The following is a 57,671-nucleotide window of genomic DNA, read 5'->3' as shown; positions in this document are numbered from 1 at the left end:
ATTACTTTGCATATTGAGTGCAAATTGGGCGATGAATCATTTCCAGGGAATTTCTATTAATCAAATTATTTTCACGCTTACCCAGCCAGTTGAAGGTACTGATCAGTCACAAATTGATTCGTATATTTTTGGGCCCTTAATGCAAAGCTTATTCTTTATTTTTATCTTAATTTTCATTTTTTACGGTATTAATCGTTTAACAAAACTAAAAAAAGGGATTACTGTTTTTGAATTTATAAGGTTCAAAAAACTATTGATGAGTGTATTATCGGTAGTAATTTTGATTTTTGGCTTCTTTATAAGTATTAATGAAATTGGATATGCTGAAGTCAAATCTTATTTTTTCGAAAAAAGCGGGTTATATGAGAAGGCATACGTTAATCCAAAAAAAGTAAAACTAACATTTCCAGAGAAAAAACGCAACTTAATCTATATTTTCATGGAGTCCATGGAAACTACCTATATTTCAAAAGATTTAGGTGGTGCACAGAAAGAAAATCTTTTGCCAAATTTGACCAATCGTATTCAAAGTGGAGAAGCAATTAACTTTTCTAATACTGATACCATTGGTGGTGCGCTACCTATTCGTTTAACGGGATTTACGGTTGGTGGAATGGTAGCTCAATCTGCTGGTGTTCCTGTTCGTACTTCGTTAGATAATAATACATTGGATAACAATTCTAATTATCAAAATTTAAAGCAATTCTTGCCTGGTGCTTATTCGCTAGGGGATATTTTAGAAAAGAATGGATACCAAAACTTATTGTTGTTAGGTTCAGATGCGAATTTTGGTGGACGAAAAACTTATTTCCAACAACATGGAAACTATCAAATTCTAGATTATAATTATGCGATTGAGAATAAATGGATACCAAGTGATTATCATGTTTGGTGGGGATATGAAGATAAAAAGCTTTTTGAAAATGCTAAAAATGTAGTGACTCAAGCAGCTTCATCCGATAAACCATTTAATTTAACCATGCTAACGGCTGATACGCATTTTGAAGATGGGTATATGTCAGCTGAAACGCCGAAATTATACGCTAATCAATATTCCAATGTCATTCATTATTCTGATCAATTGGTAAATGAGTTTATTAATTGGGTACAGCAACAACCTTTCTATGAAAATACAACAATTGTGATTTCTGGAGATCATTTAAGTATGGACAAGGATTACTTCAATGATATTTCTGATAAGTATCAAAGAACAGTCTTTAACGAAGTCATCAATGCACCGATTCAAGCTGAATATACAAAAAATCGACAATTTACGACCTTTGATTTGTATCCTACTACTTTGGCTGCTTTAGGTGTTGAGATTGAAGGTAATCGTTTAGGTTTAGGTACAAACTTATTCTCTGGGACTAAGACGGTTCCAGAACGTTTGGGCTATCAAAACTTTGAAGATGAAGTTACCAAAAAGTCGGATTATTATGAACGGAAAATAGCCAAAGATAATTAATGCTTAAAAAGTGAGCACTAGGTCTGTCCTGGTGTTCACTTTTTAATTATCTCTTTATTTCGTGAAAAAGGTGGGTAATTGCGTATGGTTTTGTGGTATAATAACTTAGATAGATACATTTTGATAGGAGGCGAACTAGGTGTTTCGTTTTTTTCCTGAGAAGAAAAAATCAAGTCAAATAGAAGAATTTACCTTTCAACCTGAATTAGGTGTTCCTCAGCATATCGCGATTATTATGGATGGTAATGGACGATGGGCTACAAATCGTCGCTTACCACGTTTTGCAGGACATAAGGCAGGAATGGACAATGTTAAAAAAATTACGAAGCATGCAGCAAAATTAGGGGTAAAGGCCTTAACTTTATATACTTTTTCGACTGAGAATTGGAAACGTCCAGAAGATGAAGTCAATTATTTGATGAAATTGCCGGTGGATTTTTTTGATACTTTTGTGCCAGAATTAATTGAAGATAATATTCGTGTGCATGCGATGGGGTATCTAGACGCCCTGCCTAAACATACCTATGATGCGATTCAACGGGCGATGGCACAAACGGCTCATTGTACAGGGATGGTGCTTAACTTTGCCTTTAATTATGGTTCGCGTGCAGAAATCTTAACAGCGGTTCGTCATATCGCTAAAGAAGTTCAAGAGGGGAAAATAGCACCTGAAGAAATTAATGATATGCTATTTGCCGATCACTTGATGACTAGTTTCTTACCAAGTGAATATCGTGATCCTGAACTAATGATTCGAACCAGTGGCGAAGAACGAATTAGTAATTTTCTATTATGGCAATTTGCTTATAGTGAATTTTATTTTACTGATACGTATTGGCCTGATTTTGATGAAAAAGCATTAGAGCAGGCTTTAGCGAGTTACCAAATGAGAGATCGTCGGTTTGGTGGCTTAAATAATAAGGAGGACAAGAAATAAATGCGTACACGTGTAATTACTGCCGTGGTAGCTTTAGCGATTTTCTTACCAATTTTATTTATTGGTGGTACGATTTTGCAATTAACGGCAGCATTATTAGCAGTGATTGGCGTTTATGAATTATTTAGAATGCGTCAAATCCAGTTATTAAGCTATGAAGGAGTATTGGCGGCCCTCGGTGCAATCGTGCTCGTCTTGCCAAAAAATCCATGGTTTAGCTTTTTACCAGTAAATACGGAAAAATGGATGCTTTATTATTTTGTGGTAATGCTGATTTTGGGATTAAGTGTGATTTCCAAAAATACTTATACTTTTGATGAAGCTTGTTTCCCGGTTTTAGTCAGTCTATATGTCGGGATTGGCTTTGGTAATTTTGTATCCGCACGTATGGATAAAGATGGGCTAATCGTTTTAATGTTTGCCTTTCTAGTTGTCTGGTCTACTGATATTGGTGCTTATATGTTTGGACGTAAATATGGTAAAAACAAATTATGGCCTGAAATTTCGCCAAACAAAACGGTTGAAGGGGCTTTAGGTGGTATTTTATCTGCGGTTGTTGTAGCAGTGATTTACTTAATCATTTTCCCTGCTAAACAGTATTTTGACCATTCTTTATTTACTGTAGCCTTGATGACGATTGTTTTATCAGTGGTAGGTCAATTTGGTGATTTAGTAGAGTCAGCCTTTAAACGTCATTATGGTGTGAAAGATTCAGGTAAGATTTTGCCAGGGCATGGTGGCATTTTAGACCGCTTCGATAGCATGTTGTTTGTATTTCCAATCATGCATTTATTAGGTTTAATTTAAATATTGAGATAGTTAATTTTCAGCGATGGAGATTAACTATCTTTTTTTGACTAGCGAATAAGTAGAACATAATTTAGTAGTTTATGATATACTAAATATCCCGCAACTAACTAGCTTGATTTCCAGAGGGGCCAGTGAGCAAGCCTATCGATATATTGAGCCACACCTTGATCAATATATGGGTTCTATTTTTGAAAAAATCTGTACCGAATACTTATGGGAAAGACTGCTTCAAAATGACTTGAGTTTTTCCTTTTTAGACTTAGCCAGTTGGTGGGGCAAGAATCCGCAAACGAAAAAGCAAGAAGAAATCGATATTATGGGAACTTCCGGGCACACGTCAGTATTTGGTGAATGTAAGTGGAAAAATGAACTGGTTGATACACCGGTGTTAGATCAATTAATCCACCGTAGTCAAATGTTCCCTTATGTGGATAATCATTATCTCTTGTTTAGCAAAACAGGATTTACATTAGCTTGTAAAGAACGGGCTGAGCAATTAGACAATGTTGAGTTGGTGACTTTTGCTGATATTTATACGTATCTGTCGCAAATTTAACTTTGCAAAATCATGTCTACTCTGTTAAATCTTCGCAATATTTAGCTAAAAAACTTTAAAAATAAGATAAGAAACTGTAAAATGGGTAATAAGTAAGAAAAGGTGTTTACCAAAGAATTTGTTTAGATTAAAAATAATTTTTGAGAAAGCGAGTGATGAGATGAAATCGATTCTAGTATTTTTGATTATCTTTTCAGTTATCGTCATTGTTCATGAGTTTGGACATTTTTATTTTGCACGTAAATCTGGTATTTTAGTGCGTGAATTTTCAATCGGGATGGGTCCGAAAGTCTTTGCCAAACAAGGAAAAGATGGGGTGGCCTATACGATTCGCTTGCTTCCATTAGGCGGCTATGTGCGCATGGCTGGTGCAGACGAAGGTGGAGACTTAACACCAGGGATGTTTATTTCATTAGTAGTGGATGAAAACAATGTCGTGCACAAGATGAATTGCTGCGAAAAAGTGGAATTGGAAAATAGTATTCCGTTTGAGGTTGCCGATAGTGATTTAGAAGATGAGCTCTATGTTGAAGGTTATGTCAATGGAGACGATAGCGATCTTGTACGTTTTGCTGTCGATCATGATGCAACCGTGATTGAATCAGATGGTACGGAGATTCGCATCGCACCACGAGATGTACAGTTCCAGTCAGCTAAATTATGGCAACGCATGCTTACTAATTTTGCAGGTCCGTTAAACAATTTTATCTTAACTTTTGTCTTATGTGTGATTTTGGTCTTTATTCAAGGTGGGATGAGTGATCCGAACACCTCCAAATTAGGCGAAATTATGCCTGATTCCCCTGCGAGTCAAGCGGGATTGAAACAAGGGGATGAAATTAAAACAATTGCTAACAAGAAAATTAGTAACTGGAATGATTTGGTAGATGAAATTCAAAAAAATCCAGGAAAATCACTTAAAGTCAAATATATACGCGATGGTCAAACCAAAACCACGACCTTAACACCTAAAACAGTGACGGTCAATGATGAAAAAGTTGGCCAAATTGGGATTACCATGTATAAGAAAACTGGTGTGATGACAATGATTACAGGTGGTTTTGAAGTGTCGATAAATATGGCCACTCAGATTTTCCAAGCTTTGAAATCAATTATTGTCCAGCCTGATATTAATAAGTTAGGTGGTCCAGTAGCAATTTTCCAACAATCTGCGCAGGTAGCCAATGAAGGTCTCATTACGATTATTGCGTATATGGCGTTGATTTCAGTGAATATTGGGATTTTTAATTTACTTCCAATTCCAGCCTTAGATGGTGGGAAGCTCGTATTAAATATTTTAGAAGCGATTCGTCGCAAACCCTTAAAGCCAGAACACGAAGGTATTATTACCATGATTGGTGTAGGGATGATTTTATTGCTCTTTGTTTTAGTCACTTGGAATGATATTCAAAGGATGTTTTTTAGATAATTTTTAGGGGTTAAAAATGAAACAGTCAAATTTATTTATTCCAACTTTGAAAGATTCGTCTACAGAAGGGGCAGAGTATATTCAGTTACTTTTAAAAGGTGGCTATATTCGTCAAGTAGGCAGTCATGATTTTGCTTACCTGCCCTTAGCCAATCGAATTATTCAAAAGCTAGAATTATTATTGCGTGCTGAATTACGTGCTTTAGATGCTAATGAGTTACGTTTTAGTGTGACGAATCAATTGGCACAACAGGAAAGTGTCTTAACCGATAATCAGTTGCAGCTGGTGACTGATTTAGCTTTAACTGATTTTTCGGTGATTCAGTTATTAAGTCGCGAAATTCAGTCTTATCGTCAACTACCACTTACTTTTTATCAAGTACAAACCATTGCGGTAGATGAAGTTAAGCGAATGCACTCTTTATTAAAAGAAACGCATGAACTTTTTGTCGATGGATTCTTTCTTCATCCAACAAAAGAAGGACGTGAAGCAATTTATCAGCAGCTACTAAAGGCAATCAGCCAGTTTTTAAGTAAATGTGAGATTGACTTTGCGATGTTAACTGGCGATGGTATTCATGCCTTACAATCAAAAGTTTTTACCGGAGATACCGAAAATGGCTATGAGACAGTGCTGAAGGCTTCTTTAGGTTCGTATGCAGCTTTACAGACTTTAGCAATTAGTCAAGGTAGTAACAAGGTGAGTGCTAAAAATTATCTGGCGTTGGAGCAGATTCAATCTATTGAAAAGGATGCGCCAAGGCTACAAATTCAGCTATTCAAACAAGCAGAGAAAATCATTGCCGTCTTTATGCGTCAAGAGGATGAATTAAGTGTAGTTAAATTGCATAAAGTTTTAGCAACTGAAGAGATAGTAGACTTTGAAGGTGAGAAGGTTTTTGCCAGTTTGGATGATTTGTTGACTGAATGTGAGATTTATGCGGATGAGACCGTCTTAACGCAAGCAAATTATCTTTTAGCAGATTGTGTATTTCTTGCTGAGAACTATCAAAATGTCAATCTAGCAAATTTTGAACAAGTTCAATTTGTTGATTTGCGTTTGGTGCACTCTGGTGAAACAGCTATTGAAAGTCAAGGAATACTAGAGGCAAGTTCGGCTGTTAGAATTGCTCGTGTGGAAAATATGCGTGCGATTGATTCTTCCGTTTTTCACGTGACCAATGATGAAAATGAGCGTGTTCAGATCGAATTAGGCCATTTTGCGATGAATTTATCAGAAATCTTTGCTTTAATTGTCGATCAAAAGCGTGTGGGTCAAAAAATGAGTTGGCCTCGTGCTATTGCGCCTTTTGATGTGCATCTGATTGCTGTGGAAATTCAAGATTATTATCAAAAGCAATTGATGCAATTTGTTGAGGAAAAATTAATTCAGGCCAATTATGAAGTACTTGTCGATGATCGTGAGGAACGTATTGGCGTGAAATTTGCTGAAGCGGATTTGATTGGTTGTCCGATTCGCATCGTTGTCGGTAAAAAAGCAGCCGATCAAGTCGTGGAATTAGAAATTATGTCTAGTCAATCTAAGGTGGAAGTGCGTTTAGATGACTTACTCGGGACATTAGAAATTCTATTATCTCAAAATGCAGAATAAGAAGTGGTAGCCGTGAATTTTCTTTCGCGGACTATCGCTTTTTTTGCTATAATAGATTGTACGTTTATTTATTGTTAAAAAAAAGAGGTGTCTGTTTTGTCTATCCAACAAGAAAAATATCATATCTTACTTGAACAAATGAAATTATCACCTGAAATTTTGCAACATCCTTTAATCAAGCAAGGTCAGATGAAACAAGTCAAAGTCTTAAAAGCTGAACGTAAATGGCTGTTTTATCTACAGTTTGCGGAGATTTTACCTTTTGAACTTTATCATTCATTTGTGAGTCATTTAGAAGCGGCTTTTAAGAATATTGCAGAAGTTCAGTTGTTTATTGAAGCTGAGAATACGCAATTTAATCAACAGTTATTGCAAGATTATTATTCCTTGGCACTTGTGAAGGCGCAATGTGATACCCCAATGTTACAACAAGCTTTAAAGGGACAAAAACCAATTCTAAATGGGAATAAGATTTATTTATCGGTTAGTTCTGAATCTATTATGCCTTTATTAAGCCAGCAATATTTGCCAAAGATTGAGAAAAATTACCAGCAGTTTGGTTTTCCTAGAATCCGTTTAAATTTGCAATTGGATGCCGAATTAGCTAGTTTAGAACAACAAGCTTACGAAGAACATCAACAGGCCCAAGCACAAATCATGATGGAAAATGCCGCTAAAGCCATTGCCAATCAAGAAAAACGCAAACAAGAAAAGGTCGAAGAAGGAGCGAGCTTTTCTGGACCTATCCAGTTGGGACGTGAAATTAATCCGAGTGATGAAATTACGCCAATGGTTGAGATTGTTGAAGAAGAAAACCGCGTGCTCTTTGAAGGCTATATTTTTGATATTGAGATTCGTGAGTTGCGTTCGAAGCGTTCCTTGTTACAAATAAAAATTACTGACTATACTTCTTCATTCATTGTTAAACGCTTTTCAAATAATGATAAAGATGTAGAACTGTTTAACGCGCTGAAAAAAGGCATGTGGGTAAAAGCGCGTGGAAGTATTCAAGAAGATAGTTTTTCACATGAGTTAACGATGATGGCTCAAGATATTTCTGAAGTGTCCCATGCAAGTAGAAAAGATTATGCACCAGAGGACCAAAAACGAGTAGAATTACATCTACATTCGAATATGTCAACCATGGATGCGACCAATTCGATTACAGATTTAGTTACCCAAGCTGGAAAATGGGGGCATAAAGCGATTGCCATTACCGATCATGGGGGTGCTCAGGCCTTTCCAGAAGCGCATCAAGCTGGGAAAAAGGCTGGTGTGAAGATTATCTACGGAATTGAGGCGAATATTGTTGATGACCGTGTCGAAGTGGCTTATAATCCAGCACCTATCGATTTAGAAGATGCTACTTATGTCGTGTTTGACGTGGAAACAACCGGACTTTCAGCTGTCTACGATACGATTATTGAATTAGCGGCTGTCAAAATGCATAAAGGCAATATTATTGATACCTTTGATGAGTTTATTGATCCAGGGCATCCACTATCGAATACTACAATTCAATTAACTGGTATTACCGATGATATGGTTCGCGGCTCTAAATCAGAAGCAGAAGTCTTGCAGATGTTTAAAGAGTTTACGGGTGATGCGATTTTAGTGGCCCATAATGCTTCTTTTGATATTAGCTTTTTAAATACGAGCTATGATAAAAAAGGCATGCCAATTTCAACGAATCCAGTCATTGATACGTTAGAACTTGCACGTTATTTGTATCCAGATTTCAAACGTTTTGGCTTAGGTGTTTTGACTAAGAAATTTAACGTTGGCTTAGAGCATCATCATCGGGCAATCTATGACTCAGAAGCAACGGCGCATCTAGCTTGGATTTTTATTAAAGAGGCAATGGAAAAGCATGATATGAAGTTACACCAAGATTTAAATCGTGGTGTTGGTGGCGAAAATGCTTATAAATTGGCACGTCCTTTCCATGCGACGATCTTAGTAACGACACAAGCTGGCTTGAAAAATTTATTTAAATTGATTTCTTTATCTAATGTGAAATATTTCCATGATAAGGTACCGCGCATTCCTCGAACAGAATTGACACGCTTAAGAGAAGGATTGATAGTCGGTACTGGCTGTGATAAAGGGGAAGTCTTTGTCGCGATGATGCAAAAAGGTCGTGCTGCGGCAAAAGAACTGGCACAATTCTATGATTTTATCGAAGTCATGCCTAAACCAGTGTATGCCCCTTTGATTGAGCAAGAATTAGTGAAAAATGAAAAAGACTTAGAAGAAATTATCAAAAATCTGGTTACAATTGGTGAAGAATTAGGTAAGCCTGTCGTAGCAACCGGAAATGTCCATTATTTAAATAAAGAAGATGCCATTTACCGCAAGATTTTGATTAACTCAATGGGACCGGGTAATCCATTAAATCGTCATAATTTACCAGATGTTCATTTTAGAACGACTGATGAAATGTTAACTGAGTTTCAATTTTTAGGAGCGGAAAAAGCCCAAGAGATTGTTGTGACGAATCCTAATTTGATTAATGAGCAGTGTGAAGTCGTCATTCCGGTCAAAGATGATTTATATACGCCAAAAATTCCTGGTTCAGAAGAAGAAATTACGGAGTTAAGTTATAAACGGGCCAAAGAATTATACGGGGATCCACTACCTGAAATTGTTGAAAAGCGTTTAGAAAAAGAATTAAATTCGATTATCGGGAATGGATTCTCAGTGATTTACTTGATTGCTCAAAAATTAGTGCATAAGAGTAACGAGGATGGCTATTTGGTTGGTTCCCGTGGATCCGTGGGTTCGAGTTTTGTTGCTACGATGACGGGAATTACTGAGGTGAATCCGTTAGCACCTCATTATCATTGTCCAAATTGTCAGTATTCGGAGTTCTATATTAATGGTGAATTTGGTTCTGGCTTTGATATGCCGGAAAAAGCCTGCCCAAAATGTGGTACTCGTTTGAAAAAAGATGGGCATGATATTCCGTTTGAGACTTTCTTAGGTTTCCACGGAGATAAGGTTCCCGATATTGATTTGAACTTCTCAGGTGAATATCAACCCCAAGCGCATAACTATACCAAAGTCTTGTTCGGTGAAGATTATGTGTATCGCGCAGGAACGATTGGTACGGTAGCCGATAAGACAGCGTACGGATTTGTGAAAGGCTATGAGCGTGATAATGATCTTCACTACCGTAGTGCTGAAGTGGATCGTTTGGCTAAAGGAGCTACCGGTGTGAAACGTACGACTGGTCAGCATCCTGGTGGGATTATCGTTATTCCAGATTATATGGATGTGTATGATTTTACCCCTATTCAATATCCAGCTGACGATATTAATGCAGAATGGCGTACCACACACTTTGATTTCCATTCGATTCATGATAATATTTTAAAACTTGATATTCTAGGTCACGATGATCCTACCGTGATTCGGATGTTACAAGATTTATCCGGAATTGAGCCGAAAACCATTCCGACAGATGACCCTGAAGTAATGAAAATTTTCCAAGGTCCGGAAGTATTAGGCGTTACCGAAGAGCAGATTGGTTCAAAAACAGGGACATTAGGGATTCCAGAATTTGGGACGCGTTTTGTTCGTGGCATGTTAGAACAAACCAAACCCCATACCTTTGCTGAGTTGCTTCAAATTTCGGGGCTATCACATGGTACCGATGTATGGTTAGGAAATGCTGAAGAACTGATTCGAAATGGTACCACAACGCTAGCCGATGTTATCGGTTGTCGTGATGATATCATGGTTTATTTGATGCATGCGGGTCTAGATAATGGTCTGGCCTTTAAGATTATGGAAAGTGTGCGTAAAGGTAAGGGGATTCCAGATGATTGGCAAGAGGAAATGCGTAAACAAGAAGTTCCAGAGTGGTATATTGAGTCTTGTTTGAAGATTAAATATATGTTCCCGAAAGCCCATGCTGCAGCTTATGTCTTAATGGCGTTACGGGTGGCTTACTTTAAGGTTTACTTCCCGATTCTTTATTATTGTGCTTATTTTTCTGTACGGGCCGATGATTTTGATTTGGTGGCGATGTCTCGAGGAAAAGCAGCAGTAAAAGCACGTATGGATGAAATTAATGAAAAAGGAATGGAAGCTTCAACCAAAGAAAAGAACTTGTTAACGGTCTTAGAATTGGCCAATGAAATGCTAGAACGCGGTTTTGAATTTGGGATGATTGATCTTTATAAATCAGATGCCGTGAACTTTGTCATTGATGGGAATAAGTTAATTGCGCCATTTCGAGCAGTGCCAAGTTTGGGAATTAACGTGGCCAAACAAATTGTCCAAGCACGTGAAGAAGGCGCGTTTTTATCTAAAGAAGACTTAGCCACTCGTGGTAAGGTTTCAAAAACTTTGATTGAATATATGTCTGAACATGGGGTACTTGATGGCCTACCTGAAGAAAACCAACTTTCTTTATTTGATAATCTCTTTTAGGGGGAATCTTTATGTTGCAAAAAATTGACTTAGCTACTTGGCCTCGACGCGAAGTTTTTTCCTTTTTTTCTCAAATGTCCAATCCTTTTTACATGGTGAGCTTTAAGCAAGAGGTGACAAACTTAGTAAAATATTGTAAAGAGTCGCAACTATCTTTTTATTATGCTTTGATTTATCTTACTTGCCAAGCGATGAATGAGGTAGAAAATTTTCGCTATTTCTTAAAAGACGAAGAGGTCTATCTATATTCTGAACGGATTCCTAGTTTTACCGATTTGAAAAAAGACAGTGATCAATTTTATATTGTAACAATGGATTTGAAAGCAGATTTACGTGATTTTTGCCAGCAAGCTAAGGTCCAATCAAGTCAGCAAGCAACTTTTATTGAACCTTATGATGAAGAAAACTTGATTTACTATTCATGTTTGCCATGGATTGATTTGACTGCTTTAACCAATGAGCGTGATTTAGCGAATCCTAAGGCAAAAGATGACAATATCCCGCGAATTAGTTGGGGAAAATATAGCAAAAATCAGGACAAAATTGAATTAGTGATCTCATTGGAAGTCAATCATCGCTTTGTAGACGGCTTACATGTTGGTCGTTTTGCTGAAAAATTGACACAAATGATTGAAAACTTATAATATAAAAGGGTGAGAGCTGCTAAATTGTACCGACCCCAAAAAGTTAGACCATAAAATCTAACAATTGGAGGTCGGTATTTTTATGTCCAAATATTCTTTTGAGTTTAAAAAGCAAGTTGTAAATGCTTATCTTAATGGCGAAGGTGGTTATACTTATCTTGCAAATAAGTTCGGCATTCCATCTGATAATAAAGTTAAACTATGGGTGGATAATTACAATGCATTTGGCGATGAAGGATTAAAACGTTCTAGAAAAAAAGATTTTTATTCTTTTGAAAAGAAGCTTTCTATAGTAGAGTTATATTTATCAAGTGAAATCTCATATCAAGATTTAGCTCTGCAAGAAGGAATTACTAATCCAAGTATGATCGCAAATTGGGTGAGTCGCTTTCGTGCAGCTGGTCCTGATGCCCTAAGACCACGCAAGAAGGGACGAAAGAAAACATTGAATACAACTAATGGCAATACACAAAACAAACCAGTTGAAGAATCTTCTGTTGATACAAGTGCAGAACATGTAAAAGAGCTAGAAGAGGAACTTCTTAAATTGAGAATTGAGAATGCCTTTTTAAAAGAACTGAGGAGGCTGCGTTTAGAGGACGAGGAAAAAATGAGAGAAAGGCACTCGTCATCAACAATCTCCGACGAGAATTCAAACTAAAAGACCTTCTCTCTTATACAGGCATGCCTAAAGCAACATATATGTATTGGCAAAAACGATTTGATAGAGAAAATCCTGACAAAGAACTTGAAGAAAAAATCCAAGAAATCCGTAAGAATAATAAGGATTACGGATATCGTAGAATACATGGAGAGCTTCATAATCAGGGATATCTCATCAACAAAAAGAAGGTTCAGCGAATAGTTCAAAAACTTGGCTTGCAGGTGACATCCTACACACGCAAAAGTAGGAAATATAGTTCCTATAGGGGCAGGACTGGTACCATTGCACCCAACAGAATTCGCAGACGCTTTAATACGCACATACCCCATCAAAAAATCACAACGGATACGACTGAATTTAAGTATTATGAAGTTGATGTCAAAGGACATATGACAATGCATAAGCTGTATTTAGATCCATTTATGGATATGTGTAATGGAGAAATACTAAGTTACGGTATCGATAAGAAACCTTCAGCAAAGAATGTAATGAATGCCTTGGATAAAGCCATTGAAATCACTTCAGACTGCCCTTATAGACGAACATTCCATTCTGACCAGGGTTGGGCATACCAGATGAAGGCATACTCTCACAGGCTAAAAGAAGAACGAATATTTCAAAGCATGTCTCGAAAGGGCAACTGTCTAGATAATTCCGTAATGGAGAATTTCTTCGGTCTGCTTAAGCAAGAGATATACTATGGCGTTAATTACTATAGCTATGAGGAATTAAAAATGGAAATAGAACGATTTATAAAGTATTATAATGAACAACGAATAAAAGAAAAGTTAGGATGGATGAGTCCTGTTCAATATAGGCTCCATCTTTTAGCTGCATAATGAAAACGAGACGACCGGAGTCGTCTCGTAAAAAAGTCTAACTTTTGGGGGTCACCTCAAATGGCGGTTCTCATCCTTTTGTACTTATTTTAAGGTTAATTTGCAGACGACTTCACATCTAGCGGTATGAGGAAACATGTCCACGGATTGCAGATATTCGACGCGGTATTTCTGACTGAGTGTGACTAAGTTTTTCGCTAAGGTGGACACATTACAAGAGACATAAACGAGCTGTTGGCTAGGATATTTTAATAATGCATTTAATAATTGTTCGTCTAATCCTGTTCTTGGCGGATCGACAATAATGACATCTGCTTGAAATCCTTCAGCTAACCATTTAGGGAGTAAATCTTCAGCTGTTCCGACTTCGTAATGGGTATTTGCTACTCCGAGGCGTTGGGCGTTCTTTTTGGCATCTTCAATCGCACTTGGGATAATATCCATGCCACGAACTTCTTTGGCTTGTTTGGCTATACTTAGACCAATTGTACCTACCCCACAGTAAGCATCTACTACGCTTTCGTTTCCTGTAAGCGTGCAGGCTTTGATTGCTTCATCATACAAAATTTTTGTTTGTGTAGGATTTAATTGGAAAAAGGCTCTGGCAGATAAATCAAAGACGACTTCATTGATTTGCTCGGTAATCGCTTCTTTTCCTGCTAAATGAATCGTTTCGTCGCCCATAACTAGGGATGTCTGTTTGGCTTGAATATTTTGCATGATAGACACCACTTCAGGACATTGACTTTGAATCAGACGTAAAAGACTATTTAAGTTAGGAATTTGGCGTTTGACTGAAATTAAGACTAATTGGACTTCACCAGTTTCAATCCCCACGCGTACCATCAAGGTTTTCAATATACCTGTCTTTTTCTTTTCGTTATAGATAGGAATTTGATAACGATTCAACAGGCGCACAACCGTATTTAGTACTTTTTGCGTTATTTCTTCTTGTACTAGGCAATTTTCGATAGCAACTAACTGATGTGAATTTTCTTTATAGAGACCGGCTTCGATTTTTTTCAATTTTGGATTAAAACGTAACTGAAACTGGGCTTTATTGCGGTAGTGCCAAGGATTTTGCATGCCAATTGTTGGACGTAATTCATAATTTTGATAGCCCGTGGGTTTGAATTTTTCTAGTGCTTGTTTGAGTAAATCGCGTTTGAAATCAAGTTGGGCCTGATAACTTAAATGCATCAACTGACAACCACCGCATGCATCATAATAGGCACAGGCTGGCTGTACGCGGTCTTTGCTAGGCTTTAATATTTTGATGATTTTCGCATAGGCATACTTAGGTGTTGCTTTTGTCACTTGTACGAGTACTTCTTCGTCAGGTAGCGCATTGGCAACAAATATAATCATTTTTTGGTGATAGCCGATTCCTTCTCCGTTAATGCCGAGACGTTTGATTTTGATTTGAAATTTTTGCTTTTCTCTAAGTTGAACCATGTACTTTTCCTTTCACATTTGCTAGTAACATCATAACGCATATGCTAAGTTTTTTTCAACAGTTCAGATAGATTATTATTTTAGTGAGATATGTTACAATAATAAAAGTATGCGAAAGGACTGATAAGAATGATTATTCAAAAAATGACGCAAAAAAAGGCGAAAAGTTATGAAATTACGCTTGATGATCAACGGACTTTTATCGTATCTGAAGACGTCTTGGTGAAATTTCGCTTATTAAAGGGAAAAGAAGTCGATGAGTCATTGTTAGCCGAAATCAAAAAGGCAAGTGTATATGATATCGGTTTGCAGCAGGCTTTAAATTATTTAAGTTATCAATTACGTACTGAAAAAGAAATCGCAGCTTATCTGAAAGAGAAAGAAATTGGCGCTGAAGATATCCAAAAAATTTGTCAGTATCTAAAAAATCAGCGTTTGATTGATGATGTGCAATATGCGAAAAGTTATTTGCAAACGGCTTTACGCTTAAATGATAAGGGGCCTACAGTGATTGCGAATAAATTAAAGGCAAAAGGAATTGCGGATAATATTATTGAGGAAGTCTTGCCTCTTTATACGAAAGAGCAGCAAATAGAGATTGCCAAAAAAGCGGCCGAAAAAATGTTAAAACGGCAAAGCAATCAAAGCCACTATCAAATCCTACAAAAGTGTAAATTATCTTTGGTGCAAAAAGGGTTTAGCTATGCAGTAGTGGATGAGGCGATGCAACAAATTGAAGTAGAAGTCGATGAAGAAGCAGAGTACGCCAAATTAGTGAAAGAAGCAGAAAAAATCATTCATCGTATCAAAGGGAAAAATGAATATGAGAAAAAGCAAAAATTTAAACAAAAACTTTATCAAAAAGGTTTTGACCTAAGTTTGATTCAACAATATATCGATGAGGAATGGCTAGATGAATAATACTTTTGAACAACTTTCGACAAATGAAGTCGCACAATTACAAAAAAATTTTTTAGACTGGTATTTTATGCATGCTCGAAATTTGCCTTGGCGTGAAAATCGTGATCCCTATCGCATTTGGATTTCTGAAATTATGTTACAACAGACTCGGGTGGATACGGTCATTGATTATTTTCATCGTTTTATGCAAACTTTCCCAACAATAAAAGATTTAGCTAATGCAGATGATGAAAAACTTTTAAAAGTCTGGGAAGGATTAGGCTATTATTCTAGAGCTCGTAATTTAAAAGTAGCCGCCAATCAAATTATGGATGAATATGATGGAAAATTTCCCCAAACGCCTACTGAGATTAGTAAGTTAAAGGGGATAGGACCGTATACTACCGGGGCGATTAGTAGTATTGCCTTTCATCTACCTGAACCAGCCATTGATGGAAATGTGATGCGGGTGGTGAGTCGACTCTTTTTAATCAAGGAAGATATTGCTAAAGCGAGTAGTCGGAAAGTTTTTGATCAAGCGGTGAGAAAAATAATCCCAGAAAGATATCCCGGTGAATTTAACCAAGCCTTTATGGACCTGGGTTCTAGTATCTGTACACCGACAAGTCCGAAGTGTACTGAATGTCCTTTAAGCAGTTTTTGTCTTTCTAAGCAAGAAGGTCTTCAAGAACAGTTTCCAGTGAAAAGCAAAAAAGCCAAGCCTAAGGATCAATATTTTGTAGCCTTTGCCCTTGAAAACACGAAAGACGCCTATTTATTAGAGAAAAGAGCAGCAGGCAGACTTTTAAAAGATATGCTTCATTTTCCAATTGTCGAAATAGCGCAAGAAGAATACAAAAATCTTTTAAAAAATTTTTCAGAAGAACCGTTTGATTTCAAGCAGCCTTTTGTACAACCTACGCTCTTTGATGAGGATACACTCGTTGCTGAGCATCAAACTAGCTTTGAGCTACTTCCGCGTTCACAAACGATACAAACCCTGTTTTCTAAATCCGAATTACCATTTAATCAAGCAAAAATTTTGTGGAATCCAGCTCATTTAGGAGAGATTACACACATATTTACGCATTTAAAATGGCATATTCTATTATTTGAAGGTAAGCTCATGGAAACTACTGCAAATGATGATTTTTATACGATGCAGCAAATGAAAGAATTGCCACTGCCCAAAATGCAGCATAAATTATTAAATAAAATGTACAAACTTAAAAAAGATTTCTAGCCATTCACGCAAATTATTGCTATAATGATTTTGACGTAGGTGGATAACACCCGAACAAATGCACAAAAAGCTGCTGAGGGAAGGGTTAAGATGCGAATACCAAAAGAAGGTGAGTTTGTCAGCATTCAAAGCTACAAACATGACGGCAAATTGCATCGAACGTGGCGTGATACAATGGTATTGAAGACTAGTGAGCATTCAATTATCGGCGTAAATGACCATACCCTTGTGACTGAATCAGATGGCCGGCGTTGGGTAACCAGAGAGCCAGCCATTGTGTATTTTCATAAGAAGTATTGGTTCAATATAATAGCAATGATTAGAGAAAAGGGAGTGTCATATTATTGCAATTTGGCTTCACCATTCCTTTTAGATGAGGAAGCGTTGAAGTATATTGATTATGATTTGGATATTAAAGTTTTTCCTGATGGAGAGAAACGCTTGTTAGATGTGGATGAATATGAATTACATAGTAAGATTATGCATTATCCACAAGACATTGATTTTATCTTAAAGGAAAATGTCAAAATCTTAGTTGATTGGATTAATAATGGTAAAGGTCCCTTCTCAGATAGCTACGTCGATATTTGGTATAACCGCTACAAGCAATTGTCGCAAAAATGATGAAAAAAAGATGGGTAATTATTTTACTCATCTTTTTTTTACCGCTAAAATCAGTTATAATATTAAAAAAAGGGGAGGTAAACCATGTTTGAAAAATTAAGACAATCTAAGCTATTTTTTTGGTCCGTCGAATTATTAGTATTAGCCACACTTGTTTTTGTATTGACCAAAGTTGATTTCCTATTAAAACCATTAGGCGTATTTTTTTCAACTTTATTTGCGCCAATCTTAATTTCGGGATTTCTGTATTATATGCTAAATCCTCTAGTGGAATTTTTAACTGAAAAATTAAAAATAAAACGGATTTTCGCGATTATTTTTGTTTTCTTATTGCTGATTGGTGTGCTTGCTTTGGTCGTGATGGCTGTCATTCCAAACTTAATTAAACAATTAACGCAATTAGCCGCAAATATTCCGGATCTGATTCAGCAAATCGAGTTGGCAATTAAAGGCCTAGCTAAAAATGAAACTTTAAAACATTTAGATATCAATCAAGAGCTCGCAAAACTCAACTTATCCTATGGCGCAATTATTCAGAAGTTTATGAGTGGGGTAGCCATTAGTCTAGGTTCTGTCTTTTCAACGATTGCTTCTGCGGCCATGTTGATTATTACCGTTCCATTTATTTTGTTTTATATGCTTAAAGATGGTCATCGTGCGGTGCCTAATATTTTGCGCTTTGTGTCAGAAAAACGTAAAGAATCAGTGGCAAATCTGTTAAAAGAAATGAATCAGACCTTAGCCAATTATATTAGCGGACAGATGATAGAGTGTCTTTTTGTCGGAACTTTTACTTTTTTAGGTTATATGATTTTTGGTATTAAATATGCATTCTTATTAGGCGTGATTGCTGGTTTTACAAATTTAGTGCCGTACTTGGGTCCTTATCTAGGCTTATTACCGGCTATAGTGGTCACTATTTTTAATAATCCACTTCAAGCCATTATTTGTTGTGGTGTCGTATTAGTTGTCCAACAAATTGATTCCAACGTCATTTATCCAAACGTTATCGGAAAATCTTTATCTATCCATCCATTAACGATTATTATCATTTTATTAGTCGCAGGCAATCTAGCTGGTTTATTAGGTATCTTTTTAGGCGTGCCTTTATATGCGATTGGGCGTACAGTTTTAGCTTTTGGATATCGTATGCTGAAAGAATAAGGTTGTATTAAAAGGAATGTTTAAAGTTTACTGAATGAAAATAATGCCACGAATCTTGCAATTTGTATAAATTTTGTTTTTCTAGATTGCAAATTGAGCAAGTTTATGGTACTATTTTAGCGTGGTTTATTCCACGCTTTTTTTTTCTATATTATATTATTTTTAAGGAGAGCGATAATACTATGAATGCTGACCCTGAGAGTCAGTCGCTATTAGCGCAAATTTTACTATTAGTTGTTTTAACATTAATAAATGCCTTCTTGGCAGCTTCAGAGATTGCTGTTGTTTCAGTTAACCGTAATCGTCTCGAGCAAAAAGCTAATGAAGGTGATGTCAAAGCAAAAAAATTATTAAAAATTATTGCTGAACCTACGAATTTTCTATCAACGATTCAAGTAGGTATCACTTTGGTTAACATCTTGTCAGGGGCTTCTTTGGCAGATAATTTAGCCAATCGTTTAGCACCTTTATTAGGTGGTGGTGCAGCAGCTAAAAATATTGCTAGTGTGATTGTTTTAGCGATATTAACTTTTGTCTCTATCGTTTTTGGTGAGTTATATCCAAAACGAATTGCGATGAATAAGTCAGAAGAAGTGGCCGACTTAACTTCTGGTACAATCCGTTTATTAGGAATTGTAGCGAAACCTTTTGTGTGGTTGCTTTCTGCTTCAACTTCACTTTTAGCTAAACTTACACCTATGGATTTTGATGATGAAGATTCTAAGATGACGCGTGATGAAATGCGTTATATGTTAGAAAATGAAGGTGTCTTAGAAGATGACGAGCTCGAAATGGTACAAGGGGTATTCTCGCTTGATACAAAAGTGGCTCGTGAAGTCATGGTTCCACGGACCGATGCCTTTATGGTGGATATTAACCGTCCAATCGATGAAATTGTAAGTGAAATATTATCTGAAAACTTTTCAAGAATTCCGGTTTATGATGATGATAAAGATAAAATTATCGGAATCTTACATACAAAAAACTTATTAAAAGGTGCCTTTAAGTCAGGATTTGAAAATTTAAATCTTAAAAAGCTATTGCAGGAGCCTTTATTTGTACCGGAAACCATTTTCATTGATGACTTGCTTTATGAATTGAAGAAGACCCAAAATCAAATGTCTATTTTACTTGATGAATATGGTGGTGTGGTTGGTATTGTCACATTAGAAGATTTATTAGAAGAAATCGTTGGTGAAATCGATGATGAATCGGATGAAGTCGAAACCCTATATGAAAAAGTAAATGATAACGAATATATTATTCAGGGACGTATGCTTATTGAAGAGTTTAATGAACTTTTTGAAACAGATTTGCACATGTCTGATGTGGATACAATGGCTGGCTATTTAATTACAGCGCTAGGTACGATTCCTGATCAAGGAGAGCAGCTATCCTTTGACGTCGATAATGTGACCTTGGTAGCTGAAGAGATGGAAGGTACACGTTTACTAAAATTACGGGCCATCTTCCATGAAGAAAAATCAGTCGAGCCAGAAGAAGAACGTCGTGTATTCCGCAAAGAATTTGAAGAAGATGAACCAAGACGTTAATCATTTTGAGAAATCATGCAATTTTGTGTGGTTTCTCTTTTTGTTTGTTGCAAGCTATGCTAAAATAGCAAGGTATGTATATTTATTTGAAAGGAACGAAGACAAAGATGCATAATCCAAAACAAAAGGAACAAATGAACAGCCGTCGTACTTTTGCGATTATTTCTCACCCGGATGCTGGTAAAACAACCATCACCGAGCAGCTTTTACTTTTTGGTGGCGCGATTCGTCAAGCAGGTACGGTTAAAGGGAAAAAGACTGGGAACTTTGCGAAATCTGACTGGATGGAAATTGAAAAACAACGTGGGATTTCAGTAACGAGTTCAGTTATGCAGTTTGATTATAATGGCAAACGTGTCAATATTTTGGATACACCAGGGCACGAAGATTTCTCTGAAGATACATATCGAACATTAATGGCTGTGGATAGTGCAGTCATGGTGATTGATAGTGCGAAGGGGATTGAAGCACAAACTAAAAAACTATTCCAAGTTGTTAAAAAACGTGGGATTCCAATTTTTACTTTTATTAATAAATTAGACCGTGATGGCCGTGAACCATTAGATTTACTAGAAGAACTTGAAGAATTGCTTAATATCGAATCTTATCCAATGAACTGGCCAATTGGGATGGGAAAAGGCTTGGAAGGTTTGTACGACCGTTTCAACCATCGTATTGAATTGTATCGTCCAGAAAGCTATGATAATGAACGTTTTATCCCGCTTGATGAAAATGGTGAAATCGACGCCAATCATCCATTAACGCAAAATAGTATTTATCAACAAGTGTTAGAAGAGGTTGAGTTACTAAAAGAAGCTGGAGATGCCTTTGATGAAGAAAAGATTGCTAGAGGTGATCAGACGCCAGTATTCTTCGGTTCTGCTTTAACAAACTTTGGCATACAAACCTTTTTAGAAACATTCTTACAGTTTGCGCCAGCGCCTCATGCACATAAGACAGTGGACGGTGAGTTATTGGATCCTATGACAGAAGAATTTTCCGGCTTTGTCTTTAAGATTCAAGCTAATATGAACCCAGCCCATCGCGATCGAATTGCTTTTGTGCGCATTTGTTCTGGTACTTTTGAACGTGGAATGGATGTCACTTTACAACGTACAGGTAAAAAGATGAAACTAAGTAATGTCACCCAATTTATGGCTGATACGCGTGAAAATATTGAAGAAGCGGTGGCCGGTGATATTATTGGGGTATATGATACAGGAAATTACCAAATTGGCGATACACTCACAGAAGGGAAGTTAAAAGTACAGTTTGAAGAGCTACCATCCTTTACGCCAGAAATCTTTATGCGTGTCACGGCTAAAAATGTCATGAAGCAAAAATCTTTCCATAAAGGAATTTATCAGTTAGTACAAGAAGGGGCCATCCAATTGTACAAAACGTATTTGACTGATGAATACATTATCGGGGCGGTTGGTCAACTGCAATTTGAAGTCTTCCAATATCGGATGAAAAATGAGTACAATGCTGAAGTGGTTATGACACCAATGGGCAATAAAATCGCACGTTGGATTAAGCCAGAAGATTTAGATGAAAAGATGAGTTCTAGTCGGAATATCTTGGCTAAAGACCGCTTTGATCAACCGTTATTCTTGTTTGAAAATGAGTTTGCGATGCGTTGGTTTGCCGATAAATATCCAAATGTTGAACTAAAAAGTTTATTGTAAAATAAAAAGAGTCGCCCGGGATTTAGGCGGCTCTTTTTGGTAAATGAGTCTAAATTAAGATGCTTTTTTAGGGATAGAAATTTCAATTAATCCTTCTGAATCCAAAACTTTGATTTCATTTTCGTTAAAACTATTTTCAGGTAATTTTTGGATAAAATAATTGCGGATTTCTTCAATTTCGCTGTGTCGGATTTTACGTTTATTGTTATAAAGTAAAATTTCAACGTGGCTTGGAGCAAGCGTGTAAATCACTAGAGTATCACCGGCTGTGTAAACTTTCACTAGCTCAGCATCAGTACTTTCTAATTGACTCATTACCAACCTTGAATGACTGTTTGTGACATTGATAAGTTTCATGGTACTCACCTCTGATCTGCTTTTCCCTACGTTCATTATATATGAATTTTGTGTAAAATTAAACTAGTAAAAAGATAAATTCAAAAATATTTTACACCTATGAAAATACTATGAAATCATTCATGAAATATTTATACTTTTTGTTTATAACAATTGTTTTAAATAATAAATACAAAAAAAGCAGCTATCGAATAGAATAACTTTCGATAGCTGCTAATGATTACTCTGCTGCTTTTACAATGATTTCACCATTCTCATCCAAGACAGCGTGCATGTTTTTAACATCGGGTGCATCAAGATAGCATTCAGCTACTTGGTCTTCAATTTTATCTTGAATGACGCGGCGGAGTGGACGAGCTCCCATGGCGGGGTTATAGCCAAGTTCTACTAATTTTTCCTTCACTGCATCATCAACATCAACATGAATTTCTTGACGTGCCAATTGTTCGTTGACTCCTGATAGCATTAAATCAAGAATCAATAATAGATTTTCTTTTGATAAAGCCTTGAATTCAACAATACCATCAAAACGGTTAAGAAATTCAGGCGTGAAGAATTGGTTTAATTGACCAAGAACCGATTTTGTTCGGCCCTCGATAGCTGCACCAAAACCAACGCTTGCTTCAATCTTACCAGCACCTGCATTACTTGTCATAATGATAATGGTATCTTTAAAGCTGACTGTACATCCCTTCGCATCTGTAAGACGACCATCATCTAGAATTTGTAGGAACATGTGTAAGACATCAGGATGTGCTTTTTCAATTTCATCTAATAAGATTAAGCTGTATGGATTACGACGTACTTTTTCAGTTAATTGGCCGGCTTCTTCATAGCCGACATATCCTGGTGGGGAACCAATTAATTTAGAAACGCTGTGTTTTTCCATATATTCAGACATATCAAAACGAATCATTGCATCGGTTGAACCAAATAACTCATAGGCTAATTGTTTGGCTAATTCAGTTTTACCGACACCAGTTGGCCCAACAAATAGGAAAGAGCCGATTGGACGATTCACTTTCCCTAAGCCAATGCGATTACGACGAATAGCTTTACTTACTTTTTCAACGGCTTCTTGTTGACCAATGACCCGTTTATTTAAGTCGTCAGCAAGATTTTTCAATTGGGTTTGTTCCTTTTCTTTCAAATCACCAACTGGAATACCTGTTTTTTCTTCCACGATTTTTTCCATGTCCTTTTCAGTCACAAAAGGCATTTCTTCATCTTCTACTTGTGTTTTCATCAATTTTTCAAGTTTTGTGATTTGATCGCGGTAATAAGCAGCTTTTTCAAAGTCTTCTTCTTGAGAGGCTTCCCGTTTTTGTTGTTGCGCATAGTCTAATTTCTTTTCAATAGACTTAGGATCGACAAAAGCAATGGTTAAATTCTTTTTAGATCCAGCTTCGTCGAGTAAATCAATTGCTTTATCTGGTAGGAAGCGATCTTGAATATAACGGTTAGAAAGAATAGCCGCTTGTTCGATTGCTTCATCTGTGTATTTTACATGATGATAATCTTCGTAGCGTTTTTGAATCCCTTTTAAGATGGTAATCGTTTCTTCAACACTTGGTTCGTTAACTTGGACTGGTTGCATACGACGCTCAAGTGCAGGATCTTTTTCAATCATACGGTACTCATTTAATGTAGTTGCACCAATTAGCTGTAATTCACCACGCGCAAGGGAAGGTTTTAATATATTGCCTGCGTCTAATGCACCTTCACCAGCCGAACCTGCACCGACAATTTCATGTACTTCATCAATGAAAATAATAATATTATCGGCATTCGTAACTTCTTGAATCAATTGTTGCATGCGTTCTTCAAATTGACCGCGAATTCCTGTACCTTGAACTAAAGAGGCTACATCTAAGCGAATAACTTCTTTTCCTTGTAATTTTTGAGGTACTTCTTCAGCAACGATTTTTAAGGCTAATCCTTCAACAACAGCGGTTTTACCAACACCTGGTTCGCCAATAAGTACTGGATTATTTTTATTTCGACGATTTAAAATTTCAATGACACGATTAATTTCTTGATCACGACCAATGACTGGATCAATTTTTCCATCACGTGCTTGTTGGGTAATATTTACACCAAATTGATCAAGCAAGCCATTTCCTCCGTTTTGTCCTTGTCGTGGAGGTTGACCACCCATAAAACCACTTTGAGTAGGTGGGACTTGTTGATTTTGAGGATTTTGTTGCATTTGTCTTGAAAATTGACTTAATAAATCATCAAAATTACTAAAGCCAAATGGATCTTGATACATATTTTGATTCATGCTTCCTTGATTTGCTTTTAGCTTTTGATAGCAATTTTGACATAAATCAAATTGTCTTTTTTGACCATTGACACTTGTATATAGGTGGATGGTTGCTTCGTTTTTACCACAGTTTTGGCAATTCATGGACATCATCCTTTACTAAAAAATGTATTCAGACATTATTGTTTGACCAATATTGACCTTATGACCTTATTATACGTTTTTTTCTTAATTAAGCAAGAAACATGCTCTCGAAGATATTTATTTTCGTTCTTTTCAATTTTTTTAAAGTCGATATAATAAAAGTGGTGATGAATCTATCGTAAACTAGATAAATATAACAACAAGATGTAAGAAAGGTGTGAAAGTTTCATGAAAACAACAGAAGAGTATGCGGCACTATTGAAGCAACTACTGGATGGGACAATTCAAGAATTAGTTGTGGAGCAAGCTGAGTATTTCAACTTTAGAGAAGCTTGGTTAAAATTGCCAAACCGTAATGATGTGATCGGTGAGGCGGGTCTAAACGGACGTATCATATATAGAATAAAAAAATAAATGAATCATCACACATTCTGAATAAATTGTTCAAAAACGGTTGTCTAAATGCAAAAAAAATGGTAATCTAATCAAGGAAAGGGTGTTACGTAATACAGTAATTATATACTGATAAAAAAGAAAACCCTAACAATAATATTTCTTTCAATAAAGGAGATCGATTCATATGGAAAAAAAATCATTTAACGTAGTTGCTGACACAGGAATTCACGCTCGTCCTGCAACATTATTAGTACAAACTGCAAGCAAATTCGCTTCAGATATCAACTTAGAATATAAAGGTAAATCTGTAAACCTTAAATCTATCATGGGCGTTATGTCTTTAGGTGTTGGACAAGGTGCTGACGTTACTATTTCTGCTGAAGGTGCTGATGAAAAAGAAGCAATCGCAGCTATTACAGAAACAATGGTTAAAGAAGGTTTGTCTAACTAATGGTTGAAATGCTAAAAGGAATCGCCGCAAGTGATGGTGTTGCTGTAGCTAAGGCTTACCTATTAGTTGAGCCAGATTTATCATTTACCAAAGTTAATGTTGAAGATATTGATGCAGAATTTGCTCGCTTGGACGATGCTTTAGCACAATCAAAAGCTGAGTTAGAACAAATTCGTGCAAAAGCAGCAAGTACTTTAGGTGAAGAAGAAGCAGCTGTATTTGATGCACACTTGATGGTTTTATCAGACCCAGAAATGATTGGTCAAATTAAAGACGCAATCAAATCAAATAAAGTAAATGCAGAAGCTGCCTTAAAAGAAGTAACGGATATGTTTATTTCTATTTTTGAAGGTATGGAAGATAATAAATACATGCAAGAACGTGCTGCCGACATTAAAGACGTAACAAAACGTGTATTGGCTCACTTATTAAATGTTGTACTTCCAAGCCCTGCTATGATTAACGAAGAAGTAGTCGTTGTTGCGCATGACTTGACGCCAAGTGATACTGCACAATTAGACCGTCAATTCGTTAAAGCTTTCATCACTGATATCGGTGGACGTACTTCTCACTCTGCAATTATGGCACGTTCTTTAGAGATTCCTGCAATTGTAGGTACAAATTCAGTCACTTCAAAAGTGAACGCTGGTGATTTAATTGCTGTAAACGGTATTACTGGTGAAGCGATTGTACATCCAACTGAAGAACAACAAGCTGCTTTCATCAAAGCTGGTGAAGACTATGCCGCTCAAAAAGCAGAATGGGAAAAACTAAAAAATGAAAAAACAGTCACTGCGGATGGTCAACATTTTGAATTAGCTGCTAACATTGGTACACCAAAAGACTTAGCAGGTGTTCATAATAATGGGGCAGAAGCAGTAGGTTTATACCGTACTGAATTCTTATACATGGATTCACCTGACTTCCCATCTGAAGAAGATCAATTCGAAGCCTATAAAGCTGTATTAGAAGGTATGGATGGCAAACCTGTTGTTGTTCGTACAATGGATATCGGTGGAGATAAAGAATTACCATATCTTGATTTACCACATGAAATGAATCCATTCTTAGGTTACCGTGCATTACGTATTAGCTTATCTGAACTTGGCGATGCAATGTTTAGAACACAATTACGTGCTTTATTACGAGCAAGCGTATATGGTACTTTACGTATTATGTTCCCAATGGTTGCAACTCTTAAAGAATTCAGAGCCGCTAAGAAGATGTTTGAAGAAGAAAAAGCCAAATTGGTTGCTGAAGGTGTAGCAGTTTCAGATGCTATCCAAGTAGGTATCATGATTGAAATTCCTGCTGCAGCTGTTTTAGCTGATAAATTTGCTAAAGAAGTTGATTTCTTCAGTATCGGTACCAACGATTTAATTCAATACTCAATGGCTGCTGACCGCATGAGTGAACGCGTATCTTATCTATATCAACCATATAACCCATCTATCTTACGTTTAATTAAGAACGTAATTGATGCAGCACATGCAGAAGGTAAATGGGCTGGTATGTGTGGAGAAATGGCTGGCGACCAAACTGCTGTGCCATTACTTGTTGGTATGGGCTTAGATGAGTTCTCAATGAGTGCGACTTCAGTTCTTAAGACTCGTAGCTTAATGAAACGCTTAGATACTGCTAAGATGAAAGAATTAGCAGACCGTGCATTAAATGACTGCGATACAATGGAAGATGTCGTTGAATTAATCAATGAATACGTTAAATAATAACTGTATATGAAAAGACTAGGTTTTTGGCCTAGTCTTTTTTTGTAGTGGTTGAATTTTGAGATAAATTGACTTTTACTTGTTTAATCAGCTCTTCAAAACGGATGCCTTTACGGTAATTTGCGATAAATTCAAATATCGGTGTTAGAAAGTAGATGAAGATGCCATATTTTGGAATACTTAAGGCGATACCAAGCAAAATGATATCGAATAAAAAGACAAATACCGTTCTTTTCGCTAACCAACGATGGATAAATGTTGCTTTTTGCCATTGCCGTGTGCTTAATTCATTTTTGACAATAATCAAAGCCAGTAAATGATAAAGTAGGGCAGCGATTAAGTTGATACTACCAAAAAATAAAATGCTTATGGTTGGATTTGGATAGTTCACTAACATTTTAACCGCAATTGGAAACAAGGATAAACTTAGGTGAAATAAGACATCCACCACAAAAGCTTGATGTGTCGTTTGTTTTGCTAAATTCATCAAATTGGTGCGTTGATACCAAAAGTCGATTAAGATAATAAAGCTAATGATAAATAGACCAATTTCTTCAAATAAACCAATTAATTCAGTTGTATTATGCGGAACGGTAATTTCAAGTACTAAAATCGTCATAATGATGGCAATTATCGCATCGCTTAATGTATCAAAACGTTCTTTTAATTTGGTCATTTCACTTCTCCTTTAGGTAAATAATGTTGTAAAAAATTTTCAGCATTTAGATAGCTGATCTTCTCAATTTGTCTACTTGTAAATCCTTTTTGCTTAAGTGCCTGGATAATTTTTGGGAAGCTATTGACATCGTTTAAGTCTGCATGCATAGGGATGCCATCAAAATCTGATCCAAAGCATAGAGAATCTTCGTCGACTAATTGATACATATACCATAAATGTTCGCTAATCGCTGCTGGCAGATTTGTTGGTTGTTTGAGTTTTAGAAATTGATCAAAGAAATTAATCCCAATCAGACCATTTTTATCAGCAATTTTTTGAATCAGTTCATCGCTTAAATTTCTAGGATGAGGTGTTAATTTTCACGCATTTGAGTGGCTGGCAACTATTCCTTGAGCGGAGGAAGCCAATATATCTTTTGCCACTTGATCACTAGCATGAGATAAATCAATAATCATGTGTAATTCGCTCATTCTTTGTATACATTCAAAGCCAAATTTAGTTAAGCCAGTCTGGTTATCTGCTAAAATTTGCTTTTCTTTGTCCCAATATAGGATATTCGGCGTGCCAATTTCATTCGGATAGTTCCAAGTTAAAGTAATTAAGCGTACACCAAGTTGAAAAAATTCCTCTAAATTTTCGATGTTTCCTTCTAGAATCCCGCCTTCCTCAAGGGTTAATAATGCACTGATTCGCTTCTTTGCTTTATTTTTATAATAGTCAGTCTGAGATTTGATGAGACCAATTGTAGCTGGATATTTTTCTAGCTCTTTGATGAAACGCTGGTACATTTCTAAGGCCGTTTCTTTGCGGTTAGGATATTGCCTTTTATCTAGAAAAATCGCAAAAGTTTGCAACAAGAAATCATTTTGTTGGAGTCGCTTAAGGTCAATTTGAAAATGATTTTCTAAGAGATTGCTATTTAGGTTTTCATAAAGTTTCATGATTGTGTCGCAGTGCAAGTCGATAATCGGCATCTTCATCCGTCCTTTTCATTTTTGATTTTAGTATAGCACTTGAAAAATATTTTGAAAAATGGAAATTAAGACTAAAGGACGACAAAAAATTTCAGAAAAATATGGTATAATCGTTTTGAAAGATTTTGAAAAGAGGTGGAATGGTTGAAAATTGGGTTATTTACTGATTCGTATTTTCCACAAGTCAGTGGTGTGGCGACTTCCATTAAGACGCTAAAAGACCAATTAGAACGTTTAGGAAATGAAGTTTATATTTTTACAACAACAGATCCTAATGTTACGGTTGATGATCCACAAATTATCCGTATGCCTAGTGTCCCTTTTATTTCTTTTACAGATCGACGTATTGTGGTTAGGGGAATGATTGATGCATATCAAATTGCTAAAGAAAAAGGCTTGGATTTAATTCATACCCAAACAGAATTTGGTGTTGGTTTGCTTGGACAATTAGTTGCTAGAAAATTAAAAATTCCAGTGATTCATACATATCACACAATGTATGAGGATTATTTGCATTATATCGCTAAAGGAAAAGTCATTCGTAAAAGTCATGTACGTTACTTGACCCGACTTTACGCAAATCATACGGATGCTGTCGTGTGTCCGAGTGAAAGAGTAAGTCAGACTTTGATAGATTACGGTGTGACCCGACCGTTAAAAGTGATTCCGACGGGGATTGAATTAGAAAGATTTGTACGTCCGGATATTACCTCAGAGATGACCGCACAATTAAGAAAAGACTTAGGTATTCAAGAAGATCAAATCATGTTATTATCTTTAAGTCGTATTTCATATGAAAAAAATATTCAAGCTATTATTCAAGGAATGCCGCAAGTCTTATTAATGATGCCCAATGTTCGTCTTGTTGTGGTTGGTAAGGGACCATATCTTGAAAATCTGCAAAAACAAGTACATGATTTACGGTTGCAAGATTATGTGCAGTTTACTGGTGAAGTTGAAAATGATAAAGTAGCCTATTATTATCGTGCAGCCGATTATTTCGTGAGCGCCTCGACTTCTGAATCACAGGGGCTGACCTATACTGAATCAATGGCAGCTGGTACGCCAATTGTGGTGGAAGGAAATGCCTATTTGGATGCTTTGATTGATCATCCGAGTCTAGGGGTGACTTTTAAAGAAGATGCTGATTTTGCGGAATGCTTAGTGGCATATATTCATTCAGGTGTTCAGCCAGATGCACAAATTTTGAAAGATAAATTATATAGTATTTCTGCTGATTGCTTTGGTGATACGATGTTTGACTTTTATCAACAAGTTTTGGCAGAATATGCACAAAAAGAAATTAAAACCAAATCCTCATCCATCGCTAAAATCAAGGTAAAACTATCCGCAATCAAACCTTCAATTACAAGAGAAAAATAGGAAAGTATCTGAGATGAAGTTTTTGTCTTTGTCTTAGATACTTTCTTTTTGTATAATAAATTTGTGAAAAATAAAATACAAAGAAGGAATGGACATGAAATTAGGATTTATCGGTACGGGTGTGATGGGTAAAGCGATGGCCGGTCATTTACAAAAAGCAGGTCACGAGTTATTTGTATATAATCGTACCAAATCAAAAACAGATGAATTAGTCGCTAATGGTGCAATTTGGGCAGAAACACCACAAAAAGTAGCTGAATCAGCAGAAGTTATTTTTACTATGGTTGGTTATCCAAAAGATGTAGAAGAAATTTACTATGGTCCTCAAGGTATTTTTCAAGCAGATGTGAAGGGAAAAGTTTTGGTTGATCTTACGACGAGTACCCCTACGCTAGCTGAAAAAATTTATCAAACAGCCAAAGAAAAAGGTGCAGATAGCTTAGATGCTCCGGTTTCTGGTGGAGACTTAGGTGCGAAAAATGCGACCTTAACGATTATGGTTGGTGGTGATCGTGCGGTTTATGATAAGATTTTACCGTTATTTGAAATTGTTGGGAAAACCTTTAACTATCAAGGGACTGCCGGAAAAGGTCAACACACTAAGATGGCCAACCAAATTATGATTGCCGGAACAATGACCGGTATGACGGAAATGTTAGTCTATGCGAATCAAGCTGGCCTCAATTTAGAGCAAGTCTTAGATACTTTAGCTGGTGGAAGTGCCTCTAATTGGTCGATGATTAATTACAGTCCACGTATCTTAAAAGAAGACTTTACACCTGGATTTTTTGTAAAACACTTTATTAAAGATTTAAAAATTGCCTTAGATGAAGCGAAGAAGATGGATTTAAATTTACCTGCAACTCAAAAGGCTTACGAATTGTATGAACAACTGGCAGAGTTAGGCTTTGAAAATGATGGCACACAAAGTTTAATTAAATTATTCTGGCATGAAGGAAAAAAACCTTAAAAAAAGGTAAGGAATTTACGGAAAATTAATGCAAGTTCCAATGGTTTTTGATACAATATAACAGAAATGATTAAAGGGAGGATTGTCGGATGAAAAGTTCGCAATTAGTCGCCATTATTAGACGTTTAGAAGCGATGATTGAAGCACAAGACAGCGAGGTGCAAGTTCGTCGTTTTGAAAAAGAAGGTGTTGAGAAATGTATCGTGACTTACGATAGCTCAACAGAAACTTTTGAATTAACTGAAGCAGAATCAAATCAACCATACCAATTTGATAACATCGATATCGTGGCGATGGAAATTTATGATTTAATTCAATAATTAAGCCTGAAAAAATTCATGTCTTAGTTTATCTAAAGATGCAAGATAGCTTGATTAGATAGTTATTTTGCATCTTTTCTTTGTTCTTTAAAAACTTTGAATATCAAAATTTTTTACATAAATTTGCAAAAAAGGCTTGCAAAATGAAAGGAGATTAGATATAGTTTGATTATCAAATCTTTTGAATATCAAACTATCTAGGTGAAAGCAATATGGAAAATAATTACGAACAAATTAATCAGTTATTAGTCGATGTATTTAATGATATCTTGGTGATTGAAGAATCTGAGCTAAAGAAGTCCCAGTTCAATGATTTATCAATTACAGAAATGCATACGATTGAAGCGATTAGTATGTATAAGAAAAAGACCACCTCAGAAGTTGCAAAAGAATTGTCCATTACTGTGGGTACCCTGACCATCGCCATTAATAAGTTGGTGAAAAAAGGCTATGTGGAAAGAATTCGCAGTGAAGATGATCGCCGGGTAGTGAAATTAGGTTTGACAAAAAAAGGCCGATTATTATATCGCGTACACCAACATTTTCATCGCGAAATGATTAAGGCTATATTAGTAGGAATGGATGAAGCGGAGTCACAAGCATTGCTCAAGGCTTTGAATAATTTACATTCATTTTTACAAGAATATAAGTAAGAATAGGATGTATCATTGTGTTGCAAATTTTTCAAACTGCACATTATGTTCCCCAAAAAATAATCACCAATGAAGACTTGTCCAAAATGATGAATACTTCTGATGAATGGATCTATTCGCGAACAGGTATCAAGACTCGCCACATTGTTGAAACAGAAAATACATCTGATCTATGCATCAATGTTGCACGTCAACTATTAGATAAAGCTAACATATCTCCTGAACAAATTGGTTTTATTCTGGTGGCGACGATGACACCTGATTATCAAAGTCCATCGGTTGCTTGTCAAGTTCAAGGAGCCATAGATGCGCATCAGGCCTTCGCTTTTGATCTTACAGCTGCTTGTGCGGGGTTTGTCTATGCCTTGCACACAGCTAAAGGATTGCTTCATGATTTGCCAGCGGGTCAAGTCGGAATGATTATCGGTGGGGAGACCTTAAGCAAAGTAGTGAATTGGCAAGATCGCACAACAAGTGTCTTATTTGGTGATGCTGCCGCGGGAGTACTCGTACGTTCGAGTGAAGAATTTGGGATTATCAAAAGTCGCTGTTATGCAGATGGTCATTATGCACAGTCATTAACGAGCGGGTTTATTGCCAATCAGAGTCCTTTTCGTTTATCCCAAGAAATGATTTCTGATAAGTTAAACATGAAGGGCCGTGATATTTTTGATTTTACGACACGAACGGTAGCAAATAGCTTAGACGAATTTTTAGGAGAAGCTAAAGACTCCGTTGACTATTTTCTTTTACACCAAGCCAATGTCAGAATTCTTGATATTATGGCGAAGAAATTAAAGGTGGACCGCGCAAAATTTTTGCAAAATATGGAATATTATGGTAATTCATCGGCAGCATCGATTCCTCTGTTATTATCGGAGTCGGTAGAAAAAGGAATAATCCAGATGAATTCGCATCAACAACTTGTGTTTTCCGGTTTTGGTGGGGGCTTAAGTTACGGACATATCTTAACAACCATTTAAAAATCGTAAACAAATAAATTTAGAAAAAACATTTTTGGAGGATTATATAATGACTAAAGAAGAAATTCTTGGAAAAATTCAAGAAATTGTTGCAGAGGAATTAGATAAAGAAGCTGGAGAAATCTTATTAACAACGAATTTACAAGAAGATTTAGAGGCAGATAGCTTAGATTTATTCCAAGTGATTAATGAAATTGAAGATGCATTTGATGTTAAAATCGAAACAGAAGAAGGCATCCAAACAGTAGAAGATTTAGTTAACTTTGTGGCAAATAACCAAAATTAATCAAATAAAGACAGGAGAAACACCATTTCCTGTCTTTTCACTATTAATTGCTAGAAAAAAACACCTGATAGAGTGAAGGAGCTAGGTATGACAAAAACGGCTTTTTTATTTAGTGGACAAGGCGCACAATATTTTGGAATGGGGCGCGATTTGGCTGAAAAATATCCGATTGTTGATCAAACATTTAATGAAGCAAGTGAAATCTTGGGTATAGATATGAAGAAGTTATGTTTTGAAGAAAATGAACAATTAAACTTAACGCAATATACCCAACCAGCAATTTTGACGGTTAGTGTGGCTATTTTACGTTTGTTATCTGAATATCAAATACAACCAGATGCAGTCATGGGATTAAGTTTAGGAGAATACACGGCTTTAGTTGCTAGCGAGGTTTTAGATTTTCCAACAGCATTAAAGATTGTTGCAAAACGTGGTCTGTATATGACACAAGCCGCTCCAACTGGCACAGGAAAAATGGTGGCAATTATGAATGCACCGATTGAAACCATAGAAGAATGTTGTCAAAAAGCGAGTCATTTAGGAGTGGTTGCCCCAGCTAATTATAATACGCCCAATCAGATTGTTATTGGTGGTGAAGTGGACGCGGTAGATGAAGCGGTGACTTTATTACATCGTGCGGGTGTCAAAAGAATGATCGAGTTAAATGTGAGTGGCCCTTTCCATACGGCTTTGCTTCGGCCAGCTGGAAGAAATCTACATGACTTATTTCAAACAGTGGCTTTCCATGCACCTAAAATACCGGTTATTAGTAATACAACTGCAAAAGTGGTGCCTAAAGAAGAAATCGCACATTTATTAGAATTGCAAGTTCAATCACCGGTTCGCTTTTATGAAAGTATCGCCACTTTACAAAGCATGGGGATTACGGAAATGATTGAAGTAGGTCCTGGCAAGGTCTTATCAGGTTTTATAAAGAAAATAGATAAGTCGATTCAACTGTTTCGTGTTGAAAATGAAGAGACGTTACAAGTGTTATTAGCGGAAAAAGGAAAATAAACGAGGTAAAAATGGATTTAAAAGGACAAACAGCATTTATCACAGGTAGTACACGAGGAATTGGCCTAGCGATTGCCAAGGCATTTGCGAAACAAGGTGTGCATATTATCTTAAATGGTCGACGCCCAGTCAGTGAAGCACTCATTGCCGAAATCAAGGCTTTAGGTGTGAATTGTATTGGTATTTCTGGAGATATTTCTAATTCAGAGGAAGTCAAACAAATGGTCAAACAAGCGAATGAATTTGCTCCTGTGACTATTTTGGTCAATAATGCGGGAATTACCAATGATAAATTGATGTTAAGAATGAATGAACAAGATTTTGAACAAGTTTTGAAAGTGAATTTAACAGGCAGTTTTAACATGACACAGCAATTATTAATGGGTATGTTAAAGCAACGAAAAGGAACAATTATTAATATCTCGAGTGTTTCAGGGTTAATGGGAAATGTCGGTCAAGCGAATTATGCAGCCAGTAAAGCGGGGTTAATCGGATTTACGAAGACAGTCGCTCGGGAAATTGCCCCACGCAAAATTACTTGCAATGCGATTGCCCCTGGTTTTATCGAAACAGATATGACTAGCGAGCTTAGTGACAAAATTCGTGAAGAGATGACAAAAAACATACCATTACAACATTTTGGTCAAGTAGAAGATATTGCAAATACTGCAGTTTTCTTAGCGAAGAGTCCTTATATTACAGGCCAAGTGATTAATGTTGATGGTGGATTAGTGATGAATGGATAGGAGTGTTTCAAGTGACTCGTGTCGTAATTACAGGCTATGGTATTGTTTCGCCAATTGGTAATGATGCGGATAGCTTTTTAGATAGTTTAAAAACTGGTAAAAATGGGATTGGCCCGATTACGAAATTCGATGCTAGCCAGACAGGAATACATGTAGCAGGTGAGGTCAAGGATTTCCCATTAGAAAAATATTTTGTCAAAAAAGATTTAAAACGGATGGATTTGTTCTCGATTTATGGTATCCATGCGGCTTTAGATGCGATGGAAATGGCAAAATTGGATGTAACAAACATTGACCAGGATCGTTTTGGGGTGATGGTTGGTTCAGGGATTGGCGGATTGCCTACAATTCAAGAGCAAGTTACGCGGATGAATGAAAAAGGCCCCAAACGTGTTTCACCTCTTTTTGTCCCAATGTCGATTACCAATATGGTTGCAGGAAATATTGCCTTACGTGTGGGCGCAAAAGGAATTTGTACGACTACCGTAACTGCATGTGCTTCCGGAACGCATTCGATTGGTGAAGCTTTTAGAAATATTAAGCATGGTTATGCCGATGTGATGTTAGCGGGTGGTTCTGAATCAACTATTTGTGAAATCGGGATTGCCGGTTTTGCTTCTTTAACTGCACTATCAACAAGTGAGGATCCTAACCATGCATCGATTCCGTTTGATGTTGATCGCAATGGCTTTGTGATGGGAGAAGGTGCTGGTGTATTACTGCTTGAATCTTTAGAACATGCTTTAGCTCGAAAGGCGACTATCTTGGGTGAAGTGGTCGGTTATGGGGCAAATTGTGATGCTTATCATATGACTGCGCCTAATCCAGATGGTTCTGGGGCCGGTAAAGCGATGAAATTAGCCATGCAAGAAGCCAATGTCACACCTGATAAGATTGGTTACATCAATGCACATGGGACTAGCACGCCGGCGAATGATAAGTCTGAAGCAGTGGCGATTCATTATGGCTTGGGTGAGAATTATTTAAATACTTATGTGAGTTCTACCAAATCGATGACCGGTCATTTACTAGGTGCTGCAGGCGGTGTTGAAGCAGTGGCGACTTTATTGGCGTTGCAACATCAATTTATTCCACCAACGATTAATGTTTCCCAGCAAGATCCAGAAATTACTTTAAATGTAGTTAAAAATCAAGCAATGGATGCGACTTTTGATTATGCGATGAGTAATTCACTTGGTTTTGGTGGTCACAATGCGGTTATTTTATTGAAACGATGGGAGGATGAAGCATGAATTTAGCAGAGATTAAAGAGTTATTTTTGCTATTTAATGATTCTGATGTGCGCGAATTTGATTTAAAGCAAGCAGATGTTTCGCTTTATCTAAGTAAAAATGAGCAAAATCGTGTTGTGCTTAACTCTAGTCCCATCCAACAAGAATCAGTGGGAGTGACAGAATTACCAAGTTCTCAAAGCACTACTCCATCAGTTCAAGCGTCAGAAAGTACGAACAAAGTGGTAGAAGATGTCCTGACCATTCAATCGCCATTAGTGGGCGTGGCTTATCTAAAACCATCTCCAGACAAAGCCCCATTTAAGCAAGTTGGCGATAAGGTCAAAAAAGGGGAAGTCGTCTGCATTATTGAAGCGATGAAAGTCATGAATGAAATTACGAGTGACATTGATGGTGAAATTGTAGAGATAAATGTCTCCAACGAAGAAATGGTTGAATATAACCAAGTATTATTTACTGTAAAAGAGGGATAAACATGTCATTAATGGATATTGTACAAATCAAAGAAATCATTCCACATCGTTATCCTATGTTACTTATTGATCGTGTTGAGGAATTAATGGAAGGGCAAAGAATTGTGGCGAAGAAAAATGTGACAATCAATGAACCTTTCTTTCAAGGGCACTTTCCACATGAGCCTGTGATGCCTGGCGTTTTAATTGTAGAAGCTATGGCCCAAGCAGGCGCAGTTGCTTTATTATCATTACCACAATTTAAAGGAAAGACTGCCTATTTTGGTGGGATTGATAAAGCAAAATTTCGCAAAAAAGTAACACCTGGAGATACTTTGATTTTGGAAGTTGAGATTCTAAAAATTAAAGCAAATGCCGGCTTAGGTAAGGGAATTGCGCGTGTAGACGGCAAAAAAGTTGCTGAAGCCGAGCTCACATTTATGATTGGATAGAGGCAAATGTTTTCAAAAGTATTAATTGCAAATCGTGGAGAAATTGCGGTCAGAATTATTCGCGCTTGTCGTGAATTAGGAATAAGAACGGTGGCGGTGTATTCTGAAGCTGACAGAGAAGCTATGCATACTGAATTAGCCGATGAAGCTGTTTGTATTGGCCCAAGTAAAGCAAGCGAATCGTATTTAAATAAACAACAAATTTTAAGCGCTGCGGTCTTGACGAAAGCGGAGGCCATCCATCCAGGCTTTGGCTTTTTATCAGAAAATAGTCAGTTTGCTGAAATGTGTGAGGCTTGCCATATCACCTTCATTGGTCCCAAAAGCCAAACCATTGATGAAATGGGGAATAAGATTCATGCGCGCCAATTGATGAAAAAAGCAGGTATACCAGTCATTCCAGGAAGCGATGGAGCGATTGTCGATGTCAAAGAAGCACTAGAAATTGCCAATCAAGTGGGCTATCCTGTCATGCTGAAGGCTGCGGCAGGTGGTGGTGGTAAGGGCATTCGTAAAGTATTATCTGAAGCTGAATTACCAGGTGCCTTTACTTCTGCCCAACAAGAAGCAAAATCCGCCTTTGGTAATGATGAAATGTATCTAGAAAAAATTATTTATCCAGCTAGACACATTGAAGTGCAAGTGTTAGGCGATAAATATGGGAATGTCCTTCATTTTGGTGAACGTGATTGTTCCTTACAACGCAATAATCAAAAAGTATTAGAAGAATCACCATCTGTTGTGATTTCTGAAACGAATCGTGAAAAACTTGGTGCGATTGCGGTCAAAGCAGCAAAAGCGGTGTCTTATGAAAATGCTGGGACGATTGAGTTTTTGATGGATTTGTCTGGTCAGTTTTATTTTATGGAAATGAATACCCGTATCCAAGTAGAGCATCCTATTACTGAGATGGTGACAGGGATTGATTTGGTGAAAAAACAAATCGAAGTAGCTGCTAGTGAAAAATTAACCATTAAACAAGAAGATATTAAGTTGCGTGGTCATGCGATTGAATGTCGGATTAATGCTGAAAACCCAGCCTTTCATTTTGCCCCTGCCCCTGGTAAAATCGAAAATCTACTATTACCAAGTGGCGGCATGGGGTTAAGAGTGGATAGCGCGATGTATTCGGGTTATGCTATTCCACCATTTTATGATTCGATGATTGCCAAGATTATCGTGCATGGTCAAACGCGTTTTGAAGCACTGATGAAGATGCAACGTGCGCTTGGTGAATTAGTAACTGATGGTGTCACGACTAACGCTGAGTTTCAAATGGACTTGATTAGTCATCCCAATGTCATTGCTGGTGATTATGATACTTCATTTTTACAAGAAACATTTTTACCCGCTTGGCAAGAAAGTTTGAACTAGGAAGTGAGTAAATGGCTTTATTTAGGAAGAAAAAAGATTATATTCGTATTTCACCCAATCGTGAAGAACACCCCAAAAATCAGCCTAGTGTACCTGATAATTTGTGGGCTAAATGTCCCAACTGTAAAAAGACCATTTATACGAAAGAGATTGGACAAGAAAAAAGTTGTCCCAATTGTGGCTATCACTTTAGACTAAACGCCTGGCAAAGACTAGCGATTACTGTCGATAAAAAAAGTTTTGTTGAATTTGATACTGATTTAGTCACCAAAGACCCCTTACAATTTCCCGGCTATCAAGAAAAAATTAGTCAAATGCAAAGTAAAACCCACTTACATGAGGCAGTTTTAACGGGAATTGCTAAAATTGATGGACAAACCATTGTGATTGGTATCATGGATGCGAACTTTATTATGGGCAGTATGGGGACCGTTGTGGGTGAGAAGATTACGCGTCTTTTTGAATATGCTACACAAAAGTCCTTGCCAGTCGTTTTATTTACCGCTTCTGGTGGAGCTAGGATGCAAGAAGGAATCTTTTCGTTGATGCAAATGGCTAAAATTTCTGCTGCAGTAAAGGCGCATAGCAATGCTGGTTTATGCTATATTACGGTACTGACAGATCCGACAACTGGTGGGGTTACTGCAAGTTTTGCCATGCAAGGGGATATTATTTTGGCTGAACCACGGGTGTTAATTGGTTTTGCTGGCCGACGTGTGATTGAACAAACTTTAAAACAAGAACTACCTGATGATTTTCAAAAGGCTGAATTTTTATTGGCACATGGTTTTATCGATCAAATCGTCCCAAGAAATGAGTTGCGCACACGCTTAAGTACCCTTATCAAACTTCATACGCAGAAAGGATGGTTGTCAAATGAGTAAGACAGCTGCTGAAATTGTCAAGTTAGCTCGTAAACAAGATCGTCTGACTGCTCTAGACCTTTTTGAACAAGTATTCACTGATTTTCAAGAATTTCATGGGGATCGGCTATTTGCTGATGATGAAGCTGTTGTTGGCGGGATTGCCTTGTTAGATCAAAAACCGGTGACTGTTATTGGAATCCAAAAAGGTAAAAATCTACCAGAAAATCTCCGACGCAACTTTGGACAGGCACATCCTGAAGGTTACCGAAAAGCGCTCAGATTAATGAAACAAGCTGAAAAATTTCATCGTCCAGTGATTACCTTTATTAATACCGCTGGCGCCTTCTGTGGGATTGGTGCAGAAGAACGTGGTGAAGGGGAAGCCATTGCTAGGAATCTTCTTGAAATGTCTGACTTAAAAGTACCGATTATTGCCATTATTATCGGAGAAGGGGGTAGTGGTGGCGCCTTAGCTTTGGCACTAGGCGATGAGGTTTGGATGATGGAACATGCTATATATGCGATACTTTCACCAGAAGGATTTGCTTCTATATTATGGAAAGATGGTTCAAGAGCAAATGAAGCCAGTGAATTAATGAAAATCACAGCAAAAGAATTAAAGGAATTAGGGATTATTGATAAAGTGATTCCTGAAGTCATGCAAGAAAGAGCTTTGACCCATCAAGAAATCATCGCTCAAGTGCGTATCGAATTAGTCTATACTTTGAAGCAATTATGTCAGTTATCAGTGGACGAATTACACAAACGACGCTATCAAAGATTTAGAAAATATTAAGTGAAAGTGAAGGAACCTTATACTAGGCTTCTTCGCTTTTTTTGTATATTGTTTTTGCATAAATATTAATTGTTGATTGAATGGCATAATTTCTTAGTATTATGCGAATAATTTAGTTATTAATAGAAAACGTTACCAAAAAAACGATGAAAAAATATTCAATTTTTTTGCATTTTTTAGTTTCTTTTTTCAAGATTATGTGTTAATATGCATAATATAGTTGGAATATTAAATAAAAATGCATAAAAATAAGGAGTGTCTCATATGAAAAAAGTATTTGGTTTAGTAGGTGTGGCAGCATTAACATTCGCATTAGCTGCCTGTGGTTCTTCAGACAAAAAAGAAAGTAGCAATCAATTAAAACAAATTCAAGATGCAAAGGTATTGAAAGTTGCAACTTCTGCAGACTTTGCACCATTTGAATTCCATACTAAAGTGAACGGCAAAGATAAAATTGTCGGTGCGGATGTGGATTTAGCAAATGAAATCGGTAAAGAATTAGGCGTTAAGGTTGAATTTATGGATATGGAATTTAACGCAGTATTAACCGCTCTTGATCAAGGTAAAGCAGATGTGGCGATTTCAGGAATTTCTGCAACAGATAAACGTAAGAAAACATTTGACTTTTCTGAAAACTACTTTGTTCCAGAACAATTAGTTGTTGTGAAGAAAGAAAATGCTGAAAAATATGCCGATGTGAAAGCATTAGCAGATAAAAAAGTCGGCGCCCAAAAAGGTTCTGTTCAAGAATCTGTTGTAACGAGTCAATTACCAAAAGCACAATTAGTTTCATTGGCAAAAGTGCCTAACTTAATTGTTGAAGTGAAACAAGGCTCTCTTGATGCTTTAGTATTAGAAAGTGCCGTTGCCAAATCTTATGTAGAACAAAACCCTGAATTAGCAATCGCGGATGCAAAATTAAAATCAAGTGATAACGAATCATATGCCATCGCTTTGAAAAAAGATAGCAAAGAATTAAAAGCAAAAATTAATAAAGTAATCAATAAGTTAAAAGATGAAGACAAGATTAATGAATTCATCGAAAAGAATACAGAACTTGCTGATAAACAAGCAAGCAAATAGATTGGAGTTTTAACAATGGATTTTTCTTTCTTAAAGGAATTTTATCCGTATTTTATATCGGGTACAATCATCACTTTAATTATCTCAGTGATTACTGTCATTTTAGGGACCATCATTGGTGTGGTGATTGCTTTGATGAAATTATCAAAAATCAAGCCATTACGTTGGTTTGCTAATATTTACATTGAAGTGTTGCGTGGTACACCGATGCTTGTGCAAATTTTAATCGCATTTGGCTTGCTTCAAGGATTATTTAAACTACCTACTGTTGATTTAGGTATTTTGAGTCTTGATTTTGGCCGACTATTTCCAGGAATTATCGCCATTTCATTGAACTCTGGGGCGTATGTAGCGGAAATCGTTCGTGGGGGAATTAACGCGGTTGATTTTGGTCAACAAGAAGCCGCGGCCTCACTAGGTTTACGTCCAGCTCAAGCCATGCGTTATGTTATTTTACCGCAAGCTTTACGGAATATTTTACCACCTTTAGGAAATGAGTTCATTGTGTTAATTAAAGACTCATCACTATTATCAACAATTGGTATCTATGAATTAATGAATAGTGCTCAAATTGTGATTAGTTCTTCTTATATTCCTTTGACTCCTTTATATGTCGCTGCAGCCATTTACTTTATTTTGACTTTCACGACTTCAAGAATTTTGAATGCCTGGGAGAAAAAATTAGGAAAAGGCTATCGTAAATAGAGGGGGATTTCAGATGGAAACAATTATAAAAGTTGAACATTTAAGTAAAAAATTTGGCGATAATGAAGTTTTAAAAGATATTAATTATGAGATCAAACAAGGTGAAGTGGTCGTCATTATTGGTCCGTCTGGTTCAGGTAAGAGTACCTTTTTACGTTGTATGAATTTGCTTGAAACACCAACTTCTGGACAAATATTATTTGAAGGCCAAGATATTACCAATCCAAAAAATGATATCTTTAAGATGCGTGAAAAAATGGGGATGGTTTTCCAAAACTTTAATCTATTCCCTAATATGTCCGTATTAGACAATATTACCTTGTCACCAGTAAAGGTCAAAAAAGAAAATAAACAAGCGGCTGAAACTTATGCCAAAGAGTTATTGCAAACAGTGGGGCTGCCGGACAAAGCCAATGCCTATCCGCAGTCATTATCTGGTGGGCAACAACAAAGAATTGCGATTGCCAGAGCCTTGGCAATGAAACCAGATGTGATGCTGTTTGATGAACCAACTTCAGCCCTAGATCCTGAGATGGTAGGGGAAGTACTTGGCGTCATGCAACGACTTGCTAAAGAAGGGATGACCATGGTAATCGTAACGCATGAAATGGGATTTGCCAAAGAAGTCGGAGATAAAATCGTCTTTATGGATGGTGGATACATTGTTGAAGAAGGGACGCCAGAAGAAGTTTTTGGCAATCCACAGCATAATCGTACCAAAGATTTTTTAAGTAAAGTTTTATAGATTATAGTTTAAGAATCTTAAGCAATATTTTTAGGGCTTAAGGTTCTTTTTTTGCTAAAATCAGGCTTGGATATTATACTTTTTGTTTAATTTTTTGTATAATCATTTGTGACAATGATTATTTTATAGAGAGTTTGGTGAGTTTTATGGGAGAGCGTAAATTTTGTCGAGAGTCTAAGGTGATTCAAACCCATCGCATTTTTCCTTTTGACCTTAATCCATTTGGCTTTTTATATGGCGGTAAATTAACAGCGTGGATTGATGATGCTTCGTCGATTTCTATTTCAAGACATTGTAGGCGTGGTGCGGTCACGGCGTCAATTGATTCTTTAAATTTTCTAAAGCCCTTACATGCAAATCATTCTGCATGTATTGAAACCTTTGTTAGTGGTGCGCATCATAAATCAATGGAAGTCTTTGTAAAAGTTGTGGGCGAAGATTTAGTTACTGGTGAACGTTATTTAGCTGCCACTTGTTTTACTACTTTTGTCGCAGTGCCATCTTTTATGAATGGAGAAAAAGAATTCCAGGTGCCAGCTGTTATTCCAGAAACGGAAGAAGAAAAAATGGTTTGTGCGGGTTATGAAAAGCGCAGGCAAGCAAGATTAGCCGAACGAAATCAATATAAAGATTTTGCGGCTAAGTTATCAACAGAAATTCCATGGTAGGTGATTTTTATGCAAGATGCTACAGCGATGGCCGAATTATTACGTGCGCAAAAGCTTAGTTTTGAGGAATTGCTTACAGATATTGAAACGAAATCCAATCAATTACAGCCAAAACTAAACGCTTGGACCTATCTTGATTTATCTGGAGCAAAAAAAAATTATCGAAAAAATCAGGATAAATTGAGTAGAACTGTTTTTGCAGGATTACCTATTGCTTTAAAGGCTTTGGGGCAATCGAAAAAAGGTTGGCCAAGTACTTCGGGATCGTTACTCTTAGCTGAAAATAAAGCGAAAGTGACTGATTATTTTGTACAAGGAATTGAAAATTTAGGCTTTGTTCCAATTGGTCAAAGCAATGTACCAGAATATGGGTTTAAAAATATTACGGATTCTAAACTTTACGGGAATTGCTTAAATCCTTTTGATACGACACGATTTGCTGGCGGGTCCAGTGGTGGGGCTGCAGCATTAGTGGCAAGTGGGATTTTACCGATAGCCACAGCAAGTGATGGCGGCGGATCCATTCGTATTCCAGCAAGTTTTTGTAGCTTGATTGGTTTAAAACCGACCCGTGGAAGTATGCCAGTGGGGCCAGGAAATTGGCGTTCATGGCAAGGTGCTTCGATAGCATTTGCCTTAACGAAATCTATTCGTGATACAGAGAATGTATTTTATAATTTGCGAACGAGTCAACCAGAAGCACCCTATCAAGCACCAAAACGTGAATGGATGCATTATGAAAAGGCGGTTCGTTATCCTCTTCGTATTGCTTATTGTTTGAATAATAAAGTAAGTGATTTAGATTATCGTATACGAGCTGAGACGCTTAAAATAGTTGACTTCTTGCAAAAAGAGGGCTTTGATGTAGAGGAAGTTCCTTATCCAGCGAATATGGTCACCTTGATGCAGCAATATTATCGAATGAATGCAGCAGATACGGCAGCGATGTTTCAAGAAATGCAGGCAAAATTAAAGCGACCATTAACGAATCAAGATATGGAAGAGATGACCTGGGCGATGTATCAATTCGGGCTTGATTTAAAAGCGAGCGATTATGTATTAAGTCTGCAATATTGGGATGAAATAGCAGTGAAAACAGAAAGCCTATTTAAAGAGTATGATTTATTCTTAACTCCTAGTACAGCGCAAGTAGCTCCGAGTGTCGATACTGAATTTTATTCTCCTAAGATTGGGGAAAAATTACGATTTGCACATGAATTATCCCCGAAAGAAAAAGAAAAACTAGTCTATGATATGTTTGCTAAAAGCCTTTCTATTACGCCATATACGCAATTAGCTAATTTAACTGGACAACCTGCAATCAGTTTGCCAACAGGTCGAGTGAATGATTTGCCAGTAGGTGTTCAATTTATGGCTTCTAAAGGACGTGAAGATCTTCTGTTGATGGTGGGGGCTTTATTGGAACAGGCAAAATTATTTACGATTGAATAATGTGCGAAAGGGGCTGACCCATTAGTCTCTAATAAAAAATGAGTATATAAATAATCCGAACGTTCATTGTTGACTTCATGAGTAATCAAGTTGAACATTCGGATTTTCTTTGTCTTTTATTAATTATTTATTTCATCAAAAGGATTTCTTTTTTTAATTATCTTGCTAAAATACTTTTGGGTCAGCCTCTTTTTGGTAACGTGTCTCTTTGTCAAGCAGTGTGGTCAGTAAAGATAGGTACTTAGCTTAAAAGTTATCGGATTTTTTGTTTTTTTGATTTTAAGAATGTATTCATGGATAATAAAATTGACTAGAGAATAAACAATGAGGATAATATTGATAAAGTAAGTTAATCAAATGGGAGGTATCGTTATTATGCAGATAGAAAGCCACAACAGAAAAGAAAAAATGATACAATTATCGGAAAAATTGCTTATGGTGGAAAAAGATAGGCAACACGGCAGTTAAGGGTATGCTGTAAATAAGGTTATAGAGATGATGAGAGAAACGATTAAGAATACATCTCGTGAAGAGCCAAAGTAATTATTATGTTTACCAAGGTGGAAAACTATTTGCTTTTTTTCCCATACATCATTTTATACGTATCACTGGCTGCTCATCCTTTTTTGCTAGTAATTCACAAGTAAATAGTGTATAATTTTTATTTAGCAAGGAGTGTCCGCATGAGATGCTCCTAAATTTTTGTAGATAGGAGTATTTATGTTTTTAAAATATAAACCGACTTGGATGGTGTCGTCGATTTATCAAATTACCCCTGAACAATTGAAAAAATTAGGGATAAAGGCTGTTTTGACGGATTTAGATAATACATTGATTGCTTGGAATAATCCGGATGGTACACCTGAATTACGTGCATGGTTAGAAGAAATGAAAGAAGCGAATATTCCGGTGGTTGTTGTTTCTAACAATAAAGCTAGCCGAGTCGCACGGGCAGTAAAACCATTTGGCCTTGATTTTATTTCAAGAGCGATGAAACCATTTGGCTTAGGGATTCGTCGAGCAATGAAACAGTTAAACTTACAGCCTGAACAAGTCATTATGGTAGGCGATCAATTAATGACTGATATACGTGCTTCTCATGCGGCCAACGTACGTAGCGTTTTGGTAAAACCGATTGTCAAAACTGATGCTTGGAATACGAGAATCAATCGGATGCGTGAAAAAGTAGTGATGAATCATTTGTTGAAAAAACATCAAGATATGATTTGGAAAGGAGTAATTGAAAATGAGTGAAGCCTTACATTGTATTGGTTGTGGCGCACAAATCCAAACAGAAAATCCCAGCGAGTTAGGATATACACCTAAGTCCGCGCTAGAAAAAGGAATTGCTAATGATGAAGTCTATTGTCAGCGTTGTTTTAGATTGCGTCATTATAACGAAATTCAAGATGTCTCCCTAACTGATGACGATTTTTTGCGCTTATTAAATGAAATTGGGGAGCATGACGCCTTAATTGTCAATGTCGTGGATATTTTTGATTTTAATGGTTCGATTATCCCTGGTTTGCATCGTTTTGTTGGTAAAAATCCAGTATTAATGATTGGCAATAAAGTGGACGTCTTGCCAAAATCATTAAAACGTGGGAAATTAACCCAATGGATGCGAGAACGTGCCCATGAATTAGGTTTGCGTCCGATAGATATCTTACTCACAAGTGCCAAAAAAGCTCATGAAATGGATGAAGTACTAGAAAAAATAGAAGCATACCGCGAGGACCGTGATGTGTATGTTGTAGGTGTAACCAATGTTGGAAAATCAACTTTAATCAATCAAATTATCGCTAAAGTTGCCAATGTGAAAGATGTGATTACGACTTCACGTTTTCCAGGAACGACTTTAGATAAGATTGAAATTCCGCTTGATGATGGACATTTTTTAATTGACACACCGGGGATTATCCACCGTCATCAAATGGCGCATTACTTAGGGAAAAAAGATTTGAAACTAACTGCACCACAAAAAGAAATTAAGCCAAAAGTCTATCAGCTAAACGAAGGTCAAACGCTCTTTTTAGGCGGTTTAGCACGATTTGACTATGTGAGCGGTGAGAAAGGTTCATTTGTCGCTTATGTGTCGAATGATTTAAATATTCATCGTACCAAAATGCAAGGAGCAGATGAATTTTACCAAAAACATGTGGGTAGTTTATTAACCCCACCGCAAAAAGAGGAAGTCGCTGATTTTCCAGAATTGGTGCGCTTTGAATTTGCAATTAAAGAAAAAACAGATGTCGTCTTTGCCGGGCTTGGTTGGATTACAGTTCGCCAACCAGGAATTGTAGCTGGATATGCACCTAAGGGAGTCGACGTTATTGTTCGTAAAGCATTAATATAAAGAAAGTGAGAAAGATATGTTAATGGGAAAACAAAAGAGATTTTTAAGAAGTCAAGCCCATCATTTACAACCGATTTTTCAAATTGGTAAAGGTGGCGTAAACGTTGCGATGAATACCCAAATTGCTGAAGCGCTAGAAAAACGCGAATTAATCAAAGTTTCATTGTTACAAAATACCGATGAAGTAGCAGATGAAGCCGCATTAGAGATTGCACAAGCGACAAACAGTGAAGTCGTACAAGTCATCGGGCGGGTCATTGTGTTATACAAAGCTTCAAGTAAAGAAAAATACCAACGCCTGACGCAACAATTGAAATTATTGTAAGATTAGATGAGGGATGAATTGTTTGAAAGCAAAGTTTATCACTGAAGTTGAACCATTAATTCAAGTACAAACGACGCAGTCAAGAAAGCAAGTAGGTATATTAGGCGGTAATTTTAATCCGGTTCACAATCAGCATTTATTAATTGCCGATCAAGTGGGGACGGCTTTGAATTTAGAAAAGGTCTATCTGATGCCTGAATATTTACCACCCCATGTTGATGAAAAGGACACGATTGAGGCTGAACACCGGTTGAATATGCTAAAATTAGCCATCGCGGACAATTCTTTATTTGATATCGAACAAGCCGAGTTACAACGTAAAGGAAAAAGCTATACTTATGACACCATGAAAGCATTGATTGCCCAAAATCCTGATACGGATTATTATTTCATCATTGGCGGGGATATGGTAGAATATTTACCAAAGTGGTATAAAATTGATGAATTAGTCGAAATGGTGCAATTTGTGGGTGTTAAAAGGCCTGGATATACAATTGATACCCCTTATCCAATTATTTGGTTAGATGCGCCAATGATGGATTTGTCTTCTAGTTTAATCCGTAAAAAGATTGCACAAGGGTGTTCGATTCGTTATCTTGTACCTGAGGCTGTGCGAAATTATATTTTAGAAAAGGGGCTTTATTTTGAAAGTTGATGTAGCAAAATATAATCCGGCGATGCGTGAAGAATTGATGCAACAAGTACAGATGCAGATGAGCGAGAAGCGTTTTGTGCATGTACTAGGTGTAGAAGAGATGGCGGTGGCTTTAGCAAAAAAATATGGCGCAGATCCTAATAAAGCCAGTATCGCCGCTTTATGTCATGATTACGCTAAAGAACGTAGCGATGATGATTTTATCTTTGAGATTGAACGCAAACAGCTCAGTCCAGCCTTACTAAAATGGAATAATGCAATTTGGCATGGCGTTGTTGGCGCAGAATTTGTACGCGATGAATTAGGTGTAGAAGATGAAGAAATTCTACAAGCTATTCGTGTGCATACGACCGGTTCACGAGAAATGAGTCTTTTAGATAAAGTCATATTTGTAGCGGATTATGTGGAAAAAAATCGCCAATTTCCAGGAGTTGAAGAAGCTCGCGAATTAGCCATTTCGGATTTGGATGCAGCCGTGCGCTATGAATTAACACATACTTTACAATTCTTGATTTCAAAAGGGCAAGCGATTCATCCAAAAACGATAGAAACGTATAACTATTATGTAGCCAAACATTAGGAGGAGATTACTATAGATAGCAAACAAATTTTAGAAGTAGCTGTAAAAGCAGTAGATGACAAACACGCACAAGATATCGTTGCTTTAGATGTCCGCGAAGTTTCCTTATTAGCCGATTATTTTGTCATTTGTTCGGGAAACACTGACCGTCGTATCAATGCAATTGTCGATGAAGTGGTCGAACAAGCCTACAAAAATCAAATGGATGTCAAACGTGTCGAAGGAAAAGAGGCTAGTAAGTGGGTCTTGATTGATTTAGGCGATGTCATTGTCCATGTCTTTAATCAAAGTGAACGTGAATTTTATCAATTAGAAAAACTTTGGTCAGACGCACCTTTAGTAGATTTAAGTGAAATGGTTGTGAATGATAGTGGCTTATGAGACCTTTGCCTTTGTCTATGATGAAGTCATGGATACCTCGTTATATCAACGTTGGTTAGATTTTTCGTTGCGTTTTTTAGGTGACCGCAAGAGAATTTTAGAGCTTGCTTGCGGGACCGGGGCACTTGCTTTAGATTTTGCCAAAAGCGGTTTTGATGTGACAGCTTTAGACTTATCTGAAGAAATGCTAATGATTGCCAGTTCACGCGCGCAAGAAGCCGATGTGGATATTCAGTTTGTTGAAGGGGATATGTTGGATTTAACCGATATTGATACGTATGAAGCGGTGACTTGTTTTTCTGATTCGATTTGTTATATGGAGGATGAACAAGCCGTCCAACAAGTCTTTGATGGCGTGTATCAAATCTTAGAAGAAAATGGCGTCTTTATTTTCGATGTGCATTCTACTTATCAAATTGATGAAGTCTTCCCAGATTATAGCTATCATTATCAAACAGAGGATTTTGCCTTTTTATGGGATAGTTATGCTGTAGATGTGCCACATAGTATCGAGCATTTCTTAACGTTTTTTGTACAAAATGAGGATGGCTTATTTGAGCGCCGTGACGAGATTCACCGTGAAAGAACCTATCCATTAAACCAATATTTAATGATGCTAGAAAATGCCGGCTTTGCAAAAGTGGAAGCCTATGCCGATTTTATCGATAGCGAACCAAATGAAAAAAGTCGACGTTGGTTCTTTGTCTGTGAAAAATAATACAGTAAAAAGAAAAGATGGTTGGCAAGTTCAATCATCTTTTTGATTAGTACAGGATGTGAAGCAGCTCCGAAAGCCTAGAAGAAATTTTCGTGCTTACCTACCGCTGAGAAAATCGGATGAAAGGAGATTTTCTCAAGCAGGAGGGCGAAGTTCACAATGTCTAGCTGCTGAACACCGTCTACTTTGAGGAGGAATTAGATGAAAGCATGTGGCGTGATTGTTGAATATAATCCGTTTCATAATGGACATCGCTATCATTTGGAGCAAGCTCGCCTGCAATCTCAAGCGGATGTCATGATTTGTGCGATGAGTGGGAATTTCCTACAGCGTGGGGAAGCGGCAATTATTGATAAGTGGCAACGAGCAAATAGTGCCTTACAAAATGGGGCGGATATTGTTTTAGAATTACCCTTTGAATGGGCAGTTCAGTCGGCGGATTATTTTGCACAAGGCGGTGTCAATATGTTAGCAGCGATTGGTTGTGAGTATCTTTGTTTTGGAACGGATAGCCATAAAAAAATTGATTATCAGCATATTGGCCAATTTTTACATCAAAGACGCCAACAATTAGACCAACTGTTTCATCAAACGGCGGATGAAAAGCTTTCCTATGCTGAAAATATGATTCGCGTCTTTCAAGCTTTAGAAATGGACATTCCTTTTGATCACAAGCAACCAAATCATATTCTTGGATTGAGTTATGCTAAAGCGAATAGCCAACTGCCTAAGCCGATGGAATTATTAGCTATTGAGCGCAAGAATAGTGGCTATCATGATGAAGGGTTCACTTCAGAGACGATTGCTAGTGCTACAGCGATTCGACGAGGCATTTTTTGTGGTGAAGAGATCACACCTTATGTCCCAACAAGTTCACTAGACCATCTAGAGGATCAAAAAGTCTGTTTAGAAGATTATTTTCCGTATTTGAAATTCCGCATATTAACCATGGACTTAGCCAGCTTAAAACAAATCTATCAGATGGAAGCAGGCTTAGCAGTACGGATGAAAAAATGTATTGCCAGCTGCGAGTCTTATGAAAGCTTCGTCAACCAATTGAAGAGTAAACGTTATAGTCAGACACGTATCCAGCGTTTATTGTTATATTGCTTATTGAATGTAAAAGAGGCGGAAATTAAAAAGTCTTGGCAAAACCCCAGTCTTAGAGTATTAGGCTTTACCGAAAAAGGACAAAAGTATTTACAGCAAGTCAAAAAATCACTTGATTGGCCATTGATTGCTAGAGTTGGGCAAAAACAAGCTGAGCAACTCTTTTTAACCATTCGAGCCGATGAAGTCTATCAATTGGCACATTCAAAGATTCAAGAACAAAATTTTTCAAGAGCGGTCATTCGCATCTGACAACATTTTTGAAAAAACTGATGAAAAAAACTTCACAGATACTTACAATATCGGTATAATATGGAGTGGACCTTAAGTATTTATGAAATGAAACTATTAGAAAGCGAAGTGAAATTATGGGTCGTAAATGGGCAAATATCGTCGCTAAGAAAACGGCGAAAGATGCAAATAATAGCCGAATTTATGCGAAATTTGGTATTGAAATCTATGCAGCTGCAAAATCGGGTGAACCTGACCCACATTCTAACCAAAAATTACGTTTCGTTATTGAAAGAGCGAAAACTTATAATGTACCACGTCATATCATTGACCGTGCCATTGAAAAAGCAAAAGGTGGCGGCGATGAACAATACCAAGAATTACGCTATGAAGGTTTCGGACCAAATGGCTCAATGGTCATCGTGGACACTTTAACAAATAATGTCAACCGTACTGCTGCGGATGTCCGTGCTGCCTTTGGTAAAAACGGCGGAAACATGGGTGTAACTGGTGCAGTTAGCTATATGTTTGATAATACAGCATTATTTGGTTTTGCAGGCGATGATGCTGATGAAATCCTAGAATATTTAATGGATAAAGACATCGATGTACGTGATGTTGAAGCTGAAGATGGTCAAATTATGGTTTATGGTGAACCAACTGATTTCCATGCGATTCAAGAAGCACTAAAAGAAAAAGGGATCACTGACTTTAGCGTGGCTGAAATGCAAATGATTCCTCAAAATGAAGTGACATTAACTGGGGATGACTTAGCTAAGTTTGAAAAAATGATTGATGTTTTAGAAGACTTAGAAGATGTTCAATCCGTTTACCACAATGTAGACTTAGGCGAAGAATAAAATATTTGTAATGATGAGACTGGATGCTTAAAAGAAGTGTCTGGTCTTTTTTTCTTGTTTTCCAAAATATATTTATACTCGTTGTGCTAGTTGAAAAATACTGGAAAAAATAAAAGATTTCGCATAAAGTAAACTCGAAACCAACCACAGAAATGAGTGAACGATATGCGAAATCAATACCAGTATACCGAAACTTTTACTGAACCACAAGTACTTTTTTCAATGATTTTAGAAAATCTCTTTTTCGATTTAATAGTATCGGTAAATGAGTGGTCGGAATCTCAAAATAAACTGAAATAGTAGAGTGCGCCGGTCGGAAATTCTTAAGTGGTAGGTCACTGAGTAAAAATTCTAGAAATTCGTATTTATCCTTAATGAGCTTGATTTTCACGTCAAATAATTGCAATTTATTTTGTAAATATTGTGCGATGGCTGATTATTGTTGGATAATTTTAGGCTGAACAGGGCACAATGGCACTTTACCTTCTGTTTTATCTTGTACATCGACCAATTGATTAAAGGTGTTATTGATTTCGACTTGTTTAGCGATGAGAGATTGACATTTTTTGATATTTTCTTCAATTTTTTCGCGTTCTTCTAACATTCCTTTTAGATAGGGAAACTTAATCCGCGCGGTATCAATTTCATAGTGTCCACGTTCATTTTTCACCGCATATAATTCTTCATTTTTAATCATCTGTTAGACTTTAGAAATGGATATTTGGTATTTTTCTGCGTATTCTTTTACTTTCATTTTCAGTCACCACTTTTATTTTATAACAAGAAAGCGTATTCTTCAATTTGCTGTTTAAAAGAATATCCGTGCCCCAAAAAAGACACGGATAAGCATTATTTGGTTTGAAAACTTTCAGGATTTAAGTCTAATAAATAAGGACTTAACTGACCTTTTTGAGAAACGATATGTAATTCATGCATGGCACGAGTAAATATCGTATATAGAATTAATTGGTCATGTGCAGTGTGGAATTGTTGGTTAACATCCCAAGCAATCACTCGGTCAAATTCCAAGCCTTTTGCAAGATAGGCAGGAATAATCATGATATCACGCTTCATAAAGGTTTCCTCTGAATCAAGCAATTGGACTTTTGATTTTAGTTTCTCATCTAATTGTTGGTAAAGTTCCTGACATTCTTTCGTGGTTTTACAAATAATTGCCGTTCGTAAATGGGGTTGTTCGGCACTACATTGTTGGATAAATTGATTGAACCAAGTGATTTTTTCATTTTTATCAAGTGTCCATAAAGTAGGTAGACTGGCATGGCGAGCAGTAGCCACAACTTGGTCTTCTTGAGATAAAAACTGGTTCGCAAAGTCCGTAATTTCCTGCGTAGAACGATAACTAGTCGTTAATTGATAATTAGTCACTTCAACATCTGGGAAAAGACGATCGAGGCTGCCGACAATTGAATCATTACCAAAGATTTTTTGATTTAAATCCCCGCATAGACTGATATTCGCTTTTGGATATAAACTACGCAATAAAGCGACTTGAGCTGGTGGAAAGTCTTGCATTTCATCGATAAAGATAAAGCGCCCCTTTTGTTCGACATAGATCGGATACAGTCCTTTTGCCAATAAGAAGTATAATGTTGCATCACTAGTTGTTAATTGGCGATTGCGCAAACGATTTTTTACTTCAACTAGATGCGTTTGATATTCCGCTATATCAATGCCAGACACAGGCGCAATAGTTTTTAAGAAATGTAAGTATTGGGCTGCCAAATTGATGAACGTATAATTTTTCACTGCACGTTTGATTTTTCTAAATTTCTTTTTGACGATTTGTTGGCGAAACTCTTTTAACATTTTGCGCTCCGTTTTTTCGTCGGCTTCTAAATTTGGATTATCTTCAAAAGCTTGTTGGAGCATTTCTTCAGCAAGCGTTTTTACTTCAGGCAATTTTGCTTCATCTTTCATCAGGCCACCGATTTTTTTCAATAGTCTTGTTTGTAAGAGTTGCATGCGTTGATGAATTGGCAAGTTTGGATTAGTTTCTAAATAATAAGCACGTATTTGTTCTTTAGATAAAAGCATGCGGTCGTTTAATTTTAGATTTCTAAATAATGGGCCAACAGCGGTGATGCTCTTGAGATATGGCTTGATTTGATAGACGGCGGTGACACTTTGTTTAAAGCTATCGACAGCATTTTCTAAATCAGCCAAAAATTCTTCTTCACTCATCGTGTTTTTAGGAATTTCCATCGTTGGCAAGAGCTGTTGTAGAAAATCATTGAAAGTAAAGGTCGGCACTTGGCTTTCACCTAAAGACGGCAGCACCATCGAAATATAATCGGTAAATAAACGGTTAGGAGAGAAAACGAGGACTTGCTTTTCATCTAGCCATTGACGATTATGGTATAAAATATAGGCCACCCGTTGCAAGAGTGCGGAGGTTTTTCCACTTCCAGCAATCCCTTGAATTAAAACTGCCTTACTATGGCTGTCACGGATGATGGTGTTTTGCATTTTTTGGATGGTCGCCACGATATTTTTCATTTGATTGCTGCTGGCTTCATCTAATACTTCAAGCAAGAATTCATCATTAATTGTATCATTGGTATCGACCATTGCTTGTAGTTTGCCGTCTGTGATTTTGAATTGTCGTTTTAAAGTAAGTTCGACTTCAAAGGTGTCCTGATCGGTTTGATAACTCGCTTTTCCAAGATGACCTTCATAATATAGGTTGGCAATTGGTGCACGCCAGTCAATAATGGTTGGTTCTTCATTTTTATCCCGTAAAGAAGCGATTCCCAGGTACAGTGTTTCGTCAAGCGCTTCTTCCTTGAAATCAATCCGTGCAAAATACGGGCTTTTTTGCATGGCGGATAGTGTTTGGATACGTTTTTCTTGGGATTGGGCATTTTGATATTTCATCATTAAATCTTGTTCGTGTTTTTGATATTCTACGACAGATTCGTAAAAAGCCTCTTCAGAACCTGTTTGAATTTTTATATCGGCTAATTCTTTTAAATCACTTTGAAAATGGCCGTTTAATTCTTGTAATTTTCGACTTAAGATATTTTTCTCTTGTTCTATATTAACGAGTGTGATATTTAAATGTTGAATTTCTTGTTCTTTTGCGTTAATTGTAATCACCCCTAACAATTCTTGACTTAAAATTATAGCATAGATTAGGGGGATTAACTACCATTTGATAGTAAAAAGTATGTTACAAAGAAGATAAGTGATTACTTTCGAAGTTTTAACTAAAAGCTAAAAGATAGTTGACAATTTAGTTCGTTCGTTTATCATAAAATTAGATTATTTTTGAGGAGGAATTTTGATGCCATTCGTACACATTGAATTAGTGGAAGGTCGTAGCCAAGAACAATTAGAAAACATGATGAAAGATGTGACAGAAGCCGTTCACAAAAATACTGGTGCACCTAAAGAGCATATTCATGTCATTATTAATGAAATGAAAAAAGGCACTTATGGTGTAAACGGTGAGTGGAAAAAATAAGCAGTTCAAAAATGTCTGGAAATCTTCTAGGCATTTTTTGTTCAATTTTTCTAGCATTTCTTTTCATTTTTTCTTGCAATTTTCAAGAAATGGTGTTTAAATAGAAGACGTAAATTGATCGATGAGAAAGACACCTAAACTTGAGAGTCTTCTGATAAGAGAGGAAGGTCGTGGCTGAAAACCTTCTAGGAGAAAACCAAGGGCAGACCACTTTCACAAGACCCTTATTAATCTAGGGGCGGTGCAGACCGTTAAGACTTTCAAGGAGTAGCAATACTTAAAATTAGGTGGAACCACGTAGATACGTCCTAGTGTAGTCATAGATTATGGCTATGCTAGGACTTTTTGTTTTACGTGAATCATCAGAAATATGGAGGAAAACAAGATGATTAAAATTACTTTTCCAGATGGTGCAGTCAAGGAATTTGCTGCAGGTGTCACAACGAAAGAAATCGCTGAAGGTATTTCAAAGAGTTTAGCGAAAAAAGCATTAGCCGGTAAATTAAACGGCCAATTAATTGATTTAACACGCGAAATCAATGAAGATGGAGCAATTGAAATTATTACGCCAGATCATGAAGATGCGTTGAGCCTATTACGCCATTCAAGTGCCCATTTAATGGCTCAAGCAATGCGTCGTTTATATCCCAAAATTCACTTTGGCGTAGGTCCAGCCATTGATTCTGGTTTCTACTACGATACAGATAATGGCGAAAATGCAATTACTGCAGAAGACCTACCAGCTATCGAAGCGGAAATGATGAAGATTGTGAAAGAAAACTTACCAATCGAACGCCGTGTCTTAACAAAACAAGAAGCGCTAGAATTATTTGCGCAAGATCCATATAAAGTGGAATTAATTACCGAATTACCTGAAGATGAAGTGATTACTGCTTACCAACAAGGTGAATTCGTAGACCTTTGCCGTGGCCCACATGTTCCTTCAACTGGTCGTATCCAAGTCTTCCAATTATTATCAGTGGCAGGTGCATACTGGCGCGGAAATTCTGACAACCATATGATGCAACGTGTTTATGGTACTGCCTTCTTTGATAAAAAAGACTTAAAAGAATTCTTGCGTTTACGTGAAGAAGCTAAAGAACGTGATCACCGTAAATTAGGTAAAGAACTTGATTTATTCATGGTATCTAAGGAAGTTGGTTCTGGTTTGCCATTCTGGTTACCAAAAGGCGCTACGATCCGTCGTACCATTGAACGCTACATTGTTGATAAAGAAATTAGCTTAGGTTACCAACATGTCTATACTCCAGTGATGGCTGATGTGAACCTTTATAAGACTTCTGGCCACTGGGATCACTACCATGAAGATATGTTCCCACCAATGGATATGGGCGATGGCGAAATGTTGGTATTACGCCCAATGAACTGTCCGCACCACATGATGGTCTATAAAAATGACATCCATTCCTACCGCGAGTTACCAATTCGTATTGCTGAATTAGGAATGATGCATCGTTATGAAAAATCAGGAGCTTTATCTGGTTTACAACGTGTGCGTGAAATGACTTTAAATGATGGACATACATTTGTGCGTCCAGATCAAATTAAAGATGAATTCAAACGTACTTTAGACTTAATGACTTCTGTTTACCATGATTTTGGTATTGATGATTATCGTTTCCGTCTAAGTTATCGTGATCCAAATAATACAGATAAGTACTTTGATGATGATGCTATGTGGGAAAATGCACAAACCATGTTAAAAGCTGCGATGGATGAATTAGGCTTAGAA

The 57,671-nt window shown here is 36.9% G+C and carries 54 protein-coding genes and 1 pseudogene (1 of these 55 only partly in view); 48 read left to right on the top strand and 7 right to left on the bottom strand.

The genetic code is table 11. The features are described from left to right. Positions 1 to 13: 13 nt before the first annotated feature. The 9 genes from I567_RS11550 to I567_RS12560 all read left to right on the top strand — a co-directional run bounded on the left by I567_RS11550 (position 14) and on the right by I567_RS12560 (position 13,393). Positions 14 to 1,465: an LTA synthase family protein gene (locus I567_RS11550; protein WP_248622580.1), complete on the top strand. Its 1,452-nt coding sequence runs from the start codon at positions 14 to 16 to the stop codon at positions 1,463 to 1,465. Positions 1,466 to 1,604: 139 nt separating this feature from the next. Beyond that, on the top strand, positions 1,605 to 2,402 hold the full coding sequence (locus tag I567_RS11545; protein ID WP_016252407.1) for an isoprenyl transferase: 798 nt from the start codon (positions 1,605 to 1,607) through the stop codon (positions 2,400 to 2,402). After that, a complete protein-coding gene (locus I567_RS11540) occupies positions 2,403 to 3,209 on the top strand; it encodes a phosphatidate cytidylyltransferase (RefSeq protein WP_016252406.1) in 807 nt (268 codons plus the stop codon). A 115-nt stretch (positions 3,210 to 3,324) separates the two neighbouring features. Beyond that, positions 3,325 to 3,768 carry a DUF234 domain-containing protein gene (locus I567_RS11535; protein WP_016252405.1) on the top strand — a complete coding sequence of 148 codons (444 nt, stop codon included), beginning with the start codon at positions 3,325 to 3,327 and terminating at the stop codon, positions 3,766 to 3,768. Between the two features lie 160 nt (positions 3,769 to 3,928). Next, positions 3,929 to 5,197, top strand: a complete 1,269-nt coding sequence (gene rseP / locus I567_RS11530) for an RIP metalloprotease RseP (RefSeq protein WP_016252404.1) — start codon at positions 3,929 to 3,931, stop codon at positions 5,195 to 5,197. Positions 5,198 to 5,213: 16 nt separating this feature from the next. After that, complete coding sequence (locus I567_RS11525) at positions 5,214 to 6,809, top strand: His/Gly/Thr/Pro-type tRNA ligase C-terminal domain-containing protein (RefSeq protein WP_016252403.1); 1,596 nt, start codon at positions 5,214 to 5,216, stop codon at positions 6,807 to 6,809. A 96-nt stretch (positions 6,810 to 6,905) separates the two neighbouring features. Next, positions 6,906 to 11,246, top strand: a complete 4,341-nt coding sequence (locus I567_RS11520) for a PolC-type DNA polymerase III (protein ID WP_016252402.1) — start codon at positions 6,906 to 6,908, stop codon at positions 11,244 to 11,246. Positions 11,247 to 11,257: 11 nt separating this feature from the next. Next, positions 11,258 to 11,890 (top strand): CatA-like O-acetyltransferase, encoded by a 633-nt coding sequence (locus tag I567_RS11515; RefSeq protein WP_016252401.1) that lies wholly within the window; start codon positions 11,258 to 11,260, stop codon positions 11,888 to 11,890. Between the two features lie 82 nt (positions 11,891 to 11,972). Further along, a protein-coding gene (locus I567_RS12560) for an IS3 family transposase (protein ID WP_111736144.1) occupies positions 11,973 to 13,393 on the top strand; the annotation gives its coding sequence in 2 pieces (ribosomal slippage) (positions 11,973 to 12,540 and positions 12,540 to 13,393; 1,422 coding nt in all). Between the two features lie 84 nt (positions 13,394 to 13,477). Here the strand turns inward: I567_RS12560 and rlmD are convergent. Further along, positions 13,478 to 14,848, bottom strand: a complete 1,371-nt coding sequence (gene rlmD / locus I567_RS11500; protein ID WP_016252399.1) for a 23S rRNA (uracil(1939)-C(5))-methyltransferase RlmD — start codon at positions 14,846 to 14,848, stop codon at positions 13,478 to 13,480. Between the two features lie 129 nt (positions 14,849 to 14,977). Between rlmD and recX the strand changes: the two genes are divergently transcribed. The 6 genes from recX to I567_RS11470 all read left to right on the top strand — a co-directional run bounded on the left by recX (position 14,978) and on the right by I567_RS11470 (position 22,020). Then, the gene (gene recX, locus I567_RS11495; protein ID WP_016252398.1) at positions 14,978 to 15,769 is read left to right on the top strand and encodes a recombination regulator RecX; all 792 of its coding nucleotides are present in this window, start codon (positions 14,978 to 14,980) and stop codon (positions 15,767 to 15,769) included. Next, positions 15,762 to 16,991: an A/G-specific adenine glycosylase gene (gene mutY / locus I567_RS11490; protein ID WP_016252397.1), complete on the top strand. Its 1,230-nt coding sequence runs from the start codon at positions 15,762 to 15,764 to the stop codon at positions 16,989 to 16,991. Before recX ends, mutY begins: the two co-directional genes overlap by 8 nt. A gap of 90 nt (positions 16,992 to 17,081) precedes the next feature. Next, a complete protein-coding gene (gene ntdP, locus I567_RS11485) occupies positions 17,082 to 17,615 on the top strand; it encodes a nucleoside tri-diphosphate phosphatase (protein ID WP_016252396.1) in 534 nt (177 codons plus the stop codon). 84 nt (positions 17,616 to 17,699) lie between these two features. Continuing rightward, positions 17,700 to 18,779, top strand: a complete 1,080-nt coding sequence (locus I567_RS11480; RefSeq protein WP_016252395.1) for an AI-2E family transporter — start codon at positions 17,700 to 17,702, stop codon at positions 18,777 to 18,779. 182 nt (positions 18,780 to 18,961) lie between these two features. Then, positions 18,962 to 20,332, top strand: coding sequence for a hemolysin family protein (locus tag I567_RS11475; protein ID WP_016252394.1), 1,371 nt, complete (start codon positions 18,962 to 18,964; stop codon positions 20,330 to 20,332). A gap of 107 nt (positions 20,333 to 20,439) precedes the next feature. After that, complete coding sequence (locus I567_RS11470; RefSeq protein WP_016252393.1) at positions 20,440 to 22,020, top strand: peptide chain release factor 3; 1,581 nt, start codon at positions 20,440 to 20,442, stop codon at positions 22,018 to 22,020. A 54-nt stretch (positions 22,021 to 22,074) separates the two neighbouring features. Here I567_RS11470 and I567_RS11465 read toward each other — a convergent pair whose 3' ends face one another. Both I567_RS11465 and I567_RS11460 read right to left on the bottom strand, forming a co-directional pair. After that, positions 22,075 to 22,377, bottom strand: a complete 303-nt coding sequence (locus I567_RS11465) for a DUF1827 family protein (protein ID WP_016252392.1) — start codon at positions 22,375 to 22,377, stop codon at positions 22,075 to 22,077. A 220-nt stretch (positions 22,378 to 22,597) separates the two neighbouring features. After that, entirely contained in the window at positions 22,598 to 24,787 is a 2,190-nt protein-coding gene (locus I567_RS11460; RefSeq protein WP_016252391.1) for an ATP-dependent Clp protease ATP-binding subunit, read from the bottom strand. 228 nt (positions 24,788 to 25,015) lie between these two features. On the opposite strand from I567_RS11460, the gene I567_RS11455 reads away from it, so the two are divergent. The 3 genes from I567_RS11455 to ptsP all read left to right on the top strand — a co-directional run bounded on the left by I567_RS11455 (position 25,016) and on the right by ptsP (position 27,361). Beyond that, positions 25,016 to 25,201, top strand: coding sequence for a hypothetical protein (locus tag I567_RS11455; protein WP_016252390.1), 186 nt, complete (start codon positions 25,016 to 25,018; stop codon positions 25,199 to 25,201). Positions 25,202 to 25,367: 166 nt separating this feature from the next. Further along, positions 25,368 to 25,634 carry a phosphocarrier protein HPr gene (locus I567_RS11450; RefSeq protein WP_016252389.1) on the top strand — a complete coding sequence of 89 codons (267 nt, stop codon included), beginning with the start codon at positions 25,368 to 25,370 and terminating at the stop codon, positions 25,632 to 25,634. Further along, positions 25,634 to 27,361: a phosphoenolpyruvate--protein phosphotransferase gene (ptsP, locus tag I567_RS11445; RefSeq protein ID WP_016252388.1), complete on the top strand. Its 1,728-nt coding sequence runs from the start codon at positions 25,634 to 25,636 to the stop codon at positions 27,359 to 27,361. The genes I567_RS11450 and ptsP overlap by 1 nt, the downstream gene beginning before the upstream one ends. A gap of 31 nt (positions 27,362 to 27,392) precedes the next feature. Here ptsP and I567_RS11440 read toward each other — a convergent pair whose 3' ends face one another. Further along, positions 27,393 to 28,037: a TMEM175 family protein gene (locus I567_RS11440; RefSeq protein WP_016252387.1), complete on the bottom strand. Its 645-nt coding sequence runs from the start codon at positions 28,035 to 28,037 to the stop codon at positions 27,393 to 27,395. Continuing rightward, a pseudogene (locus I567_RS12995) lies at positions 28,034 to 29,014 on the bottom strand (dipeptidase). The gene I567_RS11440 and the pseudogene I567_RS12995 overlap by 4 nt, the downstream one beginning before the upstream one ends. A gap of 144 nt (positions 29,015 to 29,158) precedes the next feature. On the opposite strand from I567_RS12995, the gene I567_RS11425 reads away from it, so the two are divergent. The 28 genes from I567_RS11425 (at position 29,159) to I567_RS11290 (ending at position 52,434) form a co-directional block, all read left to right on the top strand. Continuing rightward, on the top strand, positions 29,159 to 30,397 hold the full coding sequence (locus tag I567_RS11425; RefSeq protein WP_016252384.1) for a glycosyltransferase family 4 protein: 1,239 nt from the start codon (positions 29,159 to 29,161) through the stop codon (positions 30,395 to 30,397). A gap of 88 nt (positions 30,398 to 30,485) precedes the next feature. Then, on the top strand, positions 30,486 to 31,367 hold the full coding sequence (locus I567_RS11420) for an NAD(P)-dependent oxidoreductase (protein ID WP_301270995.1): 882 nt from the start codon (positions 30,486 to 30,488) through the stop codon (positions 31,365 to 31,367). Between the two features lie 89 nt (positions 31,368 to 31,456). Beyond that, positions 31,457 to 31,687, top strand: coding sequence for a YkuJ family protein (locus I567_RS11415; RefSeq protein ID WP_016252382.1), 231 nt, complete (start codon positions 31,457 to 31,459; stop codon positions 31,685 to 31,687). A gap of 212 nt (positions 31,688 to 31,899) precedes the next feature. Beyond that, a complete protein-coding gene (fabT, locus tag I567_RS11410; protein WP_016252381.1) occupies positions 31,900 to 32,340 on the top strand; it encodes a fatty acid biosynthesis transcriptional regulator FabT in 441 nt (146 codons plus the stop codon). Between the two features lie 17 nt (positions 32,341 to 32,357). Beyond that, entirely contained in the window at positions 32,358 to 33,323 is a 966-nt protein-coding gene (locus I567_RS11405) for a beta-ketoacyl-ACP synthase III (protein WP_016252380.1), read from the top strand. A gap of 49 nt (positions 33,324 to 33,372) precedes the next feature. Further along, a complete protein-coding gene (locus tag I567_RS11400) occupies positions 33,373 to 33,609 on the top strand; it encodes an acyl carrier protein (protein WP_016252379.1) in 237 nt (78 codons plus the stop codon). An 87-nt stretch (positions 33,610 to 33,696) separates the two neighbouring features. After that, on the top strand, positions 33,697 to 34,626 hold the full coding sequence (gene fabD / locus I567_RS11395) for an ACP S-malonyltransferase (protein ID WP_016252378.1): 930 nt from the start codon (positions 33,697 to 33,699) through the stop codon (positions 34,624 to 34,626). 11 nt (positions 34,627 to 34,637) lie between these two features. Next, positions 34,638 to 35,372, top strand: a complete 735-nt coding sequence (gene fabG / locus I567_RS11390; protein ID WP_016252377.1) for a 3-oxoacyl-[acyl-carrier-protein] reductase — start codon at positions 34,638 to 34,640, stop codon at positions 35,370 to 35,372. An 11-nt stretch (positions 35,373 to 35,383) separates the two neighbouring features. Continuing rightward, the gene (fabF, locus tag I567_RS11385; RefSeq protein WP_016252376.1) at positions 35,384 to 36,625 is read left to right on the top strand and encodes a beta-ketoacyl-ACP synthase II; all 1,242 of its coding nucleotides are present in this window, start codon (positions 35,384 to 35,386) and stop codon (positions 36,623 to 36,625) included. Then, entirely contained in the window at positions 36,622 to 37,098 is a 477-nt protein-coding gene (gene accB, locus I567_RS11380) for an acetyl-CoA carboxylase biotin carboxyl carrier protein (protein ID WP_016252375.1), read from the top strand. Before fabF ends, accB begins: the two co-directional genes overlap by 4 nt. An 11-nt stretch (positions 37,099 to 37,109) precedes the next feature. Continuing rightward, positions 37,110 to 37,529 carry a 3-hydroxyacyl-ACP dehydratase FabZ gene (fabZ, locus tag I567_RS11375; protein ID WP_026210000.1) on the top strand — a complete coding sequence of 140 codons (420 nt, stop codon included), beginning with the start codon at positions 37,110 to 37,112 and terminating at the stop codon, positions 37,527 to 37,529. A 6-nt stretch (positions 37,530 to 37,535) separates the two neighbouring features. Then, positions 37,536 to 38,903: an acetyl-CoA carboxylase biotin carboxylase subunit gene (locus I567_RS11370; protein ID WP_016252373.1), complete on the top strand. Its 1,368-nt coding sequence runs from the start codon at positions 37,536 to 37,538 to the stop codon at positions 38,901 to 38,903. An 11-nt stretch (positions 38,904 to 38,914) separates the two neighbouring features. Next, positions 38,915 to 39,787 carry an acetyl-CoA carboxylase, carboxyltransferase subunit beta gene (gene accD / locus I567_RS11365; RefSeq protein ID WP_016252372.1) on the top strand — a complete coding sequence of 291 codons (873 nt, stop codon included), beginning with the start codon at positions 38,915 to 38,917 and terminating at the stop codon, positions 39,785 to 39,787. Next, a complete protein-coding gene (locus I567_RS11360) occupies positions 39,780 to 40,565 on the top strand; it encodes an acetyl-CoA carboxylase carboxyl transferase subunit alpha (RefSeq protein WP_016252371.1) in 786 nt (261 codons plus the stop codon). Before accD ends, I567_RS11360 begins: the two co-directional genes overlap by 8 nt. A gap of 264 nt (positions 40,566 to 40,829) precedes the next feature. After that, positions 40,830 to 41,648, top strand: coding sequence for a transporter substrate-binding domain-containing protein (locus tag I567_RS11355; protein ID WP_016252370.1), 819 nt, complete (start codon positions 40,830 to 40,832; stop codon positions 41,646 to 41,648). Positions 41,649 to 41,663: 15 nt separating this feature from the next. Beyond that, positions 41,664 to 42,353, top strand: coding sequence for an amino acid ABC transporter permease (locus I567_RS11350; RefSeq protein WP_016252369.1), 690 nt, complete (start codon positions 41,664 to 41,666; stop codon positions 42,351 to 42,353). A gap of 13 nt (positions 42,354 to 42,366) precedes the next feature. Continuing rightward, the gene (locus I567_RS11345; protein WP_016252368.1) at positions 42,367 to 43,098 is read left to right on the top strand and encodes an amino acid ABC transporter ATP-binding protein; all 732 of its coding nucleotides are present in this window, start codon (positions 42,367 to 42,369) and stop codon (positions 43,096 to 43,098) included. Positions 43,099 to 43,244: 146 nt separating this feature from the next. Next, complete coding sequence (locus I567_RS11340; protein WP_016252367.1) at positions 43,245 to 43,766, top strand: acyl-CoA thioesterase; 522 nt, start codon at positions 43,245 to 43,247, stop codon at positions 43,764 to 43,766. A 9-nt stretch (positions 43,767 to 43,775) separates the two neighbouring features. Further along, complete coding sequence (locus I567_RS11335; RefSeq protein ID WP_016252366.1) at positions 43,776 to 45,218, top strand: amidase; 1,443 nt, start codon at positions 43,776 to 43,778, stop codon at positions 45,216 to 45,218. 720 nt (positions 45,219 to 45,938) lie between these two features. Further along, complete coding sequence (locus I567_RS11330) at positions 45,939 to 46,472, top strand: YqeG family HAD IIIA-type phosphatase (protein ID WP_016252365.1); 534 nt, start codon at positions 45,939 to 45,941, stop codon at positions 46,470 to 46,472. Beyond that, positions 46,465 to 47,574, top strand: coding sequence for a ribosome biogenesis GTPase YqeH (yqeH, locus tag I567_RS11325; RefSeq protein WP_016252364.1), 1,110 nt, complete (start codon positions 46,465 to 46,467; stop codon positions 47,572 to 47,574). The genes I567_RS11330 and yqeH overlap by 8 nt, the downstream gene beginning before the upstream one ends. 16 nt (positions 47,575 to 47,590) lie before the next feature. Beyond that, complete coding sequence (gene yhbY / locus I567_RS11320; protein ID WP_016252363.1) at positions 47,591 to 47,899, top strand: ribosome assembly RNA-binding protein YhbY; 309 nt, start codon at positions 47,591 to 47,593, stop codon at positions 47,897 to 47,899. A 13-nt stretch (positions 47,900 to 47,912) separates the two neighbouring features. Continuing rightward, positions 47,913 to 48,554, top strand: coding sequence for a nicotinate-nucleotide adenylyltransferase (locus tag I567_RS11315; RefSeq protein WP_248636729.1), 642 nt, complete (start codon positions 47,913 to 47,915; stop codon positions 48,552 to 48,554). A 22-nt stretch (positions 48,555 to 48,576) separates the two neighbouring features. Continuing rightward, positions 48,577 to 49,134: a bis(5'-nucleosyl)-tetraphosphatase (symmetrical) YqeK gene (yqeK, locus tag I567_RS11310; RefSeq protein ID WP_168931361.1), complete on the top strand. Its 558-nt coding sequence runs from the start codon at positions 48,577 to 48,579 to the stop codon at positions 49,132 to 49,134. A gap of 27 nt (positions 49,135 to 49,161) precedes the next feature. Beyond that, positions 49,162 to 49,515 carry a ribosome silencing factor gene (gene rsfS / locus I567_RS11305; protein WP_047242512.1) on the top strand — a complete coding sequence of 118 codons (354 nt, stop codon included), beginning with the start codon at positions 49,162 to 49,164 and terminating at the stop codon, positions 49,513 to 49,515. Then, entirely contained in the window at positions 49,505 to 50,233 is a 729-nt protein-coding gene (locus tag I567_RS11300; protein WP_026209998.1) for a class I SAM-dependent DNA methyltransferase, read from the top strand. The genes rsfS and I567_RS11300 overlap by 11 nt, the downstream gene beginning before the upstream one ends. A 201-nt stretch (positions 50,234 to 50,434) precedes the next feature. After that, positions 50,435 to 51,595 carry a nucleotidyltransferase gene (locus I567_RS11295; RefSeq protein WP_016252358.1) on the top strand — a complete coding sequence of 387 codons (1,161 nt, stop codon included), beginning with the start codon at positions 50,435 to 50,437 and terminating at the stop codon, positions 51,593 to 51,595. A gap of 116 nt (positions 51,596 to 51,711) precedes the next feature. After that, positions 51,712 to 52,434 carry a YebC/PmpR family DNA-binding transcriptional regulator gene (locus tag I567_RS11290; RefSeq protein ID WP_016252357.1) on the top strand — a complete coding sequence of 241 codons (723 nt, stop codon included), beginning with the start codon at positions 51,712 to 51,714 and terminating at the stop codon, positions 52,432 to 52,434. A 436-nt stretch (positions 52,435 to 52,870) separates the two neighbouring features. On the opposite strand, the gene I567_RS11285 is transcribed toward I567_RS11290, so the two are convergent. Both I567_RS11285 and helD read right to left on the bottom strand, forming a co-directional pair. Continuing rightward, positions 52,871 to 53,131 (bottom strand): hypothetical protein, encoded by a 261-nt coding sequence (locus tag I567_RS11285; RefSeq protein ID WP_016252356.1) that lies wholly within the window; start codon positions 53,129 to 53,131, stop codon positions 52,871 to 52,873. Positions 53,132 to 53,283: 152 nt separating this feature from the next. Then, positions 53,284 to 55,542 (bottom strand): RNA polymerase recycling motor HelD, encoded by a 2,259-nt coding sequence (helD, locus tag I567_RS11280; RefSeq protein WP_026209997.1) that lies wholly within the window; start codon positions 55,540 to 55,542, stop codon positions 53,284 to 53,286. 196 nt (positions 55,543 to 55,738) lie between these two features. Between helD and I567_RS11275 the strand changes: the two genes are divergently transcribed. Both I567_RS11275 and thrS read left to right on the top strand, forming a co-directional pair. Further along, positions 55,739 to 55,918, top strand: coding sequence for a 2-hydroxymuconate tautomerase (locus I567_RS11275; protein WP_016252354.1), 180 nt, complete (start codon positions 55,739 to 55,741; stop codon positions 55,916 to 55,918). A 385-nt stretch (positions 55,919 to 56,303) separates the two neighbouring features. Continuing rightward, a protein-coding gene (gene thrS / locus I567_RS11270; RefSeq protein WP_016252353.1) for a threonine--tRNA ligase crosses the window boundary here: on the top strand, positions 56,304 to 57,671 show its 5' portion. Its footprint extends 570 nt past the window's final position; the window shows 1,368 of its 1,938 coding nt (coding positions 1-1,368); the start codon lies at positions 56,304 to 56,306; the stop codon falls past the right edge of the window.

The organism is Enterococcus cecorum DSM 20682 = ATCC 43198, assembly GCF_000407565.1.
Classification (GTDB): Bacteria; Bacillota; Bacilli; order Lactobacillales; family Enterococcaceae; genus Enterococcus_E; species Enterococcus_E cecorum.
This window is presented reverse-complemented; position numbering and strand designations above follow the sequence as displayed.

Excerpts from the sequence above, each read along its gene's own strand:
- yqeH (WP_016252364.1), top strand. The coding sequence starts at position 46,465 with ATGAGTGAAGCCTTACATTGTATTGGTTGTGGCGCACAAATCCAAACA.
- I567_RS11450 (WP_016252389.1), top strand. The coding sequence starts at position 25,368 with ATGGAAAAAAAATCATTTAACGTAGTTGCTGACACAGGAATTCACGCT.
- I567_RS11420 (WP_301270995.1), top strand. The coding sequence starts at position 30,486 with ATGGACATGAAATTAGGATTTATCGGTACGGGTGTGATGGGTAAAGCG.
- I567_RS11275 (WP_016252354.1), top strand. The coding sequence starts at position 55,739 with ATGCCATTCGTACACATTGAATTAGTGGAAGGTCGTAGCCAAGAACAA.
- I567_RS11285 (WP_016252356.1), bottom strand. The coding sequence starts at position 53,131 with ATGATTAAAAATGAAGAATTATATGCGGTGAAAAATGAACGTGGACAC.
- ptsP (WP_016252388.1), top strand. The coding sequence starts at position 25,634 with ATGGTTGAAATGCTAAAAGGAATCGCCGCAAGTGATGGTGTTGCTGTA.
- I567_RS11340 (WP_016252367.1), top strand. The coding sequence starts at position 43,245 with ATGGGAGAGCGTAAATTTTGTCGAGAGTCTAAGGTGATTCAAACCCAT.
- fabT (WP_016252381.1), top strand. The coding sequence starts at position 31,900 with ATGGAAAATAATTACGAACAAATTAATCAGTTATTAGTCGATGTATTT.
- I567_RS11515 (WP_016252401.1), top strand. The coding sequence starts at position 11,258 with ATGTTGCAAAAAATTGACTTAGCTACTTGGCCTCGACGCGAAGTTTTT.
- accB (WP_016252375.1), top strand. The coding sequence starts at position 36,622 with ATGAATTTAGCAGAGATTAAAGAGTTATTTTTGCTATTTAATGATTCT.
- rseP (WP_016252404.1), top strand. The coding sequence starts at position 3,929 with ATGAAATCGATTCTAGTATTTTTGATTATCTTTTCAGTTATCGTCATT.
- I567_RS11440 (WP_016252387.1), bottom strand. The coding sequence starts at position 28,037 with ATGACCAAATTAAAAGAACGTTTTGATACATTAAGCGATGCGATAATT.
- fabD (WP_016252378.1), top strand. The coding sequence starts at position 33,697 with ATGACAAAAACGGCTTTTTTATTTAGTGGACAAGGCGCACAATATTTT.
- I567_RS11415 (WP_016252382.1), top strand. The coding sequence starts at position 31,457 with ATGAAAAGTTCGCAATTAGTCGCCATTATTAGACGTTTAGAAGCGATG.
- I567_RS11360 (WP_016252371.1), top strand. The coding sequence starts at position 39,780 with ATGAGTAAGACAGCTGCTGAAATTGTCAAGTTAGCTCGTAAACAAGAT.
- fabG (WP_016252377.1), top strand. The coding sequence starts at position 34,638 with ATGGATTTAAAAGGACAAACAGCATTTATCACAGGTAGTACACGAGGA.
- mutY (WP_016252397.1), top strand. The coding sequence starts at position 15,762 with ATGAATAATACTTTTGAACAACTTTCGACAAATGAAGTCGCACAATTA.
- I567_RS11295 (WP_016252358.1), top strand. The coding sequence starts at position 50,435 with ATGAAAGCATGTGGCGTGATTGTTGAATATAATCCGTTTCATAATGGA.
- I567_RS11525 (WP_016252403.1), top strand. The coding sequence starts at position 5,214 with ATGAAACAGTCAAATTTATTTATTCCAACTTTGAAAGATTCGTCTACA.
- accD (WP_016252372.1), top strand. The coding sequence starts at position 38,915 with ATGGCTTTATTTAGGAAGAAAAAAGATTATATTCGTATTTCACCCAAT.
- I567_RS11540 (WP_016252406.1), top strand. The coding sequence starts at position 2,403 with ATGCGTACACGTGTAATTACTGCCGTGGTAGCTTTAGCGATTTTCTTA.
- yhbY (WP_016252363.1), top strand. The coding sequence starts at position 47,591 with ATGTTAATGGGAAAACAAAAGAGATTTTTAAGAAGTCAAGCCCATCAT.
- I567_RS11355 (WP_016252370.1), top strand. The coding sequence starts at position 40,830 with ATGAAAAAAGTATTTGGTTTAGTAGGTGTGGCAGCATTAACATTCGCA.
- I567_RS11290 (WP_016252357.1), top strand. The coding sequence starts at position 51,712 with ATGGGTCGTAAATGGGCAAATATCGTCGCTAAGAAAACGGCGAAAGAT.
- I567_RS11455 (WP_016252390.1), top strand. The coding sequence starts at position 25,016 with ATGAAAACAACAGAAGAGTATGCGGCACTATTGAAGCAACTACTGGAT.
- I567_RS11335 (WP_016252366.1), top strand. The coding sequence starts at position 43,776 with ATGCAAGATGCTACAGCGATGGCCGAATTATTACGTGCGCAAAAGCTT.
- I567_RS11460 (WP_016252391.1), bottom strand. The coding sequence starts at position 24,787 with ATGAATTGCCAAAACTGTGGTAAAAACGAAGCAACCATCCACCTATAT.
- yqeK (WP_168931361.1), top strand. The coding sequence starts at position 48,577 with ATGCGTGAAGAATTGATGCAACAAGTACAGATGCAGATGAGCGAGAAG.
- I567_RS11470 (WP_016252393.1), top strand. The coding sequence starts at position 20,440 with ATGCATAATCCAAAACAAAAGGAACAAATGAACAGCCGTCGTACTTTT.
- I567_RS11475 (WP_016252394.1), top strand. The coding sequence starts at position 18,962 with ATGAATGCTGACCCTGAGAGTCAGTCGCTATTAGCGCAAATTTTACTA.
- I567_RS11350 (WP_016252369.1), top strand. The coding sequence starts at position 41,664 with ATGGATTTTTCTTTCTTAAAGGAATTTTATCCGTATTTTATATCGGGT.
- I567_RS11370 (WP_016252373.1), top strand. The coding sequence starts at position 37,536 with ATGTTTTCAAAAGTATTAATTGCAAATCGTGGAGAAATTGCGGTCAGA.
- I567_RS11315 (WP_248636729.1), top strand. The coding sequence starts at position 47,913 with ATGAATTGTTTGAAAGCAAAGTTTATCACTGAAGTTGAACCATTAATT.
- rlmD (WP_016252399.1), bottom strand. The coding sequence starts at position 14,848 with ATGGTTCAACTTAGAGAAAAGCAAAAATTTCAAATCAAAATCAAACGT.
- fabZ (WP_026210000.1), top strand. The coding sequence starts at position 37,110 with ATGGATATTGTACAAATCAAAGAAATCATTCCACATCGTTATCCTATG.
- I567_RS11345 (WP_016252368.1), top strand. The coding sequence starts at position 42,367 with ATGGAAACAATTATAAAAGTTGAACATTTAAGTAAAAAATTTGGCGAT.
- ntdP (WP_016252396.1), top strand. The coding sequence starts at position 17,082 with ATGCGAATACCAAAAGAAGGTGAGTTTGTCAGCATTCAAAGCTACAAA.
- I567_RS11480 (WP_016252395.1), top strand. The coding sequence starts at position 17,700 with ATGTTTGAAAAATTAAGACAATCTAAGCTATTTTTTTGGTCCGTCGAA.
- I567_RS11465 (WP_016252392.1), bottom strand. The coding sequence starts at position 22,377 with ATGAAACTTATCAATGTCACAAACAGTCATTCAAGGTTGGTAATGAGT.
- recX (WP_016252398.1), top strand. The coding sequence starts at position 14,978 with ATGATTATTCAAAAAATGACGCAAAAAAAGGCGAAAAGTTATGAAATT.
- I567_RS11400 (WP_016252379.1), top strand. The coding sequence starts at position 33,373 with ATGACTAAAGAAGAAATTCTTGGAAAAATTCAAGAAATTGTTGCAGAG.
- I567_RS11330 (WP_016252365.1), top strand. The coding sequence starts at position 45,939 with ATGTTTTTAAAATATAAACCGACTTGGATGGTGTCGTCGATTTATCAA.